Here is a 56,608-nt window from a genome sequence, read left to right as displayed (position 1 = left end):
GGGTACCGTCCTGCCTGCCGGGGTCTTCGACCCGCCCCCGGCGGCACGGGCGGAGGGGCCACGTCCTCCGCGACGCGAGGAGATGCACTGTGACGCGCCTGGTCCACATGGAGGTCGGCGGCGGAGTCGCCACCCTCACGCTCGACTCCCCCGCCAACCGCAACGCCCTGTCGGTGCGGCTGCTCGGCGACCTCGAGGAGCGGCTGAACCGGGCGCTGGCCGACCGCGGCGTGCGGGTCATCGTGCTGACCGGCGCGGGCCCGGTCTTCTGCTCGGGGGCCGACCTCAAGGAGCAGCGGGTCGAGCGCACCGACGTGGGAGCCGCGCCCGTCACCGCGTCGTTCCCCGAGATCCTCAGCCTCATCTGGGAGAGCCCCAAGCCGGTGGTGTGCCGGCTGAACGGCACCGCCAGGGCGGGCGGGCTCGGCCTCGTGGCGGCGTGCGACTTCGCCGTCGCGCCGGACTCGGCGAAGTTCGCCTTCAGCGAGGTGCGCCTCGGCGTGGCGCCGGCGATGATCGCGGTGCCGGTGCTGCGCAGGATCACGGCACGTGCCGCGGGCGAATACTTCCTCACCGGCGAGTTGTTCGACGCCGCGCGGGGGGTCGAGATCGGCCTGCTGACCCGGGCGGTGCCGGAGGCCGAGCTGGACGCGACGGTGGCGCACTACGTGGACATGCTGCTGCGCGGCGGCCCCGAGGCGCTGGCGATCACAAAGCGGCTGGTGCGGGAGTTGCCCGAGCTGCCGTTCGACGAGGGATTGCGGGAGATGGCGCGGTTGTCGGCGGAACGGTTCACCTCAGCGGAGGGGCAGGAGGGCATCCGGGCGTTCATGGAGAAGCGCCCGGCGGCGTGGATCCCCTTGAATCCCTGAAAACCCCTGCCCGCAGCCGGTTTTTCCCCCGCAACGCTCTCGCAACCCTAGATTGCATACGATTGCGCGCAATTGCGTTGATCACCTCAAATCTCCGTCAATCCCCCGAGCGACAGGATCCAGATGGATCCTGCGGGTGTCGCCGCAGCCGACAGTCGCACGTGGGGACGGCGGAGCTCTCCCAACGGGGAAGGACTGTCATGCGTTTGCGTTTTCTCGCCTCCACCTCCGAAGCGGGCGCCTGCCCGTCGCTCTACGAAACCGACCGGGGCACGATCGTGGTCCAGGGCATGCATGTGACCGATCCGACGACACTCTCCGATCTGCGCGACGTGCTGCCCGGAGAGGCCGCGGTCGAGGTTCCGAGAGAGCTGCTCACGGAGATCGCCCGGCGCGTGTTTGATCAATCGGGTGCTCCAACCACATGACGCTCCAACCCTGTGAGCTGCATGTGAACCCGCGAAGTGCGCGATTCGAAGCGTCTTCCTGAGGGTATTCTCCGAGAACGATCACGATTGCGGGCCCGGCGTGGCACCCCGCATGGGCTGGGTTTAACCTCGTCGAGGCTGTTCCCCACCGCAAGCCCGTCGCCATTGCGCCGGGCCGGGCTCGCGATCCGGGTACGGCACCACAGTTTCGGTTCCGGACACGAGGTCGGGCGGCGCGGAGGAAGTCGTGAGCAGCTTTCAGCAAGCCCGGGTCGATCTGGGCGCGCGGCTCAGACGCCTGCGTGAACACCGCCATCTCTCCGGAAAAGAGCTCGCCAAGCGCGTCGGCTGGCAGGCCTCCAAGGTGTCGCGCATCGAGAACGCCCGGCAGACCGCCACCGAGGAGGACGTGGTCGCCTGGGCTCACGCCGTGCACGCCGGCGAATCCGTCGTGGACGAGCTGGTCGCCCTGGCCGCCGGGCTGCACGAGCGCTCCGACGCCTGGCGCCAGCGGCACCGCGCCGGCCTGGCCGGACTCCAGGAGAACGTCAAAGACGTCGAGGCCCGCACCCGGCTCTTCCGGGTGTTCGAACCCGGTCTCGTGATCGGTCTGCTCCAGACCGCGGAATATGCGCGCAACATCTTCTCCAAGGTCAGGCGGGTCGCGAGCGAGCCGGACGAAATCGACGCCGCCATCCGGGTGCGGATGCAGCGGCAGGAGATCCTCTACGACAGATCACGGACGTTCCGCTTCGTCATGCCCGAGGCCGTGTTGCGCTACCGGCTCGCCCCGGTGGATGTGATGCTCGGACAACTCGATCGATTGCTGGCGGTCGGCACACTTCCCAACGTCGAGTTGGGTATTCTGCCTTTCGACGCGGAGTTGCCCGCCGCACCGGTCGACGGTTTCTGGATTTATGACGAAGGCCTGGTCGGCGTGCCGACGCGCACCAAGGATTTGATGCTGCGCGATCCCGACGACATCGCCTTCTATGCTCGGGCCTTCGACGAGCTGAGCCGATCGGCGGTTTTCGGGGAGGACGCGCGGGCCGTCGTGGTGCACGTAATCGCCGGACTTATCGGCCATGACGAGCAGTCTCACCCGCAATCCTCCGCCTAGGTGCCGCAATTGCTTGCCACTCACCTCAAGATCGTGCAATCCTGTCGCGAGTGCTGACGCGGAGGTGGCATACGATGCTGGACACGGGGTCCTCCCTCGCGCTGTTCGCCGCTGCGGCGCGGCGACACGCCGATCTCACTGTCGATGCCCTCGCTTTGAGCAGTGAGCCGGCTTATGTGAGCATCAGCAATCGATTCAGCAACACGCTGAGCGAGACGGTGACCTGCTGTCCTGAGGGCAATTTCATTACTTCGTGGGGTTACCGGCTGGGCGACGTCGCCAATATCGACGACGCCGCCTCCCGCCTCGCCTACCTTCTGGCGGCCCTGACCCATTGAGTGCGGCCCGCTCCTGGCGCGCTCCATTTGTCCCTTTCGGGCTTTGGCGCCCTTCTGCGAACCCCACCGGGAGTGCGCAGGCCAGCAGGATTTCCAGATTTCTACTGGAAACGTGCTCCTAGGACGACCATGCCGGTGCCGAAGACCACATTGCGCATGAAGTCCTCAAGGTGCCGCTCGGCCTCCGGAGGGCACAGGAACGAGACAGACCACGTGATCGTCGCCCCGCCGCCGGGCGGCGCCGTGTCCACCGCGATCGTCCCGCTCCCCTCTCTCAACGGCAGCGTGGTCTCCACAATCGCGTAGGAATAGCGGCGATCGTCGTCCGAGAACGCGGTCAGCCGCTCCCGCAAGAGCGTGCCGTCGGGCATCGCATAACGCCGCACAGCCCCCACCTCGTCCGGCTCACACCCCTCCTCGATCACGCTGGACGGCATGGCCGGGTGCCAGTCACCGACCCCGTTGAAATCGCGGAGGAAAGCCCACACCGCGTCGGGCTGCGCGGCGACGGTGACTGACGTGGATAACTCAGGCATGACTCTCCCTCGGGCCGCTCGCTCCCGGGCGGCGACCGTGCACGGTGAACCTTCGTCGACGGCGGGCGAATCGCCCGCTCACCTTCAATCCCAGCAGAAGGCTCCGACATTAGAAAGATCACTTAGCGGGGTGGGTATGCCACGCCTCAAGTCAGGGGCCCGCCCCCAGAGGTCCCGGCACTCCCCCGGTTTGCGCCCACCCTGAAGACCACACCCTCACGGGCTCTGCAGCTCGGGCGACCGGAACAGGCACGGTCCAGCCCGATCGGCACGGGCCGGTGCGATCAGGCGGGGAAGGAGGCGGGGTCGAGGCCCGCCTCGCGGGCGGCGGCCACGCGGGCGTGCTCCAGGAGGCGGGCGCGGGACAGGCCGGGCGGCTGCAGCGTGTAGCGGACGATGAGCCCGTCGAGCATCGCGTCGAGCCGCTCGGCGGCGCCGGCCGGGTCGTCGCACACGAACTCGCCGACGGTCACCCCGTGCCTCAGCACCCGCTCAAGCGCGGCGGTCCACGCCGCCTCGAGCTCCAGCACGATCTCGCGCACCGCGGGCTCGCGCACGGCGGAGGTCCAGGCGTCGATCCACAGAATCCAGCTCTGATCGGAGCGCGACTCGGGGATGTAGAACTTGAGCACCCGGTCGAGCCGCTCCACCGCGCTCCCCGGCCCCTCGGTGAGCTCGGCCAGCAGGCCGCTCTCGTGGTCGAGGGTGGCCCGCAGCATCGCGGTGATCAGCTCATCCTTGGTGGCGAAGTGATAGTGGATCAACCCGCCGCTGACGTTGGTGGCCTTGGCGATGTCGGCCACCCGGGTGCTGGCGAGCCCTCGCTCCAGCACCACACGCCGAGCCGCGTCGAGCAGCTCGGCCCGGCGCTGATCCGCCTGGTCGGCCCGGCTGCTCCGGGACCTCTCCGCACTGCGCACCCCCCGAGGATAGCGTTCTGATCCACACCCGGACACCGGCGCCGCAGACCAAGTACGGCTACCGCCCCGCCCGCCGGTCGTCACCCCGGCGCGCAGGCCCTACGGTGCGATCCGGCCACCACACGAGGCGCCCTTCCGGCATCGAAGGTGACATGGGTCCGGCGACGGCGGTCGGCACCCACATCACGATGTGGCGGTCTGCGGCAGCGCCGTATCCCCGGTCCTCGATGACACCGCCCCCCGGATCACCGGAGCGCAGGCGCAGGAGGTCATGCCGGGTCGGGTGATCCGGCATGACCTCCTGAGACGATCAAAGGCGACGGTCAGCTCCGCCCGAGCACCGCCATCGCCGCGTTGTGGCCGGGGATGCCGCTGACGCCGCCGCCGCGGCGGGCGCCCGCGCCGCACAGGAGGATGCGGTCGTAGCAGGTCTCCACGCCCCAGCGGCCCTCGTCGGCGGAATGTTCGGCGAAGGGCCAGGTGAGGTCCTGGTGGAAGATGTGACCGCCGGGGAGGGCCGCCTCGGTTTCGAGGTCCACGGGGGTCTTGGCCTCGATGCACGGAGCGCCGGACGGGGTGCGCAGCAGGCAGTCCTCGATCGGTTCGGCGAGGACCGAGTCCAACGAGGCCAGGGTCGCCCGCAGGGCCGCCTCGCGGGCGCCCTCGGGGTCGGCGCGGAAGAGCCGGGCGGGCATGTGGAGGCCGAACAGGGTCATGGTGTGGGCGCCGGCGGCCCGCAGTCCGGGGCCGAGGATCGACGGGTCGGTCAATGAGTGGCAGTAGACCTCGGCGGGCGGCAGCGCCGGGATCCGGCCCGCCGCCGCCTCGGCGAGGGCGGCGGCGAGGGCGGCCTCGCCCTCGTTGATGTGGAAGGTGCCGCTGAACGCCTCCTCGGGGCGCACCGCCGGGTCCTTCAGCCGGGGCAGGCGCGAGAGCACCATGTTGACCTTGAGCTGAGCCCCCTCGGGGGCGGGACCGGCAGGTCGCTCTCCGAGCAGGCCGGCGAGTACGGCGGGCGGCGTGTTGACCAGGATCCTGGCGGCCCGGACGGTGTGCTCACCCGGGGAGGCGGGCTCCGCCGTACCGGATCGTCCGAAGTCCGCCGCACCGGGCACGTCGCGGAAGGTGACCTCGCCGCCGGGGTCGACGGCGAGCACCTCGGCGCCGAGGCGGATGTCGGCGCCGGCCGACGCGGCGGCCTCGGCGAGGGCGGCGGTGACGGCGCCCATGCCGCCGACCGGCACGTTCCACTCGCCGGTGCCGTCGCCCACGACGTGGTAGAGGAAGCACCTGTTGGCGAGCAGCCCGGGATCGCCGGGGTCGGCGAAGGTGCCGATGAGCGCGTCGGTGAGCACGACGCCGCGCACGGTGTCGTCGGTGAAGCGCTCGGCCACGACCTCGCCGACGGGGCGTTCGAACAGGTCGCGCCACGCCGTGTCGTCGGCCAGCGTCTCCCGCAGTGCCGTACGGCTCGGCAGGGGTTTGAGGAGGGTGGGGGCGAGGCGGCGGGCGGCGCGGCCGGTGAGGTCGTAGAAGGATCGCCAGGCGTCGAGGTCGGCGGTGCCGCCGGTGACGTTCCTGAAGGAGTCGGCGGTGCGGGCGTCGTCGCCGGCGTCGACCAGCAGGCCGGTGGCGCCCACGGGGGTGTAGGAGGAGATGCGGCGGCGGCGGAGTTCGACGCCGAGGCCGAGGTCGCGGACGATCTTGCCGGGGAGGAGACTGACGAGGTAGGAGTAGCGCGACAGGCGGGCGTCGACGCCGGGGAACGCCTGGGTGGAGATCGCGAGGCCGCCGGCGTGACCGAGGCGTTCGAGCACGAGGACACGCCGCCCGGCCATCGCGAGGTAGGCCGCCGCGACCAGCCCGTTGTGCCCGGCTCCGACGACGACCACGTCGTATCGCACGTTGAGGACCTCCTCGACGACCTTGCCCGGCACGATACAACGAACCAGACATTTTTCACGAGAGGTGACGAGATGCCGGAAATTCGCCATCGCCGGTAGCCTGCTCATTTCGGCCCGCGCAACGGGCCGATCGGCTCGCGGCCGGGAGCGGCGCGGCGGTGTTCCCCTGATGGGGACCTCCTCCGGCGCGTTCCGGACCGCGTCTCGCAGCTCAGGGGCCTGGCGGGCCCGGAACGGAAGCGGTGGTCTGCAACGTTCCAGCCACCGGAGCCCAAGCCCGCCCGCCGGAACCACCCGGGCGGGCGGACAAGCCCGGCAGGTGATGAAGCCCGGCGGGCGGAGAAGCCCGGCGGGCGAACAAAGCCCGACAGACACACAAGCCCGACAGACACACAAGCCCGGCGGGCGGAGAAAACCGACGTCGAAGACCCGAGGGGAACGAAGCATCCGATGACTACGACCGGCCGTCCTTCCGCCGCCGTCCGCCCGTCCGAGGAGGTGGCCGACGCCCTGTCGCGGGGGCTGCCGGTGGTGGCGCTCGAGTCCACGATCATCTCCCACGGCCTCCCCCAGCCGCGCAACCTCGAGGTGGCGCTGGAGCTGGAGGAGATCGTACGGCGGGGCGGCGCGGTGCCGGCGACGATCGCCGTGCTGGACGGCGTCGCCCGCGTCGGGCTGGACCGCGCGGACCTTGAGCGCATCGCGACCGAGCCGGGCCTGCGCAAGCTCGGGCAGCGCGATCTCCCGGTCGCGGCGGCGCTGCGGGCGAGCGGCGCGACGACGGTGTCGGCGACGTCGTTCCTCGCGGCGCGGGCGGGTGTGCGGGTGTTCGCCACGGGCGGCCTCGGGGGTGTGCACCGGGCCTGGACGCAGGACCAGGACGAGTCGGCCGACCTCGACACGCTGAGCCGCACCCGGATCACCGTGGTGTGCGCCGGGGTCAAGTCGATCCTCGACGTGCCCGCGACGCTTCAGCGCCTGGAGACCCGCGGGGTGTCGATCGTGGGTTACCGCACCGGCGAGTTCCCCGGCTTCTACCTGCGCACCTCGGGGCAGCCGCTCGACTGGCGCATCGAGTCCCCGGCCGAGGCGGCGGCGATCATGCGGGCGCAGGACGCCTTCGGCGGCGCCGAGACCGCGCTCATCGTGGCCAACCCGGTGCCCGAGGCCGATCAGCTCGACCCGGCGCTGCACGACCGGGTCCTGGCCGAGGCGCTCGCGGAGGCCGACCGGCAGGGGGTCACGGGACAGGCGATCACGCCGTTCCTGCTGGACTTCCTGGTGCGGGGTACGGCAGGCGCCTCTTTGGACGCGAATCTCACCGCAGTGCGCGGAAATGCTGCCATCGCCGCTCAAATCGCTTCATACTGGTCCAAGGAGCACTGAGAAGGCGTGGCCGGTATGGGTCTACTCGTCATTGGCGACGTCGTCACCGACGTTGTGGCGCTACATGAGACACCGGTCGCGACTGGCACCGACACCGCGGCCGACATTGTGCTGCGCCCAGGAGGGTCGGGTGCGAACACCGCGTCGTGGGCCGCCCACCTCGGCGCCGACGCCCGCTTCCTCACCCGCGCCGGATATGACACCGGTGCCTGGCACCGGGCCGAACTGCTGCTCGACGGGGTGCGCCCGCATATGCGGATGGACCCCGACCACCCCACCGCCGTCGTCATCGCGATGGTCGACGCGCGGGGCGAGCGCTCGATGCTCACCAATCGCGGTGCCGGGGGGCGCATCGGCACCGAGGACTGGAGCGACGACCTGCTCGACGGAGTGGGCCATCTGCACTTGTCGGGATATACGCTGTTTGCCGAACCCGGTTTGCACCTCGCCAGGAAAGCCCTGGCGGAGGCGGCCAGACGGGGGGTGACGATCAGTGTGGACCCCGCGTCGGTAGGCTTTCTACACGAGTTCGGACCCGGGCGATTCCTGCGCGAGACCGCCTCAGCCAAACTGATCATCCCCAACCTGGACGAGGCTCTGCTGCTCACCGGCGAAGACGACGCCGGGCGGGCCGCCGAGTCGCTCAGCATGACCTACGGCGCGGCCGCCGTCAAACGCGGCCCCGACGGAGCCCTGCTCGCCAGAGACGGCCGCGTGGTGGCGACCGCCTTGGGCACTCCCGTGGAGGTCGTCGATTCCACGGGAGCGGGTGACGCCTTCGCCGCCGGCTTCCTGACCGCGCTGCTCGGCGGGGCGGGAGATGAGGAGGCTCTGACCGCAGGTTGCCGGGCTGGAGCCGACGCAGTCGGGCTGGTCGGCGGCCGGCCGCGCGTCCGCCGTACGCCAGGTTTGGGCTCCAACCAGCTTTACCCAATTGACACCGATTGATAACTTGCCGCGTAGGCTGCACCATTAGCCACATGCGTCACTCTGGGGAGGTTGCGGTCCACCGATGGACGCCGAGTCATCGATCTGTTTGAGCGACCTGGTTCCAGCCCTGCGCTGGAGCCGGCCCCAGCAGGTCGCCGAAGTGCTGGCCGACCCACGCCTGCCCGCCGGCTGGTGGGCATCCGTGGGGATCTCGCGTGCGCTCGGCGCCGCCGGGATCGACTGGGTCTCCGAGCGGCTGGCTCGGTTGTGCGTCTCACGATGGGAGCATCTCCCGCTGAGCGATCTGCTCCCCGCCGTCCAGGTGCACACGGTCGACCCCGGTCTGCCCGCCTGGCCGGAGCCTGCCCGGTCCATCGTCACCGGGCTCGGCGGCTGGGGCACGTTGCGCAGGCTGACGCCGGGCGACCTCGCCGCCGGTGAGCCGGAGGCGGTCGTCGCCGCCGTCTTCCACGAGGTGCTCAGCCAGCTCCCCGCCCTCAAGGACCCCGTGCCCGAGGACGGCAAGGCGGCCCCGGCCGAGCCTCAGCCCGCCGCCAAGGACGAGGCCGCGCACGTGGCCCCCGTGCTGCCGCTGCCGAGGCGCGAGAACAGGCCCACCCACGAGGTCGAGGTCGTGCACCCGTCCGCGCCGAAGGCTCAGCCGCCGGCGCCCGCCGTGCCGCCTCAGCCGCCCGCCCCCAAGGTGCCGGTCACCGTCGAGTATCCGCTCGTCGGCGTGGTCGACAGCCTCTTCCGCTCCTTCAAGACGCTTGAGCAGGCGGTCGCGGTCGAGCGGCTCTTCGCCGCCGACCCGGTCAGCCTGCGCGCCCTGGCGCACCGGCTCGGCGTCGAGCGCGACATGCTCTCGATCGCCCAGCGCACCGCCGAGGAGCGGGTGCTCCTGTGGCTGCGGTCGCCGGAGTCGTCGGCGGTCACCGGCCACCTGTTCGCGATGAACGAGTGGCTCGGGTCTGCCGCCACCGAGGAGCAGTTCATCGGCGCGGACCCCGCCCACCCGGTCGAGGTGCCCATCCTGCGCACGCCGCTGTGGCGGGTGCTGGTGGCACTCATGCACGACCGCAGATCCCAGGACGGCTGGCTCGTCGTGGGCGACCTGCAGGGCATGCGGGAACGCACGCGGGCACTGATCGCGAACGGCCCGGCCGACCGCGAGGACATGCTGCAGATGCTCGACAGGGAGCTCGGCATCCGGGCCCACTCGGCGGCGGCGTGGCTCGACTCGCTGCCCGCCGGCGAGCCCATGGCAGGTCCCGGCGTGCTTCCCGGGCAGCCGCCCGCGCCGCTGCCCCGCCGCACCCCGGGTGTCAACGGCCACCACCACCGCAGCGGCCAGGCGGTGCCGGTCACGGGCGGCATCGACCCGACCGCGGCGCTCGCCACGCTGTCGGCGCTGTCGGGCAACAACGGCCGCTCGCACATGATGCGCGGTCAGCGTCCCGGCGCGCCGTCGGTGCCGCCGCCGCTGAACTCCAACCCCTCCTCCGACCCGCGGAGGTGGCAGCGCATCGAGGTCACCAGCGAGCACCTGCGGGGCGAGCCGGTGGCCGTGCCCGAGAACTACGCGGCCCAGCTCGGCATGCGCCCCGGCACGCTGCTGTCGGTGACCGGCCCCGGCGACAACGCCGTGGTGCTGGTGTGGCGCGACCGGCAGCCGGTGTTCGACTCGCTCCAGCCCGTGCTCATGCGTCTCAACGCGCGGCCGGGCGACCAGGTCTATGTGACGGTGGACGGCTACCGCCTGGACGCGCAGCTCACGAGCTGACGCCCCGGCATATCGCACGGCATAAGGAAGGGCGGCCCGGTGATCGATCACCGGGCCGCCCTTCCTTATGGTGCGAGAGCCCCTCACCGGCCGTCAGGCGCTCCGCAGGACCTTCCTGTAGTACTTCGCGGACTCCTCGTAGCCGAGGGCCTTGTAGAACTCGGGTGCGCGGCGCGTGGCGAGCGCCACATAGCCGGCCTGCCTCGACCGGGCCCACCGCTCGAACTCCTCAAGCAGTGCGCGGCCCAGGCCTTGGCGCCGGTAGTCGTTCCTGATCATTGCCTCCTCCACCCACGCCACACACCCGTTGGCGAAGAGCGTGAGGTGGGCATATCCCAACAGGTAGCCCCGGACCTGACCGTCGACGATGGCGGTGAGGATCACCGCGTCCTCATCGGCGAGAAGCCTGGGCAGGGCGGCGTCGAAAGCGGACCGCTCGGGCCTGAACGTGAGCCCGAACTCCCTTGCCAGACTGAAGATCTCGTCGGCGTCCGCCTTCTCGGCCCTGCGGATGTGAAAGTCCTGAGAAGTCATGCAGCGTGTCCTTGGTCATGCCGCGACATACGACCTCCGTTGATCGACACGGGGTTTCCGCCGAGTATCGCGCGCCGCTCCCTCCTGCGCCAGAGCGGGGGTCGGAAAACACCGCGATCGCGGGGGTCTCAACGCATCCGGCCGGCCAGCAGAGCAGACCAAACCTCCCGCACCCGCCGGCTGCCCCACCGGTCGGTCTCGGCCACGGCGACCTGCCGCCCGCGGCGCTTGGTGCGCCGCACGAACCCGACGCCGCCGCTGAAACACAGCTCATAGACGATCGCCCGGCACTCGCAGGTCCACTCCCTGACGCGCACCCGCTCACCCGCGCGGGTTGGAATGTGCCAGCTCAGCTCCTCGCATTGATCGGCCGGGCGGGTGACGTGCAGATTGCCGCGATGGAGACCGGCCATCAGGGCTTGCGCTCCCCGAGCTCGCACCAGACCACACGCCGCGCGCCGTGCACGCAGGTGCCCCACCGGTCGGCGATCCGGTCCACGAGCAGCAACCCGCGCCCGCCTTCTCTCTCGGTGCCGGCGTCACGCACCCGGGGCGCCGACGTCGTGCTGCCGTCGTCGATCACGTCGACCCGGACGACGCCGTCGCGGTGGAGGACGGTGAGGGTGACTTTGCCGTACGGCTCGCGCCCGGAGGCGGTGTGCAGCACCGAGTTGGCCAGCAGCTCCCCCACCAGCAGCAGTGTGTCGTCCCAGACGTCGGGGCACACGCGGGAGGCGAGGAACGCGCCGACGCGGCGGCGGGCGAGGGGGACGGAGGCGACCTCGCCGCCTAGCTCCAGTCTCATCAGGGTGCTCGGAGACCTGTGCGCCGCGGCGTGTGGAGGGTCGTCCTCCTCGGCGTTTAGCTCCACCGATGGCGTGCTGCATGCGTTCGCGGTCATCCGCTCCCCACCCCAGAGTAACGAGCCGTACACTCAGAGCATGCATCGACGCTGATTCGCCCGCAAGAGGATCAGCAATTTGCGCAGAGATTTGCTCTCGGGCCAAATGATCGAACGTCGCCGAGGGTGAGGGAGCCGCTACCCTTGGCCAAAGCCGATCAATAAACGACGCGCGGGCCGGGGAGGCGATGCATGACACGAGAGACCAGTCCCACGGTCCGCAGGCGGCGCCTGGCCTCGGAGCTGCGCCGGTTGCGGGAGCGCGCCCACATGACCATCGAGCAGGTGGCCGAGCGGCTCGGCTGGTCCGCCACCAAGGTCTCACGCATCGAGACCTCCCGGGTGGGCGTCGCCCTCCGCGACGTCGGATTGCTGCTCGACCTTTACGCGGTCGAGGGGGCCAAACGCGAAGAGTTGCTCGACCTGGCGAGGGACGCCCAGAAAAAGGGGTGGTGGCATGCTTTCGGGGATATTCCCACTGAATATGCCGCATACATTGGCTTAGAGGCGGAGGCCGCCTCCATGCGGAGTTTCGCACCTCAAGTAGTGCCCGGTCTGCTGCAGACCGAGGCATATGCGAGGGCGATCATCCGCTCCGGCCTGGTGATCTCCCCGCAGGGCGAGGTGGAGCGGCGGGTCGAGGTGCGCATGGAGCGCCAGCGCCTGCTCTGCCAGGACGACGCGCTGCGACTGTGGGCCATCCTCGACGAGGCCGCCATCCGGCGCGACATCGGCGGGGGCGAGGTGATGCGGCCACAGCTTGAGCACCTCCTGCAATTGACAGACCACCCAAATGTCACCATTCAGGTGCTGCCGTTCTCGGCCGGAGCCCATCCGGCAACAAATGGAGCGTTTGAAATTCTGGAGTTTCCCGAGCCTGCTGACCCCGACGTGGTCTTCGTGGAAAACTTGACGGGCAGCCTCTATATAGAGCGCGAGACTGACATATACCAATATGCGATGATTTTTGACCACCTTCGGGCTAGGGCGGCGGACCCCGACGAAACTCGGCGTCTCATCGCTCTGGCCGCCGGCCACTAGTGGCCGGCCTTCAGGAAAGGAGGCGCGGGATGACTGCGTCTGAGTCAACCGTCATCCGGTGGCGCAAGAGCTCGTGGAGCGCCAACGGCCAAAACTGCGTCGAGGTCGCCGCCGTCGCGGACGGCGCCCAGTCCGACCACGTCGTCTACCTCGTCCGTGACTCCAAGGCGCCCGACGGGCCGCAGCTCCACTTCTCCCCCTCCGAGTGGGAGGCCTTCCTCGGCGGCGTCAAGGCCGGCGAGTTCGACCCCCACAGCCTCGGCAACTGACCCTTCGACTCGGCCGCACCGATCCTTCGGCACGGCCGACCGAAACCGGCACCCGCACGGCGGCATCCGTGCGGTGCCGTCGGCAAGCGGCACAGTAGACGACCAGCGTGTATGACAACCGGCGATCAACCCACACCCATCGCCGGTAAGTCACCCCGAGGTTAGCGTCCACTAACAATCGCCGCGAACGCCGCCCTGGCCATGCGATGGAGCAGAGGCGCCATGGTCTCGTGCGGAACCTCGCCCGCGCTGTGCGGCGTCGAGTTGAGCAGCCCGAAGACCGCGTGCGTGGCCGCGCGCAGATCCGCGGCCGGGCACGCCGGGTGCAGCTCCGACAGCACCGTCACCCATTCCTCGGCGTAAAGCCGCTGCAGGCGGCGGATCGCGCGCCGCTGCGGCTCGGCCACGTTGCCCAGCTCGCGGTCGTGCACGGTGATCAGCGCGGGGTGTGACAACGCGAAGGCGATCTGCCCCTGGATCAAGGTGTCGAGCATCTCGTCCGGCGTGCCCGTGCCGGTCACGACCTGCGCGCCCGCGGATCGCAGCCGCTCGCTCACGTCCAGCAGCATCTCCGCCAGCAGCGCGTCCTTACCGCTGAAATGGCGATAGAGCGCCGGGCCCGAGATCCCCACGGCGCTCCCGATGTCCTCGATCGACACCCCGTGGAAGCCGCGCGCCGCGAACAGGACGGCGGCGGCTTCGAGGATCTCCGTACGGCGCGAGCCTCGATTGCGGGTAGAGGTCCGGATAGAGGTCACGAGAGGCATGGTAGACGAATCAGTTAATGATGACTAACATCCACAGGGTAGTTAGCCGTCATTAACAGAAGCCGGGCGGGCGCCGCCCGCCCGGAAGATCGCACGAGGGAGTGCACGACATGGTCGGCAGGCCGAGGCGGGTGATGGCATGAGTGCGGTTCCCGTGCTCAGGACCTCCGTCGACCCAGGCGGCGAGGGCTTCAAGCACAACGCCGAGACCAATGAGCGGCTCGCCGCCGAGCTGCGCGACCGGCTCGCGACCGCCGCGGAAGGTGGGCCGGAGCGGGCCAGGACGCGGCATGTGGAACGTGGCAAACTGCTGCCGCGCGACCGGGTGAACACCCTGCTCGACCCCGGCTCCAGATTCCTGGAGTTGTCCCCGCTGGCGGCCACGGGCATGTATGACGACGACGCCCCCGCGGCCGGGATCATCACCGGGGTGGGCCGCGTCAGCGGCAGGGAGTGTGTGGTCGTCGCCAACGACGCGACCGTCAAGGGCGGCACCTACTACCCGATGACGGTGAAGAAGCACCTTCGCGCGCAGGAGGTGGCTCTGCACAACAACCTGCCCTGCGTCTATCTGGTCGACTCCGGCGGCGCGTTCCTGCCCCGGCAGGACGAGGTCTTCCCCGATCGCGAGCATTTCGGGCGCATCTTCTACAACCAGGCCACCATGTCGGCCCGCGGCATCCCGCAGATCGCCGCGGTGCTCGGTTCGTGCACCGCGGGTGGCGCCTACGTCCCGGCGATGAGCGACGAGGCGGTGATCGTGCGCAACCAGGGCACGATCTTCCTCGGCGGCCCGCCGCTGGTGAAGGCCGCGACCGGCGAGACCGTCACCGCCGAGGAGCTCGGCGGCGGCGACCTGCACGCCCGCGTCAGCGGCGTCACCGACCACCTGGCCGACGACGACGCCCACGCCTTGTCGATCGTGCGGAGCATCGTCGCGACCCTCGGCCCCCGGCCCCCGCGCCCGTGGGAGGTCACAGTGCCGGAGGAGCCCCTGCACGACCCGCGCGACCTCTACGGTGTGGTCCCGGCCGACACCCGCACGCCGTACGACGTGCACGAGGTGATCGCACGCGTCGTGGACGGCAGCAGGTTCCTGCCCTTCAAGGCCGAATACGGCCACACGCTGGTCACGGGCTTCGCTCACATCCACGGGCACCCCGTGGGGATCATCGCCAACAACGGCATCCTGTTCGCCGAGTCCGCCTTGAAGGGGGCGCACTTCATCGAGTTGTGCGACCGCAGGAGCATCCCGCTGGTCTTCCTGCAGAACATCAGCGGCTTCATGGTCGGCAAGGCCTATGAGGCCGGCGGCATCGCCAAGCACGGCGCGAAGATGGTGACCGCGGTGTCGTGCGCGCGAGTGCCGAAGTTCACGGTGCTGATCGGCGGATCGTTCGGCGCCGGCAACTACGCGATGGCCGGGCGGGCCTACTCCCCCCGCATGTTGTGGATGTGGCCCAACGCCCGCATCTCGGTCATGGGCGGGGAGCAGGCGGCCAACGTGCTGGCGACCGTACGGCCCGCCGGGGCCGGCGACGAAGAGGACTTCAAGGCCGGCATCCGCGCGCAGTACGAGTCGCAGGGCAACCCCTACTATTCGACGGCCAGGCTCTGGGACGACGGGGTCATCGACCCGCTCGACACCCGCACGGTGCTGGGCCTCGCCCTCTCGGCGGCGGCCAACGCGCCTCTCGACCCCATCGGCTATGGCGTTTTCCGGATGTGATGATGTTCGACACCGTATTGATCGCCAACCGGGGCGAGATCGCCGTCCGGATCATCCGGACCCTGCGGCGGCTCGGCATCCGGTCCGTGGCGGTGCACAGCCCCGCCGACGCCGACGCGGCGCATGTGCGGGCGGCCGACACGGCAGTGCTGCTCGACGGCCCGCTCGGCTACCTCGACGGGGAAGCCGTTTTGCGTGCGGCGAAGGACACCGGGGCTCAAGCCGTACACCCCGGTTATGGGTTCCTCGCGGAGAACGCCGGGTTCGCCGGCCGGTGTGCCGACCAGGGCGTGGTCTTCATCGGGCCGCCCGCGAGCGCCATCGAGGCGATGGGCGACAAGATCCGGGGCAAGGAGACGGTCGCGGCAGCCGGGGTGCCGGTCGTGCCCGGCGGGGCCGAGCCGGCCGACGACCTGATCGAGGCAGCCGGGCGAGTCGGGTTTCCCGCGCTGGTCAAGCCGTCGGCGGGCGGCGGCGGCAAGGGCATGGTGCTGGTGCGCTCCGCCGCCGAACTCCCGGCCGCGCTTGAGTCGGCACGCCGTACGGCCGCCGCCGCCTTCGGGGACGACACGCTGCTGATCGAGCGTTTCGTCGACAGTCCGCGGCACATCGAGATCCAGGTGCTGGCCGACACCCGCGGCAACGTCGTGCACCTCGGCGAGCGCGAGTGCAGCCTGCAGCGCCGCCATCAGAAGATCGTCGAGGAGGCGCCCTCGCCGCTCCTCGACGCCGGAACCCGGGAGCGCATGGGCGCGGCCGCCGTCGAGGCGGCGCGCGCGGTGGGCTACGTCGGGGCGGGCACCGTGGAGTTCATCGTCCAGGGCTCGACCGCCGACTACTACTTCATGGAGATGAACACCCGGCTCCAGGTCGAGCACCCGGTCACCGAGCTCGTCACCGGCCACGACCTGGTGGAGCTCCAGCTCCGGGTGGCGGCGGGCGAGCCGCTGCCGTTCCGCCAGAGCGACGTGCGGCTCGACGGCCACGCGGTCGAGGCCCGCGTCTACGCCGAGGACCCGGCGCGCGGGTTCCTGCCCACCGGCGGGCGGGTGGTGCTCCTGCGCGAGCCGGACTCGGTGCGGGTCGACTCCGGCCTGGTCGAGGGCGGGGTGGTCGGCAGCGACTACGACCCGATGTTGTCCAAGGTGATCGTCTGGGGGCCCGACCGGGCGAGCGCGCTGCGGCGCCTGTCCTTCGCCCTGGCCTCGGTGTCGATTCTCGGCGTCACCACCAACATCGCGTTCCTGCGCCGCCTCGTCGAGCACCCTGCCGTGATCGCGGGCGACCTCGACACCGGCCTGGTCGAGCGGATCTCCCCCGAGGTGGTGCCCGACGCCGCCGCCCCCGCCGACGCGGTGATCGCCGCGGCGCTCGTGTTCCACCAGGCCCTCGTGCCCTCCTCCCCCACCGACCCGTGGGACGTGCCCGACGGCTGGCGCCTCGGCGCGCCCGCGTGGACCACGTGGCGGATCGAGGCCCCCGGCGGAGTCGCCGACGTCGACGTGAGCGGCGTCCCCTCCGCAGGAGCACGCGTACGGCTCTCGCCCGGCGGCCCCGTCCGCCACGCCCGCGTGCACCACCACGGCGACGACCTGCGCGTGACCCTCGACGGCACGACCCACCGCTTCACCGCCCGCCGTGACCGCGACACCCTGTGGCTGGGCGGCGAGGGCGCCGCCTGGCCGTTCACGCCGCACCGGCCAGGCGACCCCGAAGACCTCGCCTCGGGCGGCGGCGCCGGCTCCGGGGTGATCCGCAGCCCCATGCCCGGCACCGTGCTGGTGGTCAAGGCGGGCGTCGGTGACGAGGTCGCCGAGGGGCAGGCGCTTTTGATCGTCGAGGCCATGAAGATGGAGCACACGGTGACCGCGCCCGTCGCGGGCGTCGTGCGGGAGCTCACCGTCCGGGTGGGGCAGGCGGTCGACATGGACGCGGTCCTGGCGGTGGTGGAGGCCCCGGCCGGCGATCATGTGGGGGCGGGGTCATGAGGCTTATGCCGTACTCCGCGCCAGTGGCAAGCCGTGTGGACCGCGGGCGTGCGCGGGTTGGCATGGGTGGGGCAGATCTGGCGCGGGTACTGCTGTTTAGCTCGAACTATGAGGACATTCATGCCCGATTGGCAGGGGAGGCGTGATGCGCGAGCCGTACACCGTGAAGGCCGAAGGCTTGCCGGACGAGGTGACGATCTACGAGGTCGGGCCGCGTGACGGGTTGCAGAACGAGCGGGCCGTGGTCCCGGTGGAGGTGAAGGCGGAGCTGATCTCCCGCCTGGCCGCCGCAGGACTGAGCGTCATCGAGGCGACCAGCTTCGTGCACCCTAAGTGGGTGCCGCAGCTCGCCGACGCCGAGAAACTGCTCGCGTCGATGGAACGTGTGCCCGGTGTGCGCTACCCCGTGCTGGTGCCGAACGAGCGCGGCCTCGACCGGGCGCTGGCCCACGGGGTGACCGAGATCGCTATCTTCGGCAGCGCCACCGAGAGCTTCGCTAGGCGCAACCTCAACCGCACCGTCGACGAGTCGCTCGCGATGTTCGAACCCGTCGTCACGCGCGCCCTCGCCGAAGGGCTGCGGGTGCGCGGTTATCTGTCGATGTGCTTCGGCGACCCCTGGGAGGGGCCGACGGCGATCGAGCGCGTCGTCGAGATCGGCGGGCGGCTGCTCGAACTCGGCTGCTACGAGCTGTCCCTGGGCGACACCATCGGCGTCGGCACCCCCGGCCACGTCACCGCCCTGCTGCGCGCCTTCGGCACCGCGGGGATCGGCACGTCGCGCCTCGCCGTACATTTCCACGACACCTACGGCCAGGCCCTCGCCAACACGCTGGCCGCCCTGCGCGAGGGCGTCACCGTCGTCGACAGCTCGGCCGGCGGCATCGGCGGCTGCCCTTACGCCATGTCCGCCACCGGCAACCTCGCCACCGAGGACCTCGTGTGGATGCTGCACGGCCTCGGCGTGCGCACCGGGGTGTCCCTCGAACCACTCGTCGAGACCAGCGTCTGGCTGGCCTCGCGGCTGGGCCGTCCCCCAACATCACGGGTCGTTCAGGCCCTGGCCAAGGAGAACTAGGATGCACCGGCTCAACGACGACTACGAGGCCCTGCGCAAGACCGTCGAGGAGTTCGCCCGCGACGTCGTGGCCCCGGTCATCGGGGACTACTACGAGCGGGGCGAGTTCCCCTATCCGATCGTGCGGCAGATGGGCGCGATGGGCCTGTTCGGCCTGCCGCTGCCCGAGGAGCACGGCGGCATGGGCGGCGACTACTTCGCGCTCTGCCTGGCGCTTGAGGAGCTGGCCCGCGTCGACTCGTCGGTCGCCATCACCGTCGAGGCCGCGGTCTCCCTGGGCGCGATGCCGCTCTACCGGTTCGGTACGGCAGAGCAGCGTGAACGCTGGCTGCCGAAACTGGCCGCGGGCGAACTGCTTGGGGCGTTCGGCCTGACCGAGCCCGGCGGCGGCTCCGACGTGCCGGGCGGCATGCGCACGACGGCCAGGCTGGAGAACGGCGAGTGGGTGATCAACGGCACCAAGGCGTTCATCACCAACGCGGGCACCGACATCACGGGCTTCGTCGGCGTGGCGGCCATCACGGGCACACGCGACGACGGCAAAAAAGAGATCTCCACCATTTTGGTGCCTGCCGGCACCCCTGGCTTCACCGTCTCCAAGAAGTATTCCAAGGTCGGCTGGTCGGCTTCCGACACCCGGGAGCTGTCCTTCGACAACTGCCGCGTGCCCGAGGAGAACCTCCTCGGCACCCGGGGAAGGGGCTACGCCCAGTTCCTCCAGACCCTGGACGAAGGCCGCGTCGCCATCGCCGCCCTCTCGGTCGGCCTCGCCCAAGGATGCGTGGACGAGTCACTACGCTATGTGCGCGAACGCGAGGCCTTCGGGCACCCGATCGGGCATTACCAGGCCATCCAGTTCAAGATCGCCGACATGGAGGTCAGGACCCACACGGCCCGCCTGGCCTACTACCACGCCGCGGAGAAAATGCTCGCCGGCGAACCCTTCAAACGCGAGGCCGCCATCGCCAAACTGGTCAGCTCCAACGCCGCGATGGACAACGCCAGGGAGGCCACCCAGATCTTCGGCGGCTACGGCTTCATGAACGAATACCCGGTCGGCCGCTTCTACCGCGACGCCAAGATCCTGGAAATCGGCGAGGGCACGAGCGAGGTCCAACGTATGCTGATCGCTCGGGAACTGGGACTTAACTCTCTGTAGGTTTTGGTGCCACGGCCTCGTTTCCCTGGGGAACGAGGCCGTTCGGAAAACGGATCATGTTCGTCGAAGTGTTGTACTACCCCGCTCTCCCAGGGGCGCCGAGCCCGGGGGCGGGTGACGAACGCCCCTTGATCAGGGGAATTGAACCGTCACCGTGAGGCCGCCGTCTGGGCCGGGTTGGGCGTTTACGGCGGCGTTGTGGGCTTTGGTGATGGAGCGGACGATGGACAGGCCGAGGCCGTGGCCGGTGGTGCCGATGCGGTCTTGGCCCAGGCGGCGGAAGGGCTCGAAGAGGTCGTCGATCTGGTCGGGGGCCACCGGACGGCCGGTGTTGGTGACGGTGAGCGTACGGCCTGCCAAGGTGACCTGGACCCGGCCCCCGGGGCGGTTGTACTGGATGGCGTTGCCGATCAGGTTCGAGACCAGGTGGCGCAGGAGGACCGGGTCGCCGGACAGGCGGAACGGGCCGCCGGCAGACGTGTGAAGCTTCAGGTGCTTCTCTTCGGCTGCGGGGCGTAGTCCGGCGGCGGTGGTCGCGGTGATCTCGGCCAGGTCGACGGGTTCGGTCTCCTCCAGGCCGCGGTCGCTGCGGGCGAGCAGGAGGAGCGAGGCGATGAGCTGTTCGGCCTCGCGGTTGGTGGTCAGCAGGTCGTCGCGGACCTCGGCGAGGTGGGCGGGCAAGGGGTCGGCGAGACCGACCTCGATGCCGGCGCGTTGCGCGGCGAGCGGGGTGCGCAGTTCGTGGGAGGCGTTGGCGACGAAGCGGCGCTGGCTGTCGAAGGCGCGCTGGAGCCGGTCGAGCATGGTGTCGAAGGTGTCGGCGAGGCGGTGGAGTTCGTCGTCAGGGCCGGAGAGGGCCAGGCGCTCGTCCAGGTTCATGTCGCTGATCCGGCGGGCGGTGTCGGTCACGGCGGCTACCGGCCGCAGCGCCCGGCCGGCCGGCCACCAGCCGATCAGTCCGGCTAGGAAGGCCATGATGACCAGTCCGACGCCGGACCACAGGAGCATCTGCTGCAGGGCGGCGTCCTGCACCGCCTGCACAGTGGTCTCCACTTTGCGAACGGAGACGCCGAAAGCGCGGCCGCCCGACGGCGGCGGCCCGCCTTCCCCCGTCCGCCCGAAGGTATCGAGAAGCGGACTCACCGGCGAGACGGTGCCGTCGAACGGTCCGTCGAAGGGCAGTGTCTCGATGCCCTCGACCTGCTGGGCTGTGCCATACCTCGCGAGGATCACGACGAAGGCCAGCAAGCTTGCTCCGGCCAGGAGGAACAGGGGTGCTGAAGGCGACCGCGAGCCGGGTCCGGAACGCCGCCTGCCTGTGGGCCGGACTGGGGGTTTCGCGGCACCTTCACCAAGGCCCTGCGCGGTGAACTGCCCCTGCCCCTCACGCCGTCGGCGGGATCGCGCAACCCGTTCGAGGGGTACATGCTGGCCCGCCACATGGATGGGCTGCCCACCGGCGTCTACCACTCCGCCGGCCGCGACCACTGCCTGCAGCCGACGGGGGGCCCGGCTGGACACCTCGTTCGGGTGGATTTCAGGTTGCAATGCCCGAGATTTTGCAGCCGGGTAGGCTCAACGATTTTTGCAACGGGTTTGGCGACATGATTCAGGCTCGTGTTGGCCTGGAAAACACCCGCCTACAGGAGTTGCGTAAGGAAGGAAAGCTTTAGAGAATGCCCTTCTTCGAGTACCATACTCGCTATGATTGAGGCGATCTTCCCATCTATTGCATTGTTCGGACCACCGGTTTTCGTCATTTCCATGGCGATCTTAACTGCTAAGGTGGTCAGCTTGGCCGGCTCGGGGGCGACGAGGGCCTCGCGTCTTTGGCGCATGCTATGTCTTTTCTTCGCCTGTATTGCCGGGCTCACGTACTCGATCGGGGTCTGGACGGGAGGCTTCTTCTCACTTCGTCCGACATACGAGCAATGCGGCTTGGGCGCCACCGATGAATCTCTACGTCTCGACTACGGTCCGCTTCCGCTCACTAACACATGTAAATGGCTGGATGGCCGCCACATCGAGTTGGTGCCGGCATTTGTCAATCCGGTCTTCTTTGCCGCGATCGCCGTGGCGACGGCATGCGGGATAACTGCCGCAATCCTTCGTCGTGCCGATTCTTGATTGGAAGGGGTTTTGGCGGTGAGTAATGATCTGGAAGGCCTAACACGCAGGCGATTTGTTAGTACTCTAGGCGCCCTGGCGGTTGTCTCCACTACGCTAGTACACCTGCCCGATAACGCCTATGCCGCCGTACCCGTACTCGGCGGACCGAACGGGCCTACCTCCGAGAACGGGTGGCCAATTATCGACGGCAAGAGTTTAAAGCCCATGGCGCTGCAGGGATCCGATGCAACGGTCACTGTTGTCTCCGGGGCAGTTGCCACGATCCTGGAGCACGTCCTTCGGCGATTTCACTATGAGATCGACACGCTTGGTGCGGAAGAGGTGTACAGCCATTCCGACAAGGTAACCGGCGGCGTTGCATTCGAGTCCAACTACCAATCCGGTACTGCCGTGGCGATCCGGCCCACCGTATATCCAGTCGGAGTCGCCGGAGGTTTCTTTCCTAACGAACTTCTGATTATCAGAGACATCCTTGCTGAATGCGACGGCGTAGTGTCGTGGGGAGGAGATGATAGACGTAATCCCAAGGAGGGGCATTTTCAGATCGACGTTCCGCCCAGAAGTCACTTACTCGGGAAGGTGGCTCGAAAGTTTGACCAATGGGACATCGCATCCAGAAAGGGGGCCGGCTTTGAAGTGGATCCCTTCGCTCCTGACAGACTTGCCGCGGCTGCAGAGCTCAAAGCCAAACAGGCTCCAGAGTAGCACTCTAGACCTGGAAACTGCGATGCTTGTTGCGTCATCGGCTTCGTCTCCATTCTGGGCTGCCTACATTGAGGGTCTGCGCTAATCTTTGATTAATGTCCCTTGGGGACTTCATCACCTACAAGGTCTCTCCAATGAGGAGAGGCGTCAGAGCTGACACTTGCCGCAGGCGCGTTTCACTCCTCCACCATGTCGCCCTGTCCCTAGACCTATGAGCAAGGGCTAGCCCTGATCGACTCGGTTCCGCTGCTTCAGGTAGCGAAGGCGCGCTGGAGCCGGTCGAGCATGGTGTCGAAGGTGTCGGCGAGGCGGTGGAGCTCGTCGTCCGGGCCGGTGAGGGCCAGGCGCTCGTCCAGGTTCATGTCGCTGATCCGGCGGGCGGTGTCGGTCACGGCGGCGACCGGCCGCAGCGCCCGGCCGGCCACCAGCCGATCAGTCCGGCGAGGAAGGCCATGATGACCAGTCCGACGCCGGACCACAGGAGCATCTGCTGCAGAGCGGCGTCCTGCACCGCCTGCACAGTGGTCTCCACTCTTCGGACGGAGACACCGTCGAAGGCGAGACCGTTGTTGCCCAGCGGTAGCGGCCCGCTTTCCCCCGTCCGCCCGAAGGTGCTGAGAAGCGGGCCCACCGGCGAGGCGGTGCCGCCGAGCGGGCCGTCGAGGCGTTGTGTGTCGATGCCTTCGAGCTGCTGGGCTGTGCCGTACCGGGCGAGGATCACGACGAAGGCCAGCAAAGCCGCTCCGGCCAGGAGGAACAGCGTGCTGAAGGCGACCGCCAGCCGGGCCCGGAACGGCAGCAGGGACAGGGCGCGGCGCGGGTCTAGGATGCCGGGCGGCCTCACCGCAGCGGGCCGGGTATGCCGTGCAGCAGGTAGCCGAGGCCGGTGTCGGCGGTGATCGTGTCGGGGCCGCCCAGCTTGCCGCGCAGCCGGCTGATGGTGGCGCGCACGGCGGTGGTGCGCGGGTCCATGTGCTCGTCCCAGATGGTGCGGACCAGGTCACGGTGGGTGACGTGCCGGCCGCGGGCTTCGAGGAGCAGCTGGAGTACGGCGAACTCCCTGGGGGTGAGGCTGACGGGGCACCGGTCCACGTGGACCTCTCACCTGGTCCGGTCCAGGGTGATGCCCCCATGGTGCAGCACGACCGCGCGTGAGGTCGCAGCCCTGTTCCGGATCGCCGACCGCCACGCATCCAGCCCGCAACTGCGCTCCCGCCAGGTGCACCCGGACATGCTCGCCTCGCACGAGGCCGTACGGCTCGTTGCCTTCCTGCTGTCAGGTGCGACCACGATCCAGGACGGCGAAGCGGAGGTGGACCAGGCCGACCTGGTGGCCGCGCTGACCCTTCTCCCGCGGGTCCGCGCCGAGTTCGACGCCTTGGAAGCCGATGTGCTGAAGATGGCTCGGGGGCGCAGCATGACCTGGCAGGAGATCGCCTTCGGCCTCGGCCTGGGCAGCCCGCAGGCCGCCCGCCAGCGATACGAACGACTCACCGAACGCGCCGTCCCCGACCACATCACCGGACTGTAGCCGCGCGCTACTGCCAGGTCGCGGTGTCGGGGTCGATGCCGTGGGCGCGCGCGCTTTCGTCGACGATTGAAGCCGAGCGTTCGGCGTATTGCAGCCACTGCGTCGTGTCGCCGTGGCGCTGACGGGCTTGGACGGGCCAGTCCGGGTTCCACTGGGGGTCGATGATCGCGGCCTGCTGCTCGCCGGTCGGCAGCAGGCCGCGCTCGTGGGCGTCGATCATCCGATCCAGTCCGGCGCCGAGCCGACACTTCAGCCTCACGCAATGTGAGGGTCAAACCGGGTCCGTGAGTCTCGCCCTACCCCAGGTCAGGGCTCCAGCCAGACGTACCCCGCGAAGCGGCCCGTGGTCCGGTCGCGGCGGTAGGAGTAGAGCTCCGGGGACTCCATCGTGCACCGGGCGTCGTGCTGGACGGCGGGAAGGCCGGCCCGCCGGAGTTGGGCGGCCACCCCGGCGCGGACGTCCAGGGCGGGGGTGCCCTGGCGGGTGGTGGCGTAGGTCTCGGGGATGGCGGCGGCGACCTCGGCGCGCATTTCGGCGGGCACCTCGTAGCAGCTGCCGCAGGCCGACGGGCCGATGAGCGCGGTCATGCGGGCGGGGTCGGCGCCGCGGGCGGCCATGGCCTCGACGAGGGCGGGGACGACGCCGAGGAGGGTGCCGGGGCGGCCGGAGTGGGCGGCGCCGACGAGGCCGGCGGCGGGGTCGGCGAGGAGGACGGGCACGCAGTCGGCGACGAGGGCGGCGAGGGCCAGGCCGGGGCGGTCGGTGAACACGGCGTCGAGGGCGGGCACGTTGTCGTCCGGGAAGGGCTCGGTGACGTAGCGCACGTCGCGGCCGTGCACCTGGCGCATATAGACGACGTGGCCGGGGTCGACGCCGAGGTCGCGGGCGGTGATGCGGCGGTTGGCGCGCACGGCGGCGGGGTCGTCGCCGACGGCACCGCCGAGGTTGCGCGTGTCGTACGGCGGAGCACTGGTGCCGCCGGCCCGGCCGGTGACGGCGGCCTTGGCTCGCCCGCCGAGGGAGACGACGGGGAGCGGCGCCAAGGGGCCGGGCCGGTGCTCGGTGTCTGCCGCCACGTGCCGTTCCTTCCGGTGGAGCTCTGGTCTGCGAGACCCACGCTATACCGCACCCCCCACCTCACGATCATCACATGTCTGACTTGTACGGCATTGCCGTACCAAACATCTAGATATATCGTTAACGTATCTAGATAGTTGAGGGGAAGAACGATGGAGACACACCACCCGCCTTGGGCGGGGGGGCGGCCCTACGAAGGGCATCCGGGCCGGGGGTTCGCCCCGCGTGTGCGGCGGGGAGATGTGCGGGCGGCGCTGCTCTTGCTGCTGTCCCCGGACAGACATGAGGCGCGCAACGGCTACCAGCTCATCCAGGAGATCGAGGACCGCAGTCAGGGCGTGTGGCGGCCGAGCCCCGGCTCGGTGTATCCGGCGCTGCAGCTCATGGAGGACGAGGGCCTCGTCACGACCGTGGGGACCGGCGGAAGCCGCGCCTACCTGCTGACCGAGCAGGGCCACAGCTATGTGCGCGAGCGGGCCGAGGAGCTCGGGGCGCCCTGGGCCGAGGTGGCGCGCTCGGTGCCCGACGAGATGCAGGAGCTGCGGATGTTGTGGGGGCAGGTGAGCCAGGCGTTCCTCCACCTCACCCACATCGCCGACGCCACGCAGTTGGAGGCGGCCAAGAAGCTGCTGATCACCACACGCAAGTCAATTTTCACCATCCTGGCGGAGGGCGACGATGAGTGAACAGACCGCGGTCTCTGTGGAGGGGCTCAAGAAGTCGTACGGCAAGGTCGAGGCCGTCAAGGACGTCAGCTTCACCGTCGCCCCAGGCGAGGTCTTCGGGTTCCTCGGCCCCAACGGCGCGGGCAAGACCACCACGATCAGCATGTTATGCACCCTGACCACGCCCAGCGGCGGCTCGGCGCGGGTCGCGGGGCGGGACGTCGTGCGCGAGCGTGACGAGGTGCGGCGGAACATCGGGCTGGTGTTCCAGGACCCGACGCTCGACACCAACCTCACCGCGGTGCAGAACCTGAGGTTCCACGCGGAGTTGTACGGCGTGCCCAAGGCGAAGATCGCGCCGCGCATCCAGCAGGTGCTGGAGATGGTGGCGCTGTGGGACCGCAAGGACAGCAAGGTGATCACCTTCTCCGGCGGCATGAAGCGCCGCCTGGAGATCGCGCGGGGGCTGCTGCACTCGCCCCGGGTGCTGTTCCTGGACGAGCCGACGATCGGCCTGGACCCGCAGACCCGGGCCGCCATCTGGGGATACATCCACGAGCTGCGCCGCGCCGAGAACATCACCATCTTCATGACGACGCACTACATGGACGAGGCGGAATACTGCGACCGCATCGCGATCATCGACCACGGGTCGATCGTCGTGATCGACTCCCCCGAGGCGCTGAAGGCGAGCGTGGGGCGTGACCGCGTCCGTATCTCGACCGGCGACAACGACGGCGCGGTGGTGGCGCTGCGCGACCGGTTCGGGCTGGAGGCGTCGGTGAGCGAGGGCGAGGTGACGTTCGCCGTGGAGGGGGGTGAGGAGTTCGTGCCGCGCCTCTTCGCCGAGCTCGGCCTGCCGATCAAGTCGGTGAGCGTGTCGCGGCCGTCGCTCGACGACGTGTTCATGTCTTACACCGGCACCTCGATCCGCGACGCCGAGGCGGGCGCGGCCCAGGTGAACTCATGGATTCGGCACGTTCGGAGGTAGGACCATGGTGATGGAGGTGGCCGAGGTACGCACCCCGGGGATCGGGGTCGCGCACAACCTGCGTGCCGTGAAGGTCGTGGTGCACCGGGAGGCACTGCGTTTCCTCGACGACCGCTCCCGGATGATCTCGACGCTGATTCAGCCGGTGTTGTGGCTGTTCGTCCTGGGCACGGGTTTCGGCACCCTGGTGCAGGGCGCCATCCCCGGGATCGACTACCGGACGTTCATCTACCCCGGCATGATCTCCATGACGGTGATGACGACGGCGATGTTCTCGGCGGGGTCGATCGTCTGGGACCGGGAATACGGGTTCCTCCGCGAGATGCTGGTCGCGCCGGTGAGCCGGGGCGCCATCGTCACGGGCAAGTGCCTGGGCGGGGCGATGGTGGCGACGCTTCAGGGGGTGGTCGTGCTCGCGCTGGCCGGGCTGGTCGGCGTGCCGTACGACCCGGTGCTCATGGTGTCGCTGCTCCTGATGATGTTCCTCACGGCCTTCACGGTCACCGCGTTCGGCGTGCTGGTCGCGGCCAAGATGAAGGGCATCACGGCGTTCTTCGCGATCGTGCAGATGGTCATGATGCCGATGTTGTTCCTGTCGGGGGCGATGTTCCCGCTGGCGAACCTGCCGGCCTGGCTCCACATCCTGACGACGATCAACCCGCTCACCTACGCGGTCGATCCGCTGCGGCAGTCGGTCTTCTCCCATCTGGACCTGCCCGCGGAGGTCTCCGCCGTACTCAACCCGGGGGTGCAGTGGGCGGGGTGGCAGGTGCCGGTGGCGCTGGAACTCGGGCTGGTGGCGGTCACCGGGCTGATCCTGCTGATGGCCGCGGTCGCGCGCTTCCGCAAGGGCGACTGACATGAGAGGGCGGCCCGGATGCGTGGGCATCCGGGCCGCCTCACCGTGCCCGCCAGGCGGGTACGGCAGTGCCGCGAGCGGTGCTACGCGGAGGTCAGCGCCTGACCTTCACGTAGTCGCCCTTGCTCCTTGAGTCGAAGGTGTCGGAGTCACCGTCGAAGTAGAACCGCCAGGTGCCGGACTTGTAGGCGCGGGTCGAGGTGCGGACCTTGCCGCTGCCGGTGGACCAGGCGCTCTTCACGTAGCGCCACTTGGAGCTGCCGTAAGGCTTGAAGTGAACCTCGACCTTGCCGCGGTAGCCGTCCCAACCCCACTCGTCGTCGACCTGGAGCGTGCCGACGAGCCTGACATACCGGCCGTAGCGCACCGGCTCGGGAGAGGCGTTGAACTTGACGATCCGGGTGTCGGCGGGCTCGGGCTCCGGCTCCGGCGGGGGAGCCGGACGGGAGACGTCGATGCGGTCGGCGTCGCTGACCGACTTGTGAGCGCCTTCCTTGCCGTTGAACTCGGCGCGCCAGTAACCGGAGGACCACGTCTTCACGTGGGCCTTGAACCAGCCGTTGTGGCCGCTGGTCGTGGTGGCGACCTTCTTATAGAGGTCGCTCCCCTTCTCACGGAAGGAGATGTCGACCGACTGGCCGCTCCAGCCTTCCCACGCCTTGCCCCAGTTGATCTGCAGGGCGCCGGTCGCGGTGAGCGTGCCGCCCTTGCGGACGTTCTCGGGAGAGGCGTTGAAGTCGACGATTCGCGTGTCGTAGACATGGCGAACCTTGACCTCATAGGTGCTGGAGGTGCTGGTGCCGACGGCGCTGGTCGCCACCACCTTGTACTTCCAGTCACCGGCCTTGTGGTCCTCGCGGGTGAACTTGTACTGCGCGGACCACTTGTTGCTGCCGCCGTTCGTCGCCGCCACATCGGTGCTGTTACCGCTGGGCGAGGTCAGAACGACCTTGGCGTTGGTGGCGCCGGCCTCGAAGCCGAAGGTCGCCGTGGCGCCGGACGAGCTGTCCACCACCACGGGGTTCGGGTTCACGCCTACTTTGGAGATATCAGGACCGGGACTGGTCTGACTCGCCGACGCCGCTGGCGTCATCGCGAGCGCGCCCGCGCCCATCGCCGTGACCACGACGATGGCTCGGAAGCGTTGCAACATGGGGTGTCATCCTTCCCCTACGGTTCCAACGCGGCATTGAGGGTGCCACGTCCTTCCTTCAAGTAGACGTAAAAATGTAGTAAACGGTTGGGAGATCTGACAAACAGTCAAATAAGTATGTCGACAACATCGTTTGTCAAGATCGAAGGCGGTACGGCGAGCATCGCTCCCACACAACCGGGCGGCGAAGCCCCGCCCTGAGTGGGCCAGGGTCGGGACGCCGGACCTCTCGCAGCGACATAATCGGGCATGTGGCGCGCGACAGTGTTGAGACACATTTCCTCGAAGCCGTGGAGGCGTTGACCCCGGGTGTCCGCCGAGACCCCGCCCTCCCCGTCAGAGACGGCACCGGCCTGACCGGGGCGCGGTGCCGCGAACTTTTCGAACATCAACTCGGCAGCAGAATCCTGGACGTCGCCGCACGGTGGCTGCGCGCACAGGGGCAGGGCTTCTACACGATCGGATCCTCCGGCCACGAGGGCAACGCCGCCGTGGCCGCCGCGCTCAGGGCAACCGATCCGGCTCTCCTGCACTACCGCTCCGGCGCCTTCTACCTCACCCGCTCCGCCATGGCGGGCCGCCTCCCCGAGGAGGGGCTGCGCGACGTACTGCTGGGCCTCGCGGCCACCGCCGAGGAGCCGATCGCCGGCGGCAGGCACAAGGTGTTCGGCCACCCCGATCTGGCGGTGATCCCGCAGACGTCGACCATCGCCAGCCACCTGCCCCGGGCGGTCGGCGTGGCCTTCGCGATCGAGCGCGCGGCCAAACTCGGCGTGCCCGGTGCCTGGCCGGACGACGCGATCGCCGTGACGAGCTTCGGGGACGCCTCGGTCAACCACGCCAGCGCGCTCACCGGCTTCAACACCGCCGCTTATGCGGCCTACCAGGGCATGCGGCTCCCGCTCCTGCTGGTGTGCGAGGATAACGGGCTCGGCATCAGCGTGCGCACGCCCAAGGGGTGGGTGGAGGCGGCCCGCCATCCGGCTCTGCCGTACTTCTCGGCCGACGGGTGCGATCTCGCGGACGCCTGCGACGTGGCGCGGCGGGCGGTCGAGCATGTGCGCACCACCAGGTCGCCCGCCTATCTGCACATGCGCATGGTCCGGCTCGGGGGGCACGCCGGTTCGGATGTCGAGTCCGGCTATCGCACCCGGCGTGAGATCGTCGCCGACCTGGAGCTCGACCCGCTGCTCGGCACCGCGCGGCTGCTGGTGGAGGCCGGGGTGGCGACGCCCGGGGAGCTCGTCCACTGGTACGAGACCACCCGCGAGCACATCCTGAAGATGGCGATGGAGAGCGCCCGGCGCCCCAAACCGGTCAGTGCCGAGCAGATCATGGCTCCCCTGTCGCCGCGCAGCCCCGGCAAGGTGGCCGCCGCCGCATCGGTGGCGGCGGAGCAGCGGGCCAGGCTCAAGGTGTTCGGGGAGTTGCCGGAGGCCGAGGGCCGGTTGACGCTCTCGCAGGCGATCAACCGCACGCTGGCCGACGCCATGCTCGCCGACCCGGGCATCCTGGTCTTCGGTGAGGACGTCGCGCGCAAGGGCGGGGTATACGGCGTGACCCGCCGGCTGCAACGGCGTTTCGGCGGTGAGCGGGTCTTCGACACCCATCTGGACGAACAGGCCATCCTGGGCCTGGCCCTGGGCGCCGGGGTGTCGGGGCTGCTGCCGGTGCCGGAGATCCAATACCTCGCCTACCTTCACAATGCTCTCGACCAGATCAGGGGCGAAGCGGCGAGCCTGTCGTTCTTCTCGCAGGGAGCGTTCCGCAACCCGATGGTGGTCCGGGTGGCCGGGCTCGCATATCAGAAGGGATTCGGCGGGCATTTCCACAACGACAACGCCGTGGCCGCCCTCCGCGACATCCCCGGCCTGGTCGTGGCCGCCCCCGCCCGCCCCGACGACGCCGCCGCCATGCTGCGCACCTGCCTGGCCGCCGCGCGGGTGGACGGCACGGTCGGTGTCTTCCTCGAACCCATCGCCCTTTACAACACGCGTGACCTCTTCGAAGAGGGGGACAACGGCTGGCTCGCGCCGTACATCCCGCCGGCGCGGTGGGCGGAGACGCACGTGCCGATCGGGCGGGCGAGGAGCTATGGCGACGGCCGCGACATCGCCATCGTCACCTTCGGCAACGGTGTGCGCATGAGCCTGCGCGCCGCGGTGCGGCTCACGTCCCAGGGGTACGGCTGCCGCGTGCTCGACCTGCGCTGGCTGCGCCCGCTGCCGATCGAGGACGTGATGCGCGCGGCCGAGTTGACGGGCAAGGTGCTGATCGCCGACGAGACCCGGCGGACGGGCGGGGTGTCTGAGGGCATCATGGCCGAACTACTTGACGCGGGCTTCAGCGGGCAGATCGCCCGGGTGGGCTCGCGGGACAGCTTCGTGCCGCTCGGGCCCTCGGCCGGGCACGTGCTGCTGTCGGAAGCCGAGATCGAGGAGGCCGCGCGCAAACTGCTCGGCTGACCACCTCATACACCTTGTACATCGGGCAGAGTTGAAGATGATGAAAGCAGTCACTCCGGTCGTGACCGACTTCCTGGCAGACCTGACCACTCCCCAGCCCATGCCGTCGTGGTGGATCGTCCTGTTGTCGGCGGGCGTGGCCCTTGTGGTCGTGTGGCAATCGACGGCATGGCAGATGTCGCGAGGGCTGATCACGATCGCGCACGAGGGTGGCCACGCGCTGGCGGCCCTGCTGACGCGACGCAAACTGGAAGGCATCCGGCTGCATTCGGACACCTCCGGGGTCACCTTGACGCGGGGGCGGCCCAGCGGGCCCGGCATGATTTTCACCGCTTTAGCGGGATATATCGCGCCGTCCTTGTTGGGGTTGGCGGGGGCGGGGCTGGTCTCCGCCGGATATGTCACCATTCTCATCTGGAGCATGCTGCTGTTGCTGGCCTGCATGCTGCTGATGATCCGCAACCTGTTCGGGGTCGCCATCCTGGTGGCCGTGGGGGGCGGGCTGCTGGTGCTGTCCATCTATGCTCCGCCGGAGATCCAGGCGGTCACCGCCCACGCTTCCGTGTGGTTTCTGCTGCTTGGCGGGATCAGGCCTATTTTGGAGCTTCGCCGGAAACGGCGTCGTCAGCGCACTCCCGACTCCGATGCCGATCAGCTCGCCCGCCTCACTCTTCTTCCGGCGGGCTTCTATATCGCGTATTTCCTGCTAGTCGCGGGGGCCTCGTTGTTGTTTGGGGCTTATCTGATGGTGCCGCTGGACCTTTCGGATCTGCTGGGCTGACGCCCGTCCTGCTCGGGGCGGTTGATCCGCCCCGAGCTCTTCTCGCTGGCGCCGCGCCACCTCTCCCTGCTCGCCTACCTGCTGTTCGACGGCCCGATGACCGTCAACGACCTCGCCGCCCGGCTCCGGATCGCCCCCACCACGGCGAGCCTGCTAATCGGCGACCTGAGCCGGCAGGGCATCCTGGAACGACGTGAGGACGAGGCGGACCGGCGACGGCGCATCATCGCCATCGCGGCCGGCCAGCAGCCCGCGATCAGCGCCTGGCTCGCCCCCGGCGCCGCCGCCTGGCGCAAGGTGCTGGGGCCGCTGACACCGGACCAGCGGCAGATGTTCGTCGACACACTCCTCGCCTACGAGGCCGCGGTCGTCGAAGAGGACAGGGAGTGAGGAGCTCCAACCCCTATCTCCGCAAGATCCCCAAATGTCGGTTGATCAAAAACCTTAGGCTCACCCGGCATGAAACATGCCTTGCTAGCCGCCGGTGTCACCGCCCTGATCCTCGGCCTGGCCACCCCCGCCACAGCCGAGCCCCATCCCGCAGAACCGGCCCGCGGCACCGATGGGTATGGCCAGGCCACCCTTACCGGATTCGCCTCGCTCGCCGCCGAGACCTTCGTGCCCGACAGTGAGCCCTCGGGCGCCCTGCTCGGCGCAAACCCCATCAACGGCCTCACCCTGCCCTTCCCCAACCAGCCGGTACAGGGCTTCAGCGGCATCGTGCCCCGGGGCGGCGGCGTCTACGACATGTTGTCCGACAACGGCTACGGCAGGAAGAACAACAGCGCCGACTTCCTGCTACGGGTCCACCGCGTCAAGGCCGACCTGAGCACCGGCCAGGGCAACGTCCTCGGCGGCTTCAACCTGACCGACCCCAACGGGCACATCACGTTCCCCCTCACCCGTGAGGACCGCACTCTGACCGGCGCCGACATTGACGTGGAGTCGATCCTGCGCGCCGCCGACGGCACCTACTGGATGGGCGACGAATTCGGCCCCTTCCTGCTGCACTTCTCCCCCACCGGCGAACTGCTGTCGCCACCCGTCCCCCTGCCCGGCGTCCAGGCCCCGGAGAACCCGCTCCTCAACGGCGCCCAGCCCAACCTCGGCAGCAGCAAAGGCTTCGAAGGCATAGCACGCTCGGTGAAGGGCAGGCACATCTACCCTCTCCTTGAGGGCACGGTCACGGGTGACCCCGCCGGCACCCTGCGCCTCTACGAATACGACCTCCGCAAGCGGACCTACACCGACAAACGCTGGACCTACCGGCTGGACGCCCCCCGGCACTCCATCGGCGACGCCGTAGCCGTCGACCGGCACCGCTTCCTGATCATCGAACGCGACGGCCGCCAGGGCGACGCCGCCGCGGTCAAGAAGGTCTACCTCGCCGACACCCGCGACCGCGACGCCGACGGCCTCATGGACAAGACCCTCGTCGCCGACCTGCTCAACATCGCCAACCCCCACGGCCTGGGCGGCTTGGGCGAGACCTTCCGCTTCCCCTTCGAAACCATCGAGAACCTCGCCATCCTCGACAACCACACCCTGATCATCGCGAACGACAACAACCTCCCGTTCTCCTCCGGCCGCACCCCCGGCAAGCCCGACAACAACGAGTTCATCACCATCAAACTCACACGCTCCCTCAACGCAGACCCCCGCGTAATCCGCTAACCCACAGGGCCCCGGCCTCCTCTCCGCTTATGCCGTACGGCAAAGCCCCGATCACCGAGCGAATCGGCGGGCGGGCCCCTCAGCGGGCCCGCCGTCAGCGGGTCTCGGCTTTGACTCGCTGTACGGCTTCGGCGGCGTCGGTGGCCTGTTGTTTCATCTGCGAGACCGCGCGTTTGGCGAAGAGCCCCGCACCGCGCAGTTGGCGCAGTGCCAATAGCGTCAGGGTGGTGCTCGCGGTCAGGTAACCGGTTACCAGGAGGAGTTCGGCGCGGCGCTGAGGCATCACCGATTCGAGCGCGTGCAGCATGGCGATCGAACCCGCGTGCAGTCCCAGCAGGCCGAGGAGGCCACCCGCGGCCAGGAGGCCGGCGCCGACGCCCACGCGCTGCAGGTCGCCCGTCAAGTCGGCGCGAACCCGCGCGATCTCCTGGCGTACCAGTTCCGTCGCGTCGGCCGCCAGCCGAGCCGTGGCGTCTTCCCGGGCACTGGCCGGATCGGAGTGTTTTGCGGCCATGTTTGGCCTCCTCCACATTTGACATGGTGCTTGTGGCCACCGCAAGTCACGCAACCGCGCCACCCGATCCCACTCTTGGCGGTCCGGGAACGTATTCCACTGATGGCGTTAGTCGCGCCAGGGCAGGCCTTCGTATAGCTCGGCGAGTTTCTGGCGGAAGCTCTTAATTGCGATGCCTGCCCTTTCCGGGTCGCGCAGCGTCGCCTTGGCGGTCTTCTTCGCCTGTTCGTACATGATGTGCGGCGGCATCGGGGCGACCTCCGGGTCTACCTTGAACTCGAGGACGACCGGCCCCCTGGCCGCGAAGGCCCGGTCCCAGGCGTCCCCGACCTCGTCCGGGTTGTCGCAGTAGATGCCGGTGAGGCCGAGCAGTTCGGCCCACTTGTGGTAGGGCACATCTGGGATGTCCTGCGAGCCGCGGAACTTCGGGTCGCCCGCCATCGCCCGCTGTTCCCAGGTGACCTGGTTGAGGTCCTGGTTGTTGAATATGCAGAAGATGAGCGGCGAACGGCTGAGCCGATCCGCGTAGCGTTTCACGGTGATCATCTCGTTGAGGCCGTTCATCTGGAACGCGCCGTCCCCGATGAAGGCGATGACCGGCCGATCCGGATAGGCGAACTTGGCGGAGATCGCGTATGGCGTGCCCGGGCCCATGGTCGCGAGTGTGCCGGACAGCGATGCCTGCATTCCCTCCCTGAGGCGGATCTGGCGCGCCCACCAGGTGGTTGAGGAGCCTGTGTCGGCGGCGAGGATCGCACCGTCGGGCAGCCGGTCCGACAACTCCCAGGCGACCAGTTGCGGGTTGAGCAAGTCGTACCTCTGGTGTGCCCGGTGCTCCACGATCCGCCACCATTCGCGGACGTTCGACTCGATCTCCTCCCGCCAGGACCGGTCGTCCTTGCGCTTCAGCAGGGGGATGAGCGCCCGCAGCGTCTCCTTGGCGTCCCCGACCAGGTGCGCCTCCACGGGGTACCGTACGCCGATCATCCGTCCGTCGATGTCGATCTCGACCCCGCGGGCCTGGCCTTCCTCCGGCAACCATTCCGCGTACGGGAAGCTGGTGCCGATCATGAAGAGGGTGTCGCAGTTCATCATCATGTCGTCGCTGGCCTTGGAGCCGAGCAGTCCGATGGGCCCGGTGACGAACGGCAGGTCGTCGGGAAGCACATGGCGGCCGAGCAGCGCCTTGGCCACTCCGGCGCCGAGCAGTTCGGCCACTTCGGTCACCTCGGCGACGGCTCCGGCGGCGCCCTGGCCGATGAGCATGGCGACCTTATGGCCGGCGTTGAGTATGTCGGCGGCCTTGTGTAGTTCCTCCTCATTGGGGAGGATCCGGGGCCTGGCCCAGCCGACGCTGGAGTACACGGCGCCGTGCTCCTTGGGGGGCGAGGGTTCGGCCGGTGACTCCTGCACGTCCTCCGGCACGATGATCGTGGCGACCCCGCGTGTGGTCAGCGCGGTTTTCAGCGCCCGGTCCACCAGATGGCGGGCCTGTGCCGGAATCATGCAGACCTCGACGTACTCGGAGACGTCCTTGAACAGGGTGACCAGGTCTACTTCCTGCTGATAGTGCGCCCCCAGCGACATGCGCTTCTGCTGGCCGACGATGGCGAGAACCGGCTGGTGGTCGAGCTTGGCGTCGTATAGGCCGTTGAGCAGGTGGATGGCTCCCGGTCCCGAGGTGGCGATGCAGCATCCCACCTCGCCGGTGAACTTGGCGTGCGCGCACGCCATGAACGCCGCCATCTCCTCGTGCCGCGTCTGGATGAACTCCGGATCGCCGGCCGCGCGATCGTAGGCGCCGAGGAAACCGTTGATACCGTCCCCCGGATAGCCGTACACCCGGTGAATGCCCCACTGGGTCAGGCGGTGCAGGATGTAGTCGCTCACTTGTTCGGTCATGGAGTCCTCCCAGGAGCTTCGCCTCCTTTCCGGCGGTCGTGATCGGCCTGGCCGGACCGAGGCGCTCTGGACTGGGCTACCCGCCAGGTAACTGCGCATTACACGACAAGTGTGTAAATATCTCTCATATTTGCCCTATGGCACCCAGCAGGAGGCTCGACCTTCCGGAACCTGTCGAATCTTTGCCATATCACCCAAACCCCGACTTGCGTGCCTGCCGGCAACACACCGAAGGGCAATCGACCGGCGCCCACCGCCACTCAGGGGTCAGAAAGTTCGCCGAGAATACTGGCATATGCACATCGGAGCCCAACGGCGTACGGCAAAGCACACGATTCCAAGCACCCCCGAATACACGAACAGCAGCAAACGGGCATAAACCCTTAAACAGCACTCTCGTGCCCAAGACTGTGGTCGAATCCGCCGGACCGTGGAGGCGGGATCGAAGTGTCGGTCGCAGGCCCTACCGTAGTGCGCGTGCCCGAGACCAACCACGAGATCACGCTGGACTCCGCGCTGACCGATGAGGCGGTGCTGGCGACCTACCGTCGCATGTTCGCCGCGCTCGCGCGAGACAGTGGGGCGGTCGTCGACGATCCGGCTCTTGTCGACATCGCAGAGACGCTGTTCGCCGCCTTCGCCGAGGCAGGTGAGGAGTGGCTCACGCATGAGCAGATGCGGCATGCCTGCCGGGCCTATCCGGGTGATCTGTTCGACAACCGGTTGCGGGTGTTGAAGGGGCTTGGGGCGATCCGGGAGGTGTTTCCCAAGCCCAACCAGTTGCGTTACCGGGCGTCGTTCACGAGTGTGGTCGGGCTGATGTTCATCCGCCGCATGATGGACGACGGCGGTCAGTCTGAGATGCACCGGCTGCTGGCCCTTGAGGATCTCAACGTGGCCGATCCTCGCACGACGATGGAGCAGGCCGAGCAGAGTGCGCGCAATCTGTCGCGGGCGTTCCGGTTGTGGGCGTTGGAGCTGGTGACGCTCACCACGGGCACGATTGAGGAGTTGCGGGAGCAGGCGCCCAAGTTGTGGGGCACCGAGGAGATCGCGCGGCGGGCGCAGAGTCTGCACGCCACGATCCTCACCCGCTGGCCCGAGCTCGACCGGGTGTGCACTGAGTTGCGGGCCGCCATCTATGCATATAGCGACGCCTCGCGGCGTGCGGCCGGCCGGCTGGCCGACTCGGCGGGGACGACGCGCAATCTGACGCTGCTCCCGGCCGAGACGTGGCGCACGTTCGCTCAGACTGCGCCGCGGGACAAGCTCGCCTCCGTGCTCGACGGTTTCGTGTTCGACGCGCCCGCCCCGTGGCACGACCCGGCGGCGATCGTGCGTGCGGTTGACGAGAGTCCACGTCCCGCCCCCGCGCAGCCCACTCCCCCACGCTCGGATCTGCCCGACGACGGCCCGGCCGATTCCCTGGAGGAGTCGGGTTCTGCCGCTCTCACCCGGCTCACCGGGGTGGCCGAGGCCGCTCTGGCGGGTGCCGACAGCGTCGAGCTCCACCGCCTGCTCGGCGACGCCCGCGAGTGGGTGGCGGCCCGCCGGGTGCTGGCCGACCTGACGTCGGTCGACCTGCGCCCGGAGCTTCCGTTCCGGCTCGAGTGGTCCGACGTCCTCACCGCCGACCCGGACGGCGAGCCGGTGTGGCTCTCCCACGGCTCCCTGACGAGGTCCGGCGAATGAGCGCTCACGAGGCCGGCGACCAGGTCCCCGGCGACGCCGGCCGACCGGCCCCTGTGCCCGAGTCGGAGGCCGAGGACAGACAGCCTGGCAAGGCCACCGCCCCCTCGGGCCGCAAGAAGCGCCGAGCAACCACCGTTAAGGACAAACCGACAACCACAGCGGCAGGTAGCCCCTCCGAGGGCCCAACAAGCGCCCTCCCGACCACTCCGAGCAACGAGGGTGATCCACCGCCGACGAACAGGGTTCCAGCGGAGGAGCTCACGGACCCCATGCCCGCCACCGGAGAGACCTCCACGGCGGACGGCGACTCCAGGCCCCCTGTCTCCGGTCACCCAGGCGAGCCCGCCGACGCCCCAGGCAGGGCCGCGGACGATCCGGGCGAGCCCGCCAAAACCAAAACCCCACACCACGCGGGGGCGATGCCCTCGCCCAAGGTGCATGTGCAGGTGCAGGCGATGGGGCCGGGCGAAGCGGCGCCTGAAAGCACGGCGGGACCGGATAGGTCCGCCAAAACCCCACGCAGACTGGGGACGATGCCGTCGCCCGAGGCGCATGTGCGGGTGCGGGCGATGGGGCCGTTGCCGTTGGGGCCCGGGGAGGCCGCGCCCGAAGGGATGACGCGCCTTGCCTACGGCGACACGACGGGCGTCGGGCTGCCCGTGTGGCCTGACGGCGCGACACCCAGCCTGCTGCTCGAATACCAGGTCAATCCCGTCGCGGTCGAGCGTTCCGGGGAGGCCAGGCGGGTGCTGGCCGCCTGTCTGAAGTGTTGCTGGACCGATCAGACTGCCGATCCGTGGCCGGGTGAGGCGGCGCCGGTGGGGCTGGTGCTCGATACCTACCGGGCGTTGATCGGGCGCACGGACGACCTCATGCGCAACTGGGCGGTCGGGGCGTTGCGCCGTCTGCACGACTCGGCGTGGGTCGTGCTCACCGATGGGATCGTGCGGCTTGGGCCCCGTTGTGCGACTTGGCGGCCCGAGACCTATGCCCAGTTGGCGGAGTTGGTGCGCCGGCTGCCCGAGGCCGGTGAGGCCGACGTGGCGGTCAGGGAGCCGCTGGTGGACGACGCACGTCTCGTGGAGGCCGTGCCGGCGGTGGGCGGGGCCGTGGCCGAGCCCGCGGGGGCCGACGATCTCGGGGACTTGCTTGAGGCGTTCGACGAGAAGCGCCGGGCCGAGTTGGTGGCGGCGTTCATGGCGGTCGAGCATGCCGCCGAGCCCGTGCACGAGGGGCGTTTCGCCGCGTTGCGCGATCCGATGTCGCGTAAGGCGCTCGCCGAGTTGCTGGCGCGGCGGGGCAGGGTGCTGGTGCAGCGGCGTGAGATGTGGACGTCGGGATATGACGACGCGACGGCGGCCAGGGTGGGCTCGTCGCTCGGGGAGGGTGAGCGGGCGGTGCTGGCCCTGGTGCTCGTGCACTCGGTGGCGATCCCCCGGGCCGACGGTGTCCTCGGCGAGGATACGTGGCTTTCGCCGTACCCCGCGCCGATCGAGGAGTTGCGGCGGCACACGCAGATTCCCATCGGGGAGCTTGAGGCGGCGTTGCGCAGATTGCGGCATGCCGGGCTGGTGACGCAGGTGAAGGCGGGTGAGGACGCGGGCGGCTATGTGCCGGGTCCGCAGTTCCACCGTCTCACCCCGGCGGCCCGCCGTCGGCTCCAGGAGGAGCTCATCCTCGCCGCCGGTCCGCACACCCCGCTCGCGTTAGCCGTCCGCGCCAGGCGCGGCGACCGCGACACACGCACTGGGGAGCATCCGTGACCCCGCCACCTGGGGCGCTCTTCCCGAGGGAGGGGCGTACGGCGAAGGCCTCCGTGGCGAGAAGCGGGATCTGGCCACCCGCACGGTTGACCGAGAGCCGTAAGGCTGCGTGCTCGCGACACACGCTTGAGGAACAAGACACACGAACGCAAGACCTGCCCACCCGCCCCGCCAGGGTGCGAGTGGTGATCGACATGGCACAGTTCAGCACACTATTCGGGGAGAAAAAGTGACCACCGCCGACCAGACCGACAACGTCGTCGGAGACCGGGTGCTGGTGGCCGTGCAGGCGGTCAATGTCTCGCGGTTGTCCACGCATGTGGTGCCGCTGGTGCCGGGCACGCTTGTCGTGGTGGCGGGGGCGGGGCCGAAGGACTCCAATGGGGCGGGTAAGTCCTCCTTCATCGCGTCTATCACCGCGTTGCTCGGTGATGAGCAGTGGCGGTTCGCGTCGGGGGCCAAGGCCGTGTCGGAGTTGTTGTTCAACGCCGAGCTGGCGGCGGGGGCGGGGGGCAAGCAGTGGGCCAGTGCCTCGCACGGTTACATCGTGGGCGTGTTCGGGGCGACGGGGCGGCTCGATCCGATGACGGTGTGGTTGCGGATCAATCAGGAGGCCCCGCACCTGGAGATCCGGTGGACTCCGGGGGTGCATGTGGCATCGGGCGACTCGGAGGCCGAGCGGGTGGCGCGGGCCGACGAGCGGTGGGCGGTGTTGCCGCGGTCGGCGGGCAAGCGGGACGTGGTGGCGCGTGACCTGACGCGGGTGCTCTACGGCGGCCGGGTGCGGTGTGTGTCGTTCCTGTCGACCTCGGTGCGCACGAAGGTGGCGACGAACCTTTTGTCGCAGCCGCTCAACGAGATCGCGCCGGAGCGGGTGTTCGAGGCGATCGCCGCGTTGACGGGGCTTGACTCCGAGCTTGATCAGGAGCGGGAGGCGCGCCGCGACGAATACGCCAAGCGGGTGGGGGCGGCGCGGGCGGCTGAGCATTTGCGGGAGTTCGAGGCGGAGTCGGGGGCGTTGCTCGACACGTTCGACCGGCGGGACAGGGCGCGGGTGCGGCTGGCGGACGCGTTGCGCTGCTGGCGGGGAAGGCTGGCGCGGCGGCTGGCGGACGCGGCGGGCCGGGACGAGCGGCTGGCGGAGGAGGGGGAGCGTTTTCAGGCGGCGGCTGAGACCGCCGCCGAGGCGGTGGCCGCGGTCAAGGCCGAGGTGGCGCAGCTGAAGGACGACACGCTCGACCGCGCCCTCGCCGAGGCGCGGGGTTCGTTGACGTCCTTGCAGGCCCGGGCGGCCCGGCTGGACGCCGATCGGGCGGTGGCGGAGAACTCCGCGGACGAGTTGCGGGGTGCGATCCCGGCGCTTGAGGAGGTGCGGAGGTTCGCCGACGGCAGGGACGTGCCGGGGGCCGAGCGTGAGGTGGCTGCGGCGCGGTCGCGGCTGGACGCGGCGTTGAAGGCGCTCGGGGTGGCCGACCGGGAGGTGGAGGACGCGGCGGCGGCGCTGGACGACGCCGAGGGCGGTCCGGCCGCCGGGCAGCTCCGGGCGCTGGCGGAGGCCGGGGTGCACGCCTCAGGGCTGCTCGACGCGCTCGACGTGGCGGAGCAGGCCCGGGGCGCGGTTCAGGCGCGGGGATGGCCGCAGGAGCACGCGGTCGTGGTGGACGCCGCCGACCTGGCCGCGGCGTCGGCGGCGCTGGCGGGCCTGCCGGGGTCGGTGCTGGTGAGCGCGGCGGGTGTGAGCGTCACGGGGGCGTTCGACGCGGTGCCGACGGGGCGTGAGGCGCGGGTGAAGGCGGCAGAGCAGCGGCTGCACCGGGCACGCGACGCTCAGGAGGAGGCCGCGGTGGGGGTGCGCGCGGCCGAAGAGCAACTGGCGGAGGCCGGGCGGCGGCTGGAGGGGGCGCGGGCGGCGGTGCGGCTCGGCGAGCTGGAGACCAGGCTGGCGGAGCGGCGGCAGCGGCTCGCCGAGTTGACCCGGGCGCTGACGGAGATCACGCCGAAGGTCGCCGAGGCGGAGCGCCGGGTCGGCTCGCTCGACTTCCGGGCCCGCACCCGCGACATGTCGATCGAGCGGCTCGACGGCAGGCGGGCCCGCTGCGAGGGGGAGCGCGCCCAGGCGGTGGCGGGAGCGGCCCGGGTGGCGGCGGAGCGGGAGGCGCTGGCGCTGCCCACGTTGATCTCGGAATGGGGTGACAGCGCCGGCAGCGCCAAGGAGTGGCTGGAGGCGCTGGGCGACGAGCGCACGCTGACGGCCGAGGAGTGGTGGCGGGCGGCCGAACGCCACTTCGATCACGCGTTGCGCGACACGTTCCCGGGCGAGGACGACGAGATGCCGGAGGAGCTGGCGTTCCTCCTCTCGGAGCGCACGGGGCGCACGTCGCGTGAGCAGGCCACGTTCTCGGCGGTGTGCTCGGTGCTGGCGGCCTATCTGCGCGCGCAGGAGGAATACGAGCGGCATCAGCGGCGCCAGATCGAGGCGCAGCTCGTCACGCGCCGCCGTGACCTCGCGGTGGCCGAGACCGGCGCCGAGGACGCGGCGCAGTCGACCGCGGTGCACCGCGCCACGCTGACCGCCGCCATCAAGGCGAGGCTGACGCGGGTGGCCGAGGAGTTCGACCGGCTCGACCTGGCTTACGGGGGTTACGGCGCGACTCTTGACTTCCCGGTTCCGCCCGCGCCGGCCGATCCCGAGCAGCGCTGGTCGTGGAAGGTCGTGCCGAAGTGGCGGCGGGGTGAGGGGCAGGGCTTCGTGCCGTACAACCGGCGGGCCAACACCGCTCTGATGGACGAGAAGGCGGTCAAGCTGGTGTGCTCGGCGGCCATCGCGTCGTCGGGCGGCGGCCATCTGTGCCTGGTCCTGGACGAGCTCGGGCGCAACCTCGGCAAGGAGCACAGACGCGAGGCGGTGGCGCTGTTCCGCCGCATCGGCGAGACCTACGGCATCACCGTCATCGGCGCGCTTCAAGACGACATGGAGCCCTATGCGATCGACGCCTGCGGCCAATATGTGAAGCTGCGCCGCTCGTCGGACGCCATGCCCTACAACGAGCCGCCTGTGATCATCGGGCACGACGTGCACGCCGAGCGTGTGCGCACACTGGCCGCCTTCATCGACCGCCGAGGAGCCGCAGCGGAGCCGGAGCCCGAGCTCCGCCGCGGAGCCGCACAGGAGCCCGAGCCGGAGCCGGACGATGAGTGAGATACGCGGCACAGCCCCTTGATCCCCCAGGCCGCGAGGCACGTGATGTATGCCGTTACCATCACAGGGGCCAATGAGTACAAACACCACCGATCTGGACGAACGCGACACCTATCGCGCCATGGGCCTGGCCCTGCGCATAGGTGAGTTGCTGCTGGGCAGCGGTGAGGCGACCGAGAGCGCCTCGGAGGCGATGCGCCGCGTCACCGCGACCTACGGCCTGCGCAAGTGCGAGGCCGACGTCAACCTGTCGAACATCAGCATCTCCTACATCCCCGACGGTGATCGCGCTCCCATAACCGCCGAGCGGCGCGTACGGCGGCGCCAGCCCGACTACGACCGCCTGATCGCGGTCAACTCCCTGGTGCGGGAGATCAACGCGGGCGGCATGCCGCTGCCGGACGCCGCGGCCCGGCTGCGGGAGATCACCCGCAGGGTCGGGGTCTACCCGAGCTGGGTGATCGTCACGAGCCTCGCGCTCATCGCCGCCGCGGCCAGCACGCTGGTGGGCGGCGGGCCGATCGTGGCGGTGGCGGCGTTCGTGGCCACCGTGCTGGGTGACCGTACCGGCGCCTGGCTGGCCCGCCGGGGTGTCGCGGAGTTCTTCCAGCTGGTCGTGGCGGCGCTGATCGGCACGCTGGTGGCGATCGGGCTGATCTGGCAGAAGGTGCCGGTGGAGGCCTCCGCCGTCGTCGTCGGCGCGGTGGTCGCGCTGCTGCCGGGGCGCGCGCTGGTGGCCTGTGTGCAGGACGGCATCGCCGGGGAATATGTCACTTCGGCGGGACGTCTGACCGAGGTCGTCTTCATCATGGTGGGCATCGTGTCCGGCATCGGCACCGCGATCAGCCTGGGCATCCGCCTCGGGGTGCCGGTGACCGTGGACGACGTGCCGGTCGCGCCGCTGTCGCTCGAGGCGCCGCAACTGCTCGGCGCGACCGCGGTCAGCCTGACGTTCGCGATCGCCCTGCACGTCCCCCCGCGTCACGTGTTGCCGGGTGCCCTGGGCGGCGGGCTGATCTGGACCGCCTATGTCCTGCTCTCGGAGGCGGAGTTCCCGCCGATCCTCGCGACCGCGGTCGCGTCCGCCGTCATCGGCCTGCTGTGTACGGCTTACGCCAAGCTGGTCAAGATCCCCGCCATGGTGCTCGTGGTGCCCGCGATCGGCCCGCTGCTCCCCGGTTCCCTGCTTTACCGCGGCATGCTCGACGTCAGCCTGGGCGACCTGTCGAGCGGCACCTTCCAGCTGGTGCAGGCGGTCTCCACGGCGCTGGCCGTCGGCGCCGGGGTCATCCTGGGCGCGGAGATCCTGCGCGCGTTCAGCAGCAGGCGCCTGGCCCGCCGCATCCGCCCCGCCTCACGGCGCACCCGCGGGTATTGAGGGCCTCCGCCAACTCCGATGTCCTGGTCAAGTCGCCCATATCGGTGACCGCGCCGGGTAGGTGACGGTGACCGAGCACCAGGGAGACGGCCATGACGAGTTCAGCGAGACGTGATCCCTCAACCGATCACCTGCTCGCACCGGGCAACGCGGCGCTGATTCTGATCGACTACCAGCCGCCGCAGGTCTACACCTCGGCCTCGATCGAGCGCGGCACGCTGGTGCGGAACGTGGTGGCCCTCACGAAGACGGCCCTGCTCCACGAGCTGCCGATCATCCTGTCCACCGTGAACGTCGAGACGGGGCGGAACAAGCCCACGATCCCGCAACTGCGCGACGTCGTGCCGGACATCCCCGAACTCGACCGGACCTCCATCAACGCGTGGGAGGACGCCGATTTCGTCGAGGCGGTGAAGGCCACCGGGCGCACCAAGCTGCTCATGGCGGCGCTCTGGACGGAGGCGTGCCTGCTCTTCCCGACTCTCGACGCACTGCGCGAGGGGTTCGAGGTCTACCCCGTGACCGACGCCGTCGGCGGCACCTCCCGGGAGGCCCACCACTCGGCGCTGGCCCGGATGTTCCAGGCCGGGGCCAGGCCGACGACATGGAACTCCGTGGCGTGCGAGTTGCAGCGCGACTGGAACCGTGAGGAGACGGTGCCGGGGTTCCTTGGGAACTTCATCGACCACGGCGTGAGTCCCGGCTGGTATTTCACCCTGGAGGCGGGGCTGGACGCGCGGAGCTGACCTCTAGCCGGGTCTCAGGTCGCCCATTGCCCGGACGCTGGAACCGGCAGGGGTTTTCACAATCCGCAGCCGATGGGGAATGCGGTTGCGCAATTCCGCGACGTGGCTGACGACCCCCACCACACGCCCGCCGTCGCGCAGACCGTCGAGAATGTCGAGCACGCCGTCCAGCGTCTCGTCGTCCAACGTGCCGAAGCCCTCGTCCACGAAGAGCGCGCCCATCTCGGCCCCGCCCGCCTCCATGGTGACGACGTCGGCCAGGCCGAGAGCGAGGGCCAGGGAGGTGATGAACGCCTCCCCTCCGGACAGCGTCGCGGGGGCGCGGTCGACACCCGTCCAGCCGTCGACGACGCTCAGGCCGAGGCCGCCGCCCGAGCGCGAACGGCTGCCGGCGGTTCTCGCCATGTCCTGACGGAGCATGTAGCGGCCCCCCGACATGTGGTCCAGGCGCTCGTTCGCGAACGCGACCACCTGGCTGAGCCGTTCGCCCAGCACATAGGCGGTGAGGCTCATCCGCCACCGGTTGTCGGTGGCGGTGCCGGCCGTCAGGGCGGCGAGGCTCTCGCTGAGGCGGTGCCGCTCGGCGGCGGGGCGCCACCGCTCAAGGGCCGCCACGAGCTCGCCGTGCAGGGCGGCGAGGCGGTCCCGGGTGCGGCCCGCACGGTCGGACGCCGAGGCCAGCCGGGTCGCGACGCCCTCCGCATCGTCGCGGTGGGCCATCAGGGCGGGCAGGTCGGGAGCCGGGCCCGCGGCCGCGGCGGCGAGGTCGGGGTCGTCGAGGAGCCGGGCGACCGCCGTGCGTTCCGCGTGGAAGGCGCGCAGCCGCGCGGCCATCTCCTGTTGCGCTTGCGGATCGCGGTATGCGTCCTTCACATCGGCGAGATCGGCGAAGCCGTGCTCGGCGGCAGCCCGCGCGGCCCGCTCGACCGCCGCCACGTGCTCGGCGGCAGCCGTACGCGCCGCCGTGCCCGCCTCGCTCGCCTCCCGCAGCAGCTCGGCCTCGACCCCGAGCCGCTCGACACGCACGGCCAGGGTCGCGTCGCCGCCGCGCGCCCGGTCGATGCGCGCCGCCGAACGCTCCGCCTCCGCCGTGAGCTCGGCGGCGCGGGTGCGGCATTCGGCCAGCGCCAGCGCGACCCGCTCCGCGCGGTCGCGCAGGGCCGCGGCCTCCTTGCCCACCTCGTCCAGTGCGGCGGCGGACCCAGGCTCTTTCGCCGCATGTGCGGTCAGGGCGGCGACGATCCGGTTGATGCGCTCTAGGAGCTCCTGGGAAGATCCCTCCACATTGGGGGGATATGCACCTGCCGCTTCGTCCGTGTCCCAGGAGAGCACCTCGGCCACCGCCTCGCCGTCCACGCAGATCGATGCGAGGGCCGCGACCGCCTCCGCGTGCCGCACGGCGAGCGCGGACGTGCGGGTGAGGGCCTCATGGGCTCCGGCGAGGCGATCCGCCTCCTCCGTCAGACGGGCACGCCGCGCGGCGAGGTCGGCGTCGCCGCCGCGCGCCCGATCGAGCCGGAGGCCGAGCCTCTCCCGCTCTCCGGCGAGCTCGCCGTGCCTGGCCTTCTCCTCGGCCAGCGCACGATCACACTCGTGCGCCTCGTCACGCACCCTCTCCACCTCGGCGGAGAGCCGCCGCGCCTCGGTTTCCAGGGATCCCACTCGTTCGGCGTCCGCCGCGACGGCGGTCAGATGTTCCTCCGCCGCCGCCAGTGCCGCCTCCGCCTCGGCGACCGTCATCCCCTGGGCCGCGAGCATCGCCTGGTCGAGGCGCTCCGAGAGCACGGCGTGCGCCTGCTCGGCCGCTTGACGCTCGGCGACCGCCCCGTCGTAGAGGACACGCGCGGCCTCCTCGTCCTCTCCCGTGGGGACGGTTTCCGCCTCCGCCGCGGCGGGCGCGGGGTGCTCCGCCGACCCGCACACCGCACACGGCGCACCCGGCACAAGATCACGTGCAAGCTCGGCCGCCATGCCGTCGAGCCGCGCCTGCCGGAGGTCCTGCAACTGCTCACGCAGCTCCTGCGCCCGCTCAACCGCCTCCAGCCGCTCCCCCGCGGCCTCCTCAAGCTCCCCGAGGAGCAGTTCCCTGCGCTCAGCCGCCACGAGTACGGCGTGAGCCCCGTCCTTGGCCGCCTCCGCCCCCGGCAGCCCCGCCGCGCGCTCCTGAGCCTCCGCCAGCCGCGCGAACGCGTCGTCGGCCAATCCCGGCAACTCCGCCGCCCGCGAGGCGACCTCCACCGCGCGCTCGTCCAAGGCGGCCAGCACCCCCTCGGCTGCCGCCAGAAGCCGCCCGACCTCGCTCAACCGGTCCTCGTCGGCCCGCATCCCCGCGAGCACCGCCAGCTCCGCCCGCCACACCCGCTCCGCCTCGGCCAGCCGCTCCCCCACCCGCTCAACCGGCGCGACCGGGCCGTCCACCGGCACACCGAGCAGCCCGGCCAGGGCGCCCTCGGCCTCCTCCACATCGATCGGAGGCCCGGCCACGAGACTGCCACCGGCCTCACCCGGCGCGACATCGCGAGCGTGCTCCGCGCCAGGCGAGGCGCCGCCCGCCAGGAGAGTCCGTGCGGAGTGCCTCAAAGACTCATCCGCGGGGCCATCGCCCGCCTCAGCCGATGCGGGCGGCACGGCACCGGAGGCGCCGACCTCGGCGGCCTCGTCCGCGGCGGTCCCGCCGATCGTGGGCGCGGCGCGACTGCCCAGGTTCTCGGGGAGACCGGCCAGGTGGGCCCGAGCCGTGCCCACGGCCGCCGTGAGCTCGCTCATGAGGGTGTCGCGGTGGCGCAGGGCGTCGAGCCGGGAGGCCACGCTCGTGCGGAGGGATCGGGCCGCGGGCACGCGGGCGCCGGCGAGGCGGGCCTCGGCCAGGCGGGTCTCGGCCGCCTCCAGCCGGGCGGGCAGCGCCGCCGTCAGGGCCGCGGTGCCGGCGCGCTCCTCCTCCAGCTCGTCGTGGCGGGCGGCGAGCCGGCCCAGGTCGCCCCGCACCTCGGTCAGCCGCACCTCCTCGGCGCGCAGCTCGGCCAGCCTGGTGATCTCGTCCCGGCGCTCCCGCTCGGCCGCGGCGAGGGTCTCCGGGGCGACCACATCCCGCTGAGACGAGGAATATGGCGAAGCACCCTTCGCCGGGTGAGACGCCTCGGAGCCGTCGACCACCGGCCGAAGGGCTTCCGGCGTCGCGTGAGTGGCTTCGGGGCTGTCGCCCACCGGCCAAAGAGCCCCCGAGCCCGCCAGGCGAGGCACCTCGGAGCTGCCGGTCACCGCCCAAGGGGCTTCCGAGACCGCCGTGAGAGAAGTTCCGGAGCTGTCGGTCACCGGCCGCCGGGCCCCTGGGTCCGCCGAGCCGGTGGTCTCCGGCAGCAGTGGCAGGGCTCGGGAGGCGGCGTCGGCGGCGAAGGCCCCGGATTTCAGGGCCGTCTGCGCCCGTTGCTCCGCCACCTCGATCAACGGTGACACCCGGTCGGCGCGGGCCGCCTCGGCGAGGATGATCTCCAGATCGGCCTGTTCTTCTGCGGTCTCCTCTAAGGCCCTGAGGCGGACGGTCGCGTCGGCGTGCCGGCGCCGGAGTTCGGCCAGGGCGACCGCCTCTTCGTAGGCCGTGCGTGTCTCCTGGGCCCGCGTGGTCGCCGCCGTGTGGGCCGCCCGGGCGCTCTCGACCGCCGCGACGGCCGACCGCAGGAGCATGTCCGCCCATGGCAGCGGATCGTCCTCGGGAGACGGGCGCTCGGCGTCACCCTCCCGGGGCTCAGGGACAACCGCGGATACCACATCCGGACGGCCGAATCCGGCCGCTATCCCACCTGGCCGCTCCTCGTCCGGGGTGAAGGCGGCATCAGGAGCGTCGCCCGCCTGACCATGAGCTCCGGACCGACCCACGACCGATGCAGAGTGAACCCCGCCAAGGCCGGCCTCCGGTGGAGCGATCTGACCGTGGACTCCGGACCGGCCCACGTCCGGCGCGGAGGCGACCCCGCCAAGGCCGGCCTGGCCGTGACCCTGCCCCGCGGGCGAAGCGGAGGCGGCCACCCTCTCGGACGGCTGATCAAAGCCGGCTGTGCCGTGCGCAAGCTCGTGTAGTGCCGGGAGTTCGCCCGCGACCTCGGCGAGGCGTTCGAGAACGAGGTCGAGTTCCTGGCGGAGGGTCTGGGCCTCGCGGCCGGCCAGGGTGCGGCGTTCGGCGAGCCACTTCTCGGCGTGGGCGAATGCCTTGACGGAGAACAGGCGCTCAAGCAGGCGCCGTCTGTCGTCGCCATCGGATCTCAGGAACTTCGCGAAGTCGCCCTGAGGGAGCATCGCGACCTGCCAGAACTGCTCGGAGTTCATGCCGAGCAGCTCGCCGACGAGGTGTCCCGCCTCGTCGAGCCTGGTGGTGAGGGCGCGGACGGCGCCGCCGGGGAGGAGTTCCTCGACGAGGACCTTGGGCTTCTCCTCGATCGTGCCGGTGCCGCGGAGTTTGGCGCGGTGCCACGACGGAGAGCGGGTGAGGCGCAGCCTGCGGCCGCGGAGGGTGACCTCCAGGGTGACCTTGGGCGGGCGGCCCTCGGGGGCGTGGTCGCAGCGCAGGCTGCGGGCGCTGTCACGCTGGCCTGGCACTCTGCCGTACAAAGCGAAGCAGACGGCGTCGAGGACGGTGGTCTTGCCGGCGCCGGTCGGGCCGTGGATGAGGAACAGGCCGGCCTGCCCGAGGGTGTCGAAGTCGACCCGCTCGGTGCCGGGGAACGAGCCGAAGGCGGTGAGGGTCAGCAGGTGAGGGCGCATCGGCGCGCACCTCCCTCGGGGCGACTCACCGGGCGGCCTCCTCTTTGCGGAACGCCTCGACCGCCGCGCGGATGAGGCCGGTCTCGGCCTCGTCGGCGGGCTCGCCGCGCACCTCGCGGACGAAGTCGAGGGCCACGTCGATCTCGGGGCGGGACTGTGTGCGGGGGGCACGGGGCTGGGGAACCTCGCCGCCCTCGGGCTCGAAGGACAGGGCGAGGGTGTGGGGGAAGCGCCCGCGGAGGCGCTCCATCGCGGCGCGGGGGCGCACGGGGTCGGTGAGCACCACGTGAAGCCAGTGGTCTTCGAGGTGGGAGTGGCTGCCGTCGGTGAGGAGATCGTCGAGCCGGCCGGCGAGGCGGGCTATCGGGCGGGGGACGGGGGCGGGGACGAACTCGGCGGACACGAACGCGCCGCCCTCGCCCGGCGTGCCGAGCTCCACCAGCCAGGTGCCCTTGACGTGGCCTTCCTCCGAGAAAGAATAGGCCAGCGGAGACCCGGAGTAACGCACGGTGGGGCTGACGCACTGGCGGCCGTGCAGGTGGCCGAGCGCGACGTAGTCGGCGCCGTGGAACACTTCGGCGGGCACGTGGGCGACTCCCCCGACGCTGATGTCGCGTTCGCTGTCGCTGGCGCTGCCGCCTGTGACGAAGGCGTGGGCCAGCACCACCGAGGGGCGGCGGTGGCGGGCGAGGTCGGCGCGCACGAGGGACATGGCGTGGCCGAGCGCCGCGGTGTGGCCGCGCTCGGTGAGGCCGAAGGTCTCCTTCACGAGGTCGGGCTCGAGGTAGGGGATGGCGTGGAAGGCGACGCCGCCCACCACGACGGGCTCGCCGACGGCGGCAGGGTCGGTGCGGATGTGCACGCCGGCGCGGTCGAGCGGCCCGGAGAGGAACCCGAGGCGGAGCGCGGAGTCGTGGTTGCCGCTGATCACGACGGTGGCGACGCCGAGCGCCGACAGGCGGCGCAGCGCCTCGTCGCACAGGGCGACGGCGTCGACGGGGGGCAGCGCGCGGTCATAGACGTCGCCGGAGATCACGACGGCGTCCACCGCCTCGGCGCGGACCGTCTCGACCAGATGGTCGACGAACGCGGCCTGGGCGTGGAGCAGACTCTCCTTGTGGAATGACCGGCCGAGGTGCCAGTCGGAGGTGTGCAGCACGCGCATTCGCACGAAGCTAACAGGTCCCACTGACACATGTGGCCCCATTGGCCACAGGCGCTATGGAGAAACCGGCGAGTACGCTGAAAGAGCGGGGGGCACACTTTCGACCAGTGGAGCCGTGCGCTCCCCGGCGCAGAGGAGGAAGTAAGACGTTCGGGGAACGATTCGGTCCGCTGACGGACCGGGGCAGGCTAGGGATAGCTGCTGGTTTGGTGTTGTTGATCCTTGCGACAGTTGGTTATGTGCTGCCACCGCGATTCGATCCGCCGCCGTTGCCGGGAGATCAGACTCTCGGGCCGATCCCGGCGCAGCCGGTGTCGGAGCTGCGGCCCGTCACCGCGCTGCAGCCGATCACCGTGCAACACCTGTCCGTGCCGGTGCGCGGGGGCATCTCTCTGGGGACGACTATCCGCGCCCCCAAGGCCCCGGGGCCGCACCCCGCACTGATCTTCGTGCAGGGGTCGGGGGCGGGCACCCGCGCCGACTTCGATGAGAAGGCCGAGTGGCTGGCGAAGGCCGGCCTCGTCACGCTCGTCTACGACAAGCGGACGGTCGGCTACAACTTCGAGAACCGCGACTTCGGCCTGCTGGCCGACGACGCCCTCCATATGGTCAGGACGCTTCACCAGCGGGCCGACGTCGACCGGGCGCGGACCGGCCTTTGGGGCGTGAGCGAGGGCACCTGGGTCACGCCCATCGCGGCCGACGCCAAGGACTCCGGGGTGGGGTTCATGGTGATGGTGTCGGCGCCCAACGTGTCACCGATGCGGCAGGTCGCCTGGGCGCTCGGGGAGCAGCTGCACCGCCTCTACGCGCCCCTCGGCGTGCGCGACCTGCTCACCCGCGCCATGGGGGCGATCGGCTTCCGCTTCCTCCGCTACGACGCCGCCCCGGCGCTGGCGGGGATCAAGCAGCCCGTCCTGGCGCTGTACGGCACCAACGACCCTTCCATCCCCTTCGTGGAGAGCACCCAGAACCTCCTGAAGGGCCTGAAGGCCGCCGGCAACGACGACTACACGATTCGTTTCCTCGAGGGCGCCGACCACGCCATGCGCATCCGCGGCGGCCCCTTCGCCCCCGCTTATCTGCCGACGCTGGTCAATTGGATCAAGGGCCTGCCGGGTACGGCGAAGCCCACGGTGCACATGGCGGGTGCGGAGGCCGTGCAACGCGTGGAGGCCACCGACGTGCCCGCCGCCCCCTGGTATGCCCGGGGAGCCGTCCTCAGCTTCACCCTGGGCCTGGCCGTCGTCGGCTATGTCGCAGCCCCCCTCGCCGAGATGGTGGTCCGGCTGCGCGGCCGCACCGGACGGGTCGCCACCGGCGCCATGGTGTGGCCGCCGATACGCCGCCGGCTCCGCCGTATGGCGTGGACAGGGGCGGGACTGCTGTTGTCGGTGATGGCGTTCATCACGCTGCTGGTGTTGTTCTCGATCAACCAGGCCGGCGCGTGGCCCGCCGTACTCTCCGGGTGGCTCGTGATCAGGGTGCTGGCGCTGCTGATGCTTGTGCAGGAGGTGACCGCGGTCTCGGCCGTCGTGACCGGCCTGCGGGAGGGCTGGCAGCCGACCCGGTGGCAGAAGACCGCGATCACCGGCGTGCTGGGAAGCACGGCGCTGCTGCTGGTGGCGGCGGGTTATTACGGGTTGTACGCGTTCCCCTGGTGACGTCCCGCCTCACCCCGTCAGTCGCAGCAGTTGCAATCGCAGCCACAGCAGTTGCAGCCCTCGCCGCACGCCGTGCAACCCTGCCAACACTGGCCGCAGGCGTCGCAGCCGGAGCAGTCGAACCGCTGAGCACATGAGTTCTCGCGTTCCTCGTCCCACGGTGCCCGGTAGAGGCCGCATGTGCAGCAGCTGACGGCGGCGCAGGCCATGGACAGCAGGCCGCCGGGGTCGCGGCGGCGGCGCTTGGTGTGCTTGGGGTCGTCCGGGCGTGTCTCGGGCGAGGCCATGGTGAATATGCGGGTGACCGAGCGGTCGAGTTCCTTGACCAGGAGGGCGCGCACGAGGCGGGGGTGCTCCAGGTCGAGTTCGCCGACGGCGAGGCGCAGGCCGAGAAGGGCGTCGTCGCAGTGGCGGCGGGCCTCGGTGAGGCCGGTGCCGGTCGCGGTCAGTGGGTTGTAGGCGCCGGCCGCGCGGTCGTCGGACAGGTCCTCGACGGCGTCGAGGATGTGGGCGAGCCGACCGAAGTAGCGGCCGATTTCGCGGAGTGCCTCCTGATTGTGGGGTTTGCCGGCCAGGAGGGCGGTGTGGGCGAAGGCCGCGGCGACGGCGCTTTCGGTGGGCGTGGTGACTTCGAGCAGGCCGAGCCCGCAGGAGCGTTCCAGGCGGGTCTGCTCCTCGACCGCGGCGGTCAGGTGGCCGGTGTCGAAGCCTACGGCGGCAGCCGTACGGTCACCCGCGCGCGACCAGCGGGCGGCGACGCGTTCGGCGGCGGCGGCCACGGTGCGGCGGCGGTAGGGGCCGTCGGCGTCGGCGATGTGGTCGCGGAGCTTGCCGGCGGCGAGCACGAGTGAGGTGGCGGCGGCGAGGCGCACCCCTTGGGAGGCGTCGGCGACGTCGGCGCCCTTGAAACCGCGCAGGGCGCAGGCGGCGGCGCGGCGGTGGGGGGACGTGGCGGGGGCTTGGGCCTCGGTGAGCACCGAGACCAGGAGGCCGTCGTAGTTGGTCACCAGACGCGACAGGTGGCCGTGTTCATCGCGTAAGGCCAGGCAGAGGCCACACAGGTGGGCCATCCACTCCTTGAACAGCCCGCCGCACATTCCATGGCGGCAGGGGCGAACGATCCCAAACAAGCGCCGCTCTCTCCTCTCGGGTCCTGGCTTCGAGTCCCGAATAGGGTCCCAGATCCCGAGATGTCGTGAGATATCCGATCTGCCGGGCGCTTTTCGCCGGCTCCCGTGCGCTCGGCTGCTGGTCCTGCCTGTCGCGGTCCTGGACTTCGACCACAGGTATGTCCTGCCGGCAGTGCCCTTCGCCTGCCTGGCCGCCGGCCTCGCCCTCACACCCTGCTCGCCACCCTGAAAGCACACCGAGCCTCACGACCCTCCGCAACGAGGTGACCGGTCACGTCCACGGAAGTGGTTTACGAAATTGACCTGGTCACAAGCGTGGCGATCGCGAAAACACAGACTCGGTGCGGCAGCAGAAGGGAACGTGCCGAGCCGCCGCCGGCAGCCATGAGAATAGGCGGCGAGCTTCGCGCTAAGTGGTCTCCATTGCCGGCACTCGGCCCGCTGGGATCACTCGGTCGACCTGGCGGCGGCGAGCTTCGCGCTAAGTGGTCTCCATTGCCGGGGGATGCGCCTGGGTGTCGGCGAATGTGGTCATCCAGCGGTCCATCTGGTCGAACACGCGTGCGCGCACCGGTTTGGCCGACAGGACCAGATCGTGGACGCCGTTGGGGATGCGGACGCACGTGACGTGGGGGCCGATGCTTGTCGACCAGAGGGCGATCTGGGCCGGATCCAGCACCACGTCGGCCTCCATCGCCTCGGGGGTGTACGCCGTCAGGCGTAACCCCTTGCTCGCGCACATCACCAGGACCGGCACGTCGACCGCCAGCCCGGCGTGCAGGCGGCGCTGGGCTCGGCGGATCGCGCCGATCCAGGTGGCGTGGACGGCGAAGCCTTCGATGGGTTTCCACTCGAGGTCGTAGGTCCACTCGCCGTGGTGGTCGGTGTGCAGGCTCATGCCATATGCAGTCGTGAGGACGATGGGCAGGACGGCCCGGACGGGGGCTCGGGCGACGCCGCGTTTGATGAGGTCGGCGAGGCCGCGCACGGGGGCTGGGACGTTGAGGTCGAGGAAGGGGCTGTTGAGGATGAGCGCCTGGACCCGGCCGCGGCCGCGCACGCGGTCGGCCCAGAGGGAGGCGACGAGGCCGCCTGTGGAGTGGGCGTTGAGGATCAGATGGTCGTTGCCGTCGAGCTCTCTGATGACGCGGACGGCCTCGTCCAGCTCGGGGAAATAGTCGGTGACGCTGCGCACCAGGCCGCGGGTCTGATGGGGGCGCAGCGACCTGCCGTATTTGCGCAGGTCTAACGCATAGAAGTTGATGCCTTTGGCGGTGAAGAAATCCGCCAGGTGCGTCTGGAAGAAGTAGTCGGTGAAACCGTGCAGATAAAGCACGGCCCGTCGTGAGCCGCCCGGGGCGCGCCGACGCACGAGCGTCGCCACGACCTCACCCTCGTCGTCGTCCTCCATCGGAAGCACTATCGCTTCATAACCGGGCCCAAGGATGTCCTCTTCCACCTGCATGCGGTGCAGCTTACGACCCGGGGGTGCCGCGCCACATCTGCCGTAAGGGCTACTCGCCTCCAAGGAAAATGCGTTCGCGAACCAGTATGAAAGGTCATCATGGATCGCATGCCGCGCACCACCGCACTCAACGTCCTCGCCTGTGTCGTCGCCCTCGCCTACGCGACGGCGACGGGGGTGGTGTCGTGGATGATGACCTTCGGCGGCGGCCATTTCACCGATGTTGTATACGGTTCGCTCCTGTCCATCCTGCTGGCGTTCCCCTTGTCCCTGGTGAACCTGGTCGTCTATCCGTGGGCGGCGGGCGCCCTCCCCGGTGAGGCGTGGAACGTTCTGCTCAACGCCTGGCCCGGGCTGGTGCAGGCTGCGGTCGTGGGACGGCTCCTCTGGCGGCCGAGCGGGCGGCCCCGGCTGTGGGCCGGAATGGGCGCCGCGGTGTTCGTCACGTTCCTGACCCTGGTGTCGGCCTGGGACCTGTTGGCCGGCCAGTGGCCTCCCCACCGGCCCTACGGGTGGTCGGTGCTGGTGTGCGGCATGCTGCAGGTCGCGGCCCTGGCGATACTCGTCACCCGGCTCATCGCCCGCGGGGGCCGTGCCGACCACTCGACATCCGGCTGACAGGCATGGCTCCGCCGTACGCACCGGCAACCTGAAGGCGCCGGACGGTCGTCACACCCGGAAGGAGTCCCTGGCCAGGCGGCGGAGGCGGTCCTCGTCGACGAGGTGGCCGAGGCCGGGCTGGGTGAAGGGCACCGCCACGACACCGCCGGAGGCGCCGACGGGCGGAGTGACGATCTGCGCGGCCTTCGGGGGCTGGGTGACGTCGCACGGCAGGGTGCAGCCGGGGAGGCTGGCCACGGCCACGGTGGCGGCTCTGGCCAGGCCGGTGCCCTGGCCGCCGGCGCAGACGATGTCCCACCCCGCGGCGACGGCGCGATCGTGCACCTGCCGTACCTCGTAAAGGCTCGCGAAGTCGGCCGGCCGCAGCAACAGTGCCCGCGCCGCGTGGGCCGTGGTCAGCTCGGCGATCTCCTGCAGGGAGTGCACCTCGACCACCACCGCGGCGGCGATGCGCTCCTGGAGGTCGGCGTGGGCACTGTGGTCGCCGGGGATGAAGGGGCGTTCGAGGGTGGTGATGCCATATGCATCGAAAGCGGCTAGCTGGTCGAGCTGGGCCGGCGTGTAGGCGGCCTGAGCGTCGACGGAGATCGCGAGTCCGGGGTAGGCCAGGCGCACCGCCCGCAGCGGCTCGACATCCCACCCAGGGGACACATCCAGGGTGACGTGCGCATATCCCCCGCACACGTGCCGGTTGACCCGGCTCACAAGGCTCTCCAGCGAACGTTCCGCCCCGATCCGCACCGTGGCGGTGAGAGAGGTGCGGGTCCCGCCGATCGCATGGGCCAGGGGCACCCCCTGCATACGAGCCCACAGATCCCAGCAGGCCATGTCGACGGCGGAGCCGCCGACCAGTGAACCCGTGACGGCGGAGCCGCCGACCAGTGAACCCGGAACGGCGG

Annotated in this window: 51 protein-coding genes; 30 read left to right on the top strand and 21 right to left on the bottom strand. The window is 70.1% G+C overall.

Annotation, left to right across the window (positions count from 1 at the left end):
- The first annotated feature begins 89 nt into the window (after positions 1 to 89).
- The 4 genes from Ssi02_RS12440 to Ssi02_RS12425 all read left to right on the top strand — a co-directional run bounded on the left by Ssi02_RS12440 (position 90) and on the right by Ssi02_RS12425 (position 2,758).
- On the top strand, positions 90 to 872 hold the full coding sequence (locus Ssi02_RS12440) for an enoyl-CoA hydratase-related protein (protein WP_239128847.1): 783 nt from the start codon (positions 90 to 92) through the stop codon (positions 870 to 872).
- 200 nt (positions 873 to 1,072) lie between these two features.
- Positions 1,073 to 1,300, top strand: a complete 228-nt coding sequence (locus Ssi02_RS12435; protein WP_204025050.1) for a hypothetical protein — start codon at positions 1,073 to 1,075, stop codon at positions 1,298 to 1,300.
- 247 nt (positions 1,301 to 1,547) lie between these two features.
- A complete protein-coding gene (locus tag Ssi02_RS12430) occupies positions 1,548 to 2,420 on the top strand; it encodes a DUF5753 domain-containing protein (protein ID WP_204025048.1) in 873 nt (290 codons plus the stop codon).
- A 74-nt stretch (positions 2,421 to 2,494) separates the two neighbouring features.
- A complete protein-coding gene (locus Ssi02_RS12425) occupies positions 2,495 to 2,758 on the top strand; it encodes a hypothetical protein (protein ID WP_204025046.1) in 264 nt (87 codons plus the stop codon).
- Positions 2,759 to 2,859: 101 nt separating this feature from the next.
- Here the strand turns inward: Ssi02_RS12425 and Ssi02_RS12420 are convergent, their stop codons facing one another.
- The 3 genes from Ssi02_RS12420 to Ssi02_RS12410 all read right to left on the bottom strand — a co-directional run bounded on the left by Ssi02_RS12420 (position 2,860) and on the right by Ssi02_RS12410 (position 6,151).
- On the bottom strand, positions 2,860 to 3,294 hold the full coding sequence (locus Ssi02_RS12420; protein WP_204025044.1) for an SRPBCC family protein: 435 nt from the start codon (positions 3,292 to 3,294) through the stop codon (positions 2,860 to 2,862).
- Positions 3,295 to 3,578: 284 nt separating this feature from the next.
- Positions 3,579 to 4,214 carry a TetR/AcrR family transcriptional regulator gene (locus Ssi02_RS12415; protein ID WP_204025042.1) on the bottom strand — a complete coding sequence of 212 codons (636 nt, stop codon included), beginning with the start codon at positions 4,212 to 4,214 and terminating at the stop codon, positions 3,579 to 3,581.
- A gap of 323 nt (positions 4,215 to 4,537) precedes the next feature.
- A complete protein-coding gene (locus Ssi02_RS12410; RefSeq protein ID WP_239128846.1) occupies positions 4,538 to 6,151 on the bottom strand; it encodes a phytoene desaturase family protein in 1,614 nt (537 codons plus the stop codon).
- A gap of 417 nt (positions 6,152 to 6,568) precedes the next feature.
- On the opposite strand from Ssi02_RS12410, the gene Ssi02_RS12405 reads away from it, so the two are divergent.
- From Ssi02_RS12405 to Ssi02_RS12395, 3 genes are all read left to right on the top strand, one after another.
- Positions 6,569 to 7,504, top strand: coding sequence for a pseudouridine-5'-phosphate glycosidase (locus Ssi02_RS12405; protein ID WP_204025040.1), 936 nt, complete (start codon positions 6,569 to 6,571; stop codon positions 7,502 to 7,504).
- A 15-nt stretch (positions 7,505 to 7,519) separates the two neighbouring features.
- On the top strand, positions 7,520 to 8,452 hold the full coding sequence (locus Ssi02_RS12400; RefSeq protein ID WP_239128845.1) for a carbohydrate kinase family protein: 933 nt from the start codon (positions 7,520 to 7,522) through the stop codon (positions 8,450 to 8,452).
- 64 nt (positions 8,453 to 8,516) lie between these two features.
- Positions 8,517 to 10,217, top strand: a complete 1,701-nt coding sequence (locus tag Ssi02_RS12395; protein ID WP_204025036.1) for a hypothetical protein — start codon at positions 8,517 to 8,519, stop codon at positions 10,215 to 10,217.
- A gap of 93 nt (positions 10,218 to 10,310) precedes the next feature.
- Here the strand turns inward: Ssi02_RS12395 and Ssi02_RS12390 are convergent, their stop codons facing one another.
- The 3 genes from Ssi02_RS12390 to Ssi02_RS12380 form a co-directional block, all read right to left on the bottom strand.
- Positions 10,311 to 10,751, bottom strand: coding sequence for a GNAT family N-acetyltransferase (locus Ssi02_RS12390; protein WP_204025034.1), 441 nt, complete (start codon positions 10,749 to 10,751; stop codon positions 10,311 to 10,313).
- Positions 10,752 to 10,879: 128 nt separating this feature from the next.
- A complete protein-coding gene (locus Ssi02_RS12385) occupies positions 10,880 to 11,164 on the bottom strand; it encodes a hypothetical protein (protein ID WP_204025032.1) in 285 nt (94 codons plus the stop codon).
- The gene (locus Ssi02_RS12380) at positions 11,164 to 11,652 is read right to left on the bottom strand and encodes an ATP-binding protein (protein ID WP_204025030.1); all 489 of its coding nucleotides are present in this window, start codon (positions 11,650 to 11,652) and stop codon (positions 11,164 to 11,166) included. Before Ssi02_RS12380 ends, Ssi02_RS12385 begins: the two co-directional genes overlap by 1 nt.
- 192 nt (positions 11,653 to 11,844) lie before the next feature.
- Here Ssi02_RS12380 and Ssi02_RS12375 point away from each other — a divergent pair, with 192 nt between their 5' ends.
- Both Ssi02_RS12375 and Ssi02_RS12370 read left to right on the top strand, forming a co-directional pair.
- Positions 11,845 to 12,693, top strand: a complete 849-nt coding sequence (locus Ssi02_RS12375; protein WP_204025028.1) for a helix-turn-helix domain-containing protein — start codon at positions 11,845 to 11,847, stop codon at positions 12,691 to 12,693.
- Between the two features lie 29 nt (positions 12,694 to 12,722).
- A complete protein-coding gene (locus Ssi02_RS12370; protein WP_204025026.1) occupies positions 12,723 to 12,962 on the top strand; it encodes a DUF397 domain-containing protein in 240 nt (79 codons plus the stop codon).
- A 161-nt stretch (positions 12,963 to 13,123) separates the two neighbouring features.
- Here Ssi02_RS12370 and Ssi02_RS12365 read toward each other — a convergent pair whose 3' ends face one another.
- Positions 13,124 to 13,720 carry an SACE_7040 family transcriptional regulator gene (locus tag Ssi02_RS12365; protein WP_373870127.1) on the bottom strand — a complete coding sequence of 199 codons (597 nt, stop codon included), beginning with the start codon at positions 13,718 to 13,720 and terminating at the stop codon, positions 13,124 to 13,126.
- 148 nt (positions 13,721 to 13,868) lie between these two features.
- On the opposite strand from Ssi02_RS12365, the gene Ssi02_RS12360 reads away from it, so the two are divergent.
- The 4 genes from Ssi02_RS12360 to Ssi02_RS12345 all read left to right on the top strand — a co-directional run bounded on the left by Ssi02_RS12360 (position 13,869) and on the right by Ssi02_RS12345 (position 19,683).
- Entirely contained in the window at positions 13,869 to 15,458 is a 1,590-nt protein-coding gene (locus tag Ssi02_RS12360) for a carboxyl transferase domain-containing protein (protein WP_204025021.1), read from the top strand.
- 2 nt (positions 15,459 to 15,460) lie between these two features.
- Positions 15,461 to 17,446 carry an acetyl/propionyl/methylcrotonyl-CoA carboxylase subunit alpha gene (locus Ssi02_RS12355; RefSeq protein ID WP_275410658.1) on the top strand — a complete coding sequence of 662 codons (1,986 nt, stop codon included), beginning with the start codon at positions 15,461 to 15,463 and terminating at the stop codon, positions 17,444 to 17,446.
- Between the two features lie 145 nt (positions 17,447 to 17,591).
- Positions 17,592 to 18,524, top strand: coding sequence for a hydroxymethylglutaryl-CoA lyase (locus tag Ssi02_RS12350; RefSeq protein ID WP_204025017.1), 933 nt, complete (start codon positions 17,592 to 17,594; stop codon positions 18,522 to 18,524).
- Between the two features lies 1 nt (position 18,525).
- Positions 18,526 to 19,683 carry an acyl-CoA dehydrogenase family protein gene (locus tag Ssi02_RS12345; RefSeq protein WP_204025015.1) on the top strand — a complete coding sequence of 386 codons (1,158 nt, stop codon included), beginning with the start codon at positions 18,526 to 18,528 and terminating at the stop codon, positions 19,681 to 19,683.
- 132 nt (positions 19,684 to 19,815) lie between these two features.
- On the opposite strand, the gene Ssi02_RS12340 is transcribed toward Ssi02_RS12345, so the two are convergent.
- Positions 19,816 to 20,931, bottom strand: a complete 1,116-nt coding sequence (locus Ssi02_RS12340) for a sensor histidine kinase (protein ID WP_204025006.1) — start codon at positions 20,929 to 20,931, stop codon at positions 19,816 to 19,818.
- A gap of 456 nt (positions 20,932 to 21,387) precedes the next feature.
- On the opposite strand from Ssi02_RS12340, the gene Ssi02_RS12335 reads away from it, so the two are divergent.
- A complete protein-coding gene (locus Ssi02_RS12335; protein ID WP_204025000.1) occupies positions 21,388 to 21,810 on the top strand; it encodes a hypothetical protein in 423 nt (140 codons plus the stop codon).
- An 18-nt stretch (positions 21,811 to 21,828) separates the two neighbouring features.
- Positions 21,829 to 22,518, top strand: coding sequence for a hypothetical protein (locus Ssi02_RS12330; RefSeq protein ID WP_204024999.1), 690 nt, complete (start codon positions 21,829 to 21,831; stop codon positions 22,516 to 22,518).
- A gap of 251 nt (positions 22,519 to 22,769) precedes the next feature.
- On the opposite strand, the gene Ssi02_RS38680 is transcribed toward Ssi02_RS12330, so the two are convergent.
- From Ssi02_RS38680 to Ssi02_RS12315, 3 genes are read right to left on the bottom strand one after another with little or no spacing between them, the layout of a single operon-like run.
- The gene (locus tag Ssi02_RS38680) at positions 22,770 to 22,910 is read right to left on the bottom strand and encodes a HAMP domain-containing protein (RefSeq protein WP_239128844.1); all 141 of its coding nucleotides are present in this window, start codon (positions 22,908 to 22,910) and stop codon (positions 22,770 to 22,772) included.
- Positions 22,907 to 23,362: a hypothetical protein gene (locus Ssi02_RS12320; RefSeq protein ID WP_204024992.1), complete on the bottom strand. Its 456-nt coding sequence runs from the start codon at positions 23,360 to 23,362 to the stop codon at positions 22,907 to 22,909. The genes Ssi02_RS38680 and Ssi02_RS12320 overlap by 4 nt, the downstream gene beginning before the upstream one ends.
- Positions 23,359 to 23,610 (bottom strand): helix-turn-helix domain-containing protein, encoded by a 252-nt coding sequence (locus Ssi02_RS12315; RefSeq protein WP_204024990.1) that lies wholly within the window; start codon positions 23,608 to 23,610, stop codon positions 23,359 to 23,361. The genes Ssi02_RS12320 and Ssi02_RS12315 overlap by 4 nt, the downstream gene beginning before the upstream one ends.
- A gap of 31 nt (positions 23,611 to 23,641) precedes the next feature.
- Here Ssi02_RS12315 and Ssi02_RS12310 point away from each other — a divergent pair, with 31 nt between their 5' ends.
- Entirely contained in the window at positions 23,642 to 24,049 is a 408-nt protein-coding gene (locus tag Ssi02_RS12310) for a DNA-binding protein (protein WP_204024988.1), read from the top strand.
- Positions 24,050 to 24,056: 7 nt separating this feature from the next.
- Here Ssi02_RS12310 and Ssi02_RS12305 read toward each other — a convergent pair whose 3' ends face one another.
- Complete coding sequence (locus Ssi02_RS12305; protein WP_204024986.1) at positions 24,057 to 24,308, bottom strand: hypothetical protein; 252 nt, start codon at positions 24,306 to 24,308, stop codon at positions 24,057 to 24,059.
- A 47-nt stretch (positions 24,309 to 24,355) separates the two neighbouring features.
- Positions 24,356 to 25,126 carry a peptidoglycan editing factor PgeF gene (gene pgeF / locus Ssi02_RS12300; RefSeq protein ID WP_373870126.1) on the bottom strand — a complete coding sequence of 257 codons (771 nt, stop codon included), beginning with the start codon at positions 25,124 to 25,126 and terminating at the stop codon, positions 24,356 to 24,358.
- 153 nt (positions 25,127 to 25,279) lie between these two features.
- Between pgeF and Ssi02_RS12295 the strand changes: the two genes are divergently transcribed.
- The 3 genes from Ssi02_RS12295 to Ssi02_RS12285 are packed head-to-tail and all read left to right on the top strand — an operon-like array spanning position 25,280 to position 27,642.
- Positions 25,280 to 25,813: a PadR family transcriptional regulator gene (locus Ssi02_RS12295; protein WP_204024984.1), complete on the top strand. Its 534-nt coding sequence runs from the start codon at positions 25,280 to 25,282 to the stop codon at positions 25,811 to 25,813.
- Positions 25,806 to 26,783 carry an ATP-binding cassette domain-containing protein gene (locus tag Ssi02_RS12290; protein WP_204024982.1) on the top strand — a complete coding sequence of 326 codons (978 nt, stop codon included), beginning with the start codon at positions 25,806 to 25,808 and terminating at the stop codon, positions 26,781 to 26,783. Before Ssi02_RS12295 ends, Ssi02_RS12290 begins: the two co-directional genes overlap by 8 nt.
- A gap of 4 nt (positions 26,784 to 26,787) precedes the next feature.
- A complete protein-coding gene (locus Ssi02_RS12285) occupies positions 26,788 to 27,642 on the top strand; it encodes an ABC transporter permease (RefSeq protein ID WP_204024974.1) in 855 nt (284 codons plus the stop codon).
- Between the two features lie 94 nt (positions 27,643 to 27,736).
- On the opposite strand, the gene Ssi02_RS12280 is transcribed toward Ssi02_RS12285, so the two are convergent.
- Positions 27,737 to 28,795, bottom strand: a complete 1,059-nt coding sequence (locus Ssi02_RS12280) for a hypothetical protein (RefSeq protein ID WP_204024972.1) — start codon at positions 28,793 to 28,795, stop codon at positions 27,737 to 27,739.
- A gap of 251 nt (positions 28,796 to 29,046) precedes the next feature.
- On the opposite strand from Ssi02_RS12280, the gene Ssi02_RS12275 reads away from it, so the two are divergent.
- From Ssi02_RS12275 to Ssi02_RS12260, 4 genes are all read left to right on the top strand, one after another.
- Positions 29,047 to 31,260: a thiamine pyrophosphate-dependent enzyme gene (locus Ssi02_RS12275; RefSeq protein ID WP_204024970.1), complete on the top strand. Its 2,214-nt coding sequence runs from the start codon at positions 29,047 to 29,049 to the stop codon at positions 31,258 to 31,260.
- Between the two features lie 40 nt (positions 31,261 to 31,300).
- On the top strand, positions 31,301 to 32,041 hold the full coding sequence (locus Ssi02_RS12270) for a M50 family metallopeptidase (protein WP_204024968.1): 741 nt from the start codon (positions 31,301 to 31,303) through the stop codon (positions 32,039 to 32,041).
- Between the two features lie 21 nt (positions 32,042 to 32,062).
- Positions 32,063 to 32,431: a MarR family transcriptional regulator gene (locus tag Ssi02_RS12265; RefSeq protein WP_204024966.1), complete on the top strand. Its 369-nt coding sequence runs from the start codon at positions 32,063 to 32,065 to the stop codon at positions 32,429 to 32,431.
- 69 nt (positions 32,432 to 32,500) lie between these two features.
- Entirely contained in the window at positions 32,501 to 33,715 is a 1,215-nt protein-coding gene (locus tag Ssi02_RS12260) for an esterase-like activity of phytase family protein (protein ID WP_204024964.1), read from the top strand.
- 94 nt (positions 33,716 to 33,809) lie between these two features.
- Here Ssi02_RS12260 and Ssi02_RS12255 read toward each other — a convergent pair whose 3' ends face one another.
- Complete coding sequence (locus Ssi02_RS12255; RefSeq protein ID WP_204024962.1) at positions 33,810 to 34,229, bottom strand: phage holin family protein; 420 nt, start codon at positions 34,227 to 34,229, stop codon at positions 33,810 to 33,812.
- Between the two features lie 108 nt (positions 34,230 to 34,337).
- On the bottom strand, positions 34,338 to 36,131 hold the full coding sequence (locus tag Ssi02_RS12250) for a thiamine pyrophosphate-requiring protein (RefSeq protein ID WP_204024960.1): 1,794 nt from the start codon (positions 36,129 to 36,131) through the stop codon (positions 34,338 to 34,340).
- A gap of 477 nt (positions 36,132 to 36,608) precedes the next feature.
- On the opposite strand from Ssi02_RS12250, the gene Ssi02_RS12245 reads away from it, so the two are divergent.
- The 5 genes from Ssi02_RS12245 to Ssi02_RS12225 all read left to right on the top strand — a co-directional run bounded on the left by Ssi02_RS12245 (position 36,609) and on the right by Ssi02_RS12225 (position 44,909).
- Positions 36,609 to 37,823 (top strand): hypothetical protein, encoded by a 1,215-nt coding sequence (locus Ssi02_RS12245; protein ID WP_204024952.1) that lies wholly within the window; start codon positions 36,609 to 36,611, stop codon positions 37,821 to 37,823.
- Between the two features lie 269 nt (positions 37,824 to 38,092).
- Complete coding sequence (locus Ssi02_RS38675; protein ID WP_239128843.1) at positions 38,093 to 39,586, top strand: helix-turn-helix domain-containing protein; 1,494 nt, start codon at positions 38,093 to 38,095, stop codon at positions 39,584 to 39,586.
- Between the two features lie 229 nt (positions 39,587 to 39,815).
- On the top strand, positions 39,816 to 42,785 hold the full coding sequence (locus Ssi02_RS12235) for a coiled-coil domain-containing protein (protein WP_239128842.1): 2,970 nt from the start codon (positions 39,816 to 39,818) through the stop codon (positions 42,783 to 42,785).
- Positions 42,786 to 42,858: 73 nt separating this feature from the next.
- Positions 42,859 to 44,163, top strand: a complete 1,305-nt coding sequence (locus Ssi02_RS12230; protein ID WP_204024950.1) for a threonine/serine exporter family protein — start codon at positions 42,859 to 42,861, stop codon at positions 44,161 to 44,163.
- Positions 44,164 to 44,255: 92 nt separating this feature from the next.
- Positions 44,256 to 44,909 carry a hydrolase gene (locus Ssi02_RS12225; protein WP_204024942.1) on the top strand — a complete coding sequence of 218 codons (654 nt, stop codon included), beginning with the start codon at positions 44,256 to 44,258 and terminating at the stop codon, positions 44,907 to 44,909.
- Between the two features lie 3 nt (positions 44,910 to 44,912).
- Here the strand turns inward: Ssi02_RS12225 and Ssi02_RS12220 are convergent, their stop codons facing one another.
- Both Ssi02_RS12220 and Ssi02_RS12215 read right to left on the bottom strand, forming a co-directional pair.
- The gene (locus Ssi02_RS12220; protein ID WP_204024940.1) at positions 44,913 to 49,664 is read right to left on the bottom strand and encodes an AAA family ATPase; all 4,752 of its coding nucleotides are present in this window, start codon (positions 49,662 to 49,664) and stop codon (positions 44,913 to 44,915) included.
- Between the two features lie 25 nt (positions 49,665 to 49,689).
- Positions 49,690 to 50,829 carry an exonuclease SbcCD subunit D gene (locus Ssi02_RS12215; RefSeq protein WP_204024938.1) on the bottom strand — a complete coding sequence of 380 codons (1,140 nt, stop codon included), beginning with the start codon at positions 50,827 to 50,829 and terminating at the stop codon, positions 49,690 to 49,692.
- A 239-nt stretch (positions 50,830 to 51,068) separates the two neighbouring features.
- On the opposite strand from Ssi02_RS12215, the gene Ssi02_RS12210 reads away from it, so the two are divergent.
- A complete protein-coding gene (locus Ssi02_RS12210; protein ID WP_239128841.1) occupies positions 51,069 to 52,493 on the top strand; it encodes an alpha/beta hydrolase family protein in 1,425 nt (474 codons plus the stop codon).
- A gap of 17 nt (positions 52,494 to 52,510) precedes the next feature.
- Here the strand turns inward: Ssi02_RS12210 and Ssi02_RS12205 are convergent, their stop codons facing one another.
- Together Ssi02_RS12205 and Ssi02_RS12200 are read right to left on the bottom strand one after the other, a co-directional pair.
- The gene (locus Ssi02_RS12205) at positions 52,511 to 53,623 is read right to left on the bottom strand and encodes a DUF5685 family protein (RefSeq protein WP_204024935.1); all 1,113 of its coding nucleotides are present in this window, start codon (positions 53,621 to 53,623) and stop codon (positions 52,511 to 52,513) included.
- Positions 53,624 to 54,104: 481 nt separating this feature from the next.
- Positions 54,105 to 55,088, bottom strand: coding sequence for an alpha/beta hydrolase (locus Ssi02_RS12200; RefSeq protein WP_204024933.1), 984 nt, complete (start codon positions 55,086 to 55,088; stop codon positions 54,105 to 54,107).
- Positions 55,089 to 55,187: 99 nt separating this feature from the next.
- Here Ssi02_RS12200 and Ssi02_RS12195 point away from each other — a divergent pair, with 99 nt between their 5' ends.
- Positions 55,188 to 55,706, top strand: coding sequence for a hypothetical protein (locus tag Ssi02_RS12195; RefSeq protein ID WP_204024931.1), 519 nt, complete (start codon positions 55,188 to 55,190; stop codon positions 55,704 to 55,706).
- A gap of 51 nt (positions 55,707 to 55,757) precedes the next feature.
- On the opposite strand, the gene Ssi02_RS12190 is transcribed toward Ssi02_RS12195, so the two are convergent.
- On the bottom strand, positions 55,758 to 56,608 hold an 851-nt coding region (locus Ssi02_RS12190; RefSeq protein ID WP_204024929.1), incomplete at its 5' end, for an enolase C-terminal domain-like protein.

Origin of the sequence: Sinosporangium siamense (assembly GCF_016863435.1) — a bacterium.
Taxonomy (GTDB): domain Bacteria; phylum Actinomycetota; class Actinomycetes; order Streptosporangiales; family Streptosporangiaceae; genus Sinosporangium; species Sinosporangium siamense.
The sequence above is the reverse complement of the archived record's forward strand: the minus strand, read 5'-3'. Positions and strand labels throughout refer to the sequence as shown.

What these genes read in the sequence shown, in the direction of transcription:
- Ssi02_RS12435 (WP_204025050.1), top strand. Translation starts at nt 1,073, where the DNA reads ATGCGTTTGCGTTTTCTCGCCTCCACCTCCGAAGCGGGCGCCTGCCCG.
- Ssi02_RS12425 (WP_204025046.1), top strand. Translation starts at nt 2,495, where the DNA reads ATGCTGGACACGGGGTCCTCCCTCGCGCTGTTCGCCGCTGCGGCGCGG.
- Ssi02_RS12420 (WP_204025044.1), bottom strand. Translation starts at nt 3,294, where the DNA reads ATGCCTGAGTTATCCACGTCAGTCACCGTCGCCGCGCAGCCCGACGCG.
- Ssi02_RS12405 (WP_204025040.1), top strand. Translation starts at nt 6,569, where the DNA reads ATGACTACGACCGGCCGTCCTTCCGCCGCCGTCCGCCCGTCCGAGGAG.
- Ssi02_RS12400 (WP_239128845.1), top strand. Translation starts at nt 7,520, where the DNA reads ATGGGTCTACTCGTCATTGGCGACGTCGTCACCGACGTTGTGGCGCTA.
- Ssi02_RS12395 (WP_204025036.1), top strand. Translation starts at nt 8,517, where the DNA reads ATGGACGCCGAGTCATCGATCTGTTTGAGCGACCTGGTTCCAGCCCTG.
- Ssi02_RS12390 (WP_204025034.1), bottom strand. Translation starts at nt 10,751, where the DNA reads ATGACTTCTCAGGACTTTCACATCCGCAGGGCCGAGAAGGCGGACGCC.
- Ssi02_RS12385 (WP_204025032.1), bottom strand. Translation starts at nt 11,164, where the DNA reads ATGGCCGGTCTCCATCGCGGCAATCTGCACGTCACCCGCCCGGCCGAT.
- Ssi02_RS12380 (WP_204025030.1), bottom strand. Translation starts at nt 11,652, where the DNA reads ATGACCGCGAACGCATGCAGCACGCCATCGGTGGAGCTAAACGCCGAG.
- Ssi02_RS12375 (WP_204025028.1), top strand. Translation starts at nt 11,845, where the DNA reads ATGACACGAGAGACCAGTCCCACGGTCCGCAGGCGGCGCCTGGCCTCG.
- Ssi02_RS12370 (WP_204025026.1), top strand. Translation starts at nt 12,723, where the DNA reads ATGACTGCGTCTGAGTCAACCGTCATCCGGTGGCGCAAGAGCTCGTGG.
- Ssi02_RS12360 (WP_204025021.1), top strand. Translation starts at nt 13,869, where the DNA reads ATGAGTGCGGTTCCCGTGCTCAGGACCTCCGTCGACCCAGGCGGCGAG.
- Ssi02_RS12355 (WP_275410658.1), top strand. Translation starts at nt 15,461, where the DNA reads ATGTTCGACACCGTATTGATCGCCAACCGGGGCGAGATCGCCGTCCGG.
- Ssi02_RS12350 (WP_204025017.1), top strand. Translation starts at nt 17,592, where the DNA reads ATGCGCGAGCCGTACACCGTGAAGGCCGAAGGCTTGCCGGACGAGGTG.
- Ssi02_RS12345 (WP_204025015.1), top strand. Translation starts at nt 18,526, where the DNA reads ATGCACCGGCTCAACGACGACTACGAGGCCCTGCGCAAGACCGTCGAG.
- Ssi02_RS12335 (WP_204025000.1), top strand. Translation starts at nt 21,388, where the DNA reads ATGATTGAGGCGATCTTCCCATCTATTGCATTGTTCGGACCACCGGTT.
- Ssi02_RS12310 (WP_204024988.1), top strand. Translation starts at nt 23,642, where the DNA reads ATGCCCCCATGGTGCAGCACGACCGCGCGTGAGGTCGCAGCCCTGTTC.
- Ssi02_RS12295 (WP_204024984.1), top strand. Translation starts at nt 25,280, where the DNA reads ATGGAGACACACCACCCGCCTTGGGCGGGGGGGCGGCCCTACGAAGGG.
- Ssi02_RS12290 (WP_204024982.1), top strand. Translation starts at nt 25,806, where the DNA reads ATGAGTGAACAGACCGCGGTCTCTGTGGAGGGGCTCAAGAAGTCGTAC.
- Ssi02_RS12285 (WP_204024974.1), top strand. Translation starts at nt 26,788, where the DNA reads ATGGTGATGGAGGTGGCCGAGGTACGCACCCCGGGGATCGGGGTCGCG.
- Ssi02_RS12280 (WP_204024972.1), bottom strand. Translation starts at nt 28,795, where the DNA reads ATGTTGCAACGCTTCCGAGCCATCGTCGTGGTCACGGCGATGGGCGCG.
- Ssi02_RS12270 (WP_204024968.1), top strand. Translation starts at nt 31,301, where the DNA reads ATGAAAGCAGTCACTCCGGTCGTGACCGACTTCCTGGCAGACCTGACC.
- Ssi02_RS12260 (WP_204024964.1), top strand. Translation starts at nt 32,501, where the DNA reads ATGAAACATGCCTTGCTAGCCGCCGGTGTCACCGCCCTGATCCTCGGC.
- Ssi02_RS12255 (WP_204024962.1), bottom strand. Translation starts at nt 34,229, where the DNA reads ATGGCCGCAAAACACTCCGATCCGGCCAGTGCCCGGGAAGACGCCACG.
- Ssi02_RS12250 (WP_204024960.1), bottom strand. Translation starts at nt 36,131, where the DNA reads ATGACCGAACAAGTGAGCGACTACATCCTGCACCGCCTGACCCAGTGG.
- Ssi02_RS38675 (WP_239128843.1), top strand. Translation starts at nt 38,093, where the DNA reads ATGCCCGCCACCGGAGAGACCTCCACGGCGGACGGCGACTCCAGGCCC.
- Ssi02_RS12230 (WP_204024950.1), top strand. Translation starts at nt 42,859, where the DNA reads ATGAGTACAAACACCACCGATCTGGACGAACGCGACACCTATCGCGCC.
- Ssi02_RS12225 (WP_204024942.1), top strand. Translation starts at nt 44,256, where the DNA reads ATGACGAGTTCAGCGAGACGTGATCCCTCAACCGATCACCTGCTCGCA.
- Ssi02_RS12220 (WP_204024940.1), bottom strand. Translation starts at nt 49,664, where the DNA reads ATGCGCCCTCACCTGCTGACCCTCACCGCCTTCGGCTCGTTCCCCGGC.
- Ssi02_RS12215 (WP_204024938.1), bottom strand. Translation starts at nt 50,829, where the DNA reads ATGCGCGTGCTGCACACCTCCGACTGGCACCTCGGCCGGTCATTCCAC.
- Ssi02_RS12200 (WP_204024933.1), bottom strand. Translation starts at nt 55,088, where the DNA reads ATGCAGGTGGAAGAGGACATCCTTGGGCCCGGTTATGAAGCGATAGTG.
- Ssi02_RS12195 (WP_204024931.1), top strand. Translation starts at nt 55,188, where the DNA reads ATGGATCGCATGCCGCGCACCACCGCACTCAACGTCCTCGCCTGTGTC.